Origin of the sequence: Candidatus Methanoperedens sp. (assembly GCA_012026795.1) — an archaeon.
In the GTDB taxonomy this organism is placed as follows: domain Archaea; phylum Halobacteriota; class Methanosarcinia; order Methanosarcinales; family Methanoperedenaceae; genus Methanoperedens.
This window is the reverse complement of the sequence record VEPM01000013.1, coordinates 1-56,457: the sequence shown is the minus strand read 5'-3', so window position 1 is coordinate 56,457 and position 56,457 is coordinate 1. Positions and strand designations below refer to the sequence as shown.

At 41.7% G+C, this 56,457-nt stretch carries 66 protein-coding genes, 1 tRNA gene, 1 other RNA gene and 1 pseudogene (1 of these 69 only partly in view); 35 read left to right on the top strand and 34 right to left on the bottom strand.

Translation table 11 applies throughout. The features are described 5' to 3' along the window. A protein-coding gene (locus FIB07_07555) for a hypothetical protein (GenBank protein ID NJD52708.1) crosses the window boundary here: on the top strand, positions 1-253 show its 3' portion. Its footprint begins 5 nt before the window's first position; the window shows 253 of its 258 coding nt (coding positions 6-258); its start codon lies beyond the left edge, outside the window; it ends in the stop codon at positions 251-253. 167 nt (positions 254-420) lie between these two features. After that, positions 421-576, top strand: a pseudogene (locus FIB07_07550) (PQQ-dependent sugar dehydrogenase). Positions 577-752: 176 nt separating this feature from the next. Here the strand turns inward: FIB07_07550 and ftsZ are convergent. The 14 genes from ftsZ to FIB07_07480 all read right to left on the bottom strand — a co-directional run bounded on the left by ftsZ (position 753) and on the right by FIB07_07480 (position 11,785). Then, positions 753-1,733, bottom strand: a complete 981-nt coding sequence (ftsZ, locus tag FIB07_07545; GenBank protein ID NJD52707.1) for a cell division protein FtsZ — start codon at positions 1,731-1,733, stop codon at positions 753-755. A 116-nt stretch (positions 1,734-1,849) separates the two neighbouring features. Next, complete coding sequence (locus FIB07_07540) at positions 1,850-3,259, bottom strand: acetyl-CoA decarbonylase/synthase complex subunit gamma (GenBank protein ID NJD52706.1); 1,410 nt, start codon at positions 3,257-3,259, stop codon at positions 1,850-1,852. Further along, the gene (gene cdhD / locus FIB07_07535; protein NJD52705.1) at positions 3,259-4,548 is read right to left on the bottom strand and encodes a CO dehydrogenase/acetyl-CoA synthase subunit delta; all 1,290 of its coding nucleotides are present in this window, start codon (positions 4,546-4,548) and stop codon (positions 3,259-3,261) included. The genes FIB07_07540 and cdhD overlap by 1 nt, the downstream gene beginning before the upstream one ends. A gap of 460 nt (positions 4,549-5,008) precedes the next feature. Then, positions 5,009-5,956, bottom strand: a complete 948-nt coding sequence (locus tag FIB07_07530; protein ID NJD52704.1) for a hypothetical protein — start codon at positions 5,954-5,956, stop codon at positions 5,009-5,011. Continuing rightward, positions 5,949-6,389, bottom strand: coding sequence for a hypothetical protein (locus FIB07_07525; protein ID NJD52703.1), 441 nt, complete (start codon positions 6,387-6,389; stop codon positions 5,949-5,951). The genes FIB07_07530 and FIB07_07525 overlap by 8 nt, the downstream gene beginning before the upstream one ends. Further along, positions 6,386-6,523, bottom strand: coding sequence for a DNA-directed RNA polymerase subunit P (locus tag FIB07_07520; GenBank protein ID NJD52702.1), 138 nt, complete (start codon positions 6,521-6,523; stop codon positions 6,386-6,388). The genes FIB07_07525 and FIB07_07520 overlap by 4 nt, the downstream gene beginning before the upstream one ends. A 9-nt stretch (positions 6,524-6,532) precedes the next feature. Further along, complete coding sequence (locus FIB07_07515) at positions 6,533-6,841, bottom strand: 50S ribosomal protein L37ae (protein NJD52701.1); 309 nt, start codon at positions 6,839-6,841, stop codon at positions 6,533-6,535. Then, entirely contained in the window at positions 6,841-7,620 is a 780-nt protein-coding gene (locus FIB07_07510) for an exosome complex protein Rrp42 (protein NJD52700.1), read from the bottom strand. Before FIB07_07510 ends, FIB07_07515 begins: the two co-directional genes overlap by 1 nt. Further along, positions 7,613-8,344 (bottom strand): exosome complex exonuclease Rrp41, encoded by a 732-nt coding sequence (locus tag FIB07_07505; protein NJD52699.1) that lies wholly within the window; start codon positions 8,342-8,344, stop codon positions 7,613-7,615. The genes FIB07_07510 and FIB07_07505 overlap by 8 nt, the downstream gene beginning before the upstream one ends. 52 nt (positions 8,345-8,396) lie before the next feature. Beyond that, positions 8,397-9,239 (bottom strand): S1 RNA-binding domain-containing protein, encoded by an 843-nt coding sequence (locus FIB07_07500; GenBank protein ID NJD52698.1) that lies wholly within the window; start codon positions 9,237-9,239, stop codon positions 8,397-8,399. A 5-nt stretch (positions 9,240-9,244) separates the two neighbouring features. Continuing rightward, the gene (locus FIB07_07495) at positions 9,245-9,940 is read right to left on the bottom strand and encodes a ribosome assembly factor SBDS (GenBank protein ID NJD52697.1); all 696 of its coding nucleotides are present in this window, start codon (positions 9,938-9,940) and stop codon (positions 9,245-9,247) included. Positions 9,941-9,947: 7 nt separating this feature from the next. Further along, on the bottom strand, positions 9,948-10,721 hold the full coding sequence (gene psmA, locus FIB07_07490) for an archaeal proteasome endopeptidase complex subunit alpha (protein ID NJD52696.1): 774 nt from the start codon (positions 10,719-10,721) through the stop codon (positions 9,948-9,950). Between the two features lie 45 nt (positions 10,722-10,766). After that, positions 10,767-11,138, bottom strand: coding sequence for a ribonuclease P (locus FIB07_07485; GenBank protein NJD52695.1), 372 nt, complete (start codon positions 11,136-11,138; stop codon positions 10,767-10,769). Further along, positions 11,135-11,785 carry a ribonuclease P protein component 3 gene (locus FIB07_07480; GenBank protein NJD52694.1) on the bottom strand — a complete coding sequence of 217 codons (651 nt, stop codon included), beginning with the start codon at positions 11,783-11,785 and terminating at the stop codon, positions 11,135-11,137. Before FIB07_07480 ends, FIB07_07485 begins: the two co-directional genes overlap by 4 nt. A gap of 139 nt (positions 11,786-11,924) precedes the next feature. Between FIB07_07480 and FIB07_07475 the strand changes: the two genes are divergently transcribed. The 4 genes from FIB07_07475 to FIB07_07460 all read left to right on the top strand — a co-directional run bounded on the left by FIB07_07475 (position 11,925) and on the right by FIB07_07460 (position 14,295). Continuing rightward, positions 11,925-12,311 carry a translation initiation factor IF-5A gene (locus tag FIB07_07475; protein ID NJD52693.1) on the top strand — a complete coding sequence of 129 codons (387 nt, stop codon included), beginning with the start codon at positions 11,925-11,927 and terminating at the stop codon, positions 12,309-12,311. Further along, complete coding sequence (gene speB, locus FIB07_07470) at positions 12,312-13,178, top strand: agmatinase (protein NJD52692.1); 867 nt, start codon at positions 12,312-12,314, stop codon at positions 13,176-13,178. A 169-nt stretch (positions 13,179-13,347) separates the two neighbouring features. Further along, on the top strand, positions 13,348-13,452 hold the full coding sequence (locus tag FIB07_07465) for a hypothetical protein (GenBank protein ID NJD52691.1): 105 nt from the start codon (positions 13,348-13,350) through the stop codon (positions 13,450-13,452). Between the two features lie 102 nt (positions 13,453-13,554). Next, positions 13,555-14,295 (top strand): IS200/IS605 family element transposase accessory protein TnpB, encoded by a 741-nt coding sequence (locus FIB07_07460; protein NJD52690.1) that lies wholly within the window; start codon positions 13,555-13,557, stop codon positions 14,293-14,295. Positions 14,296-14,340: 45 nt separating this feature from the next. On the opposite strand, the gene FIB07_07455 is transcribed toward FIB07_07460, so the two are convergent. Further along, entirely contained in the window at positions 14,341-15,279 is a 939-nt protein-coding gene (locus tag FIB07_07455; protein NJD52689.1) for an alpha/beta hydrolase, read from the bottom strand. A gap of 127 nt (positions 15,280-15,406) precedes the next feature. Here FIB07_07455 and FIB07_07450 point away from each other — a divergent pair, with 127 nt between their 5' ends. Beyond that, positions 15,407-16,363 carry an SDR family oxidoreductase gene (locus FIB07_07450; GenBank protein ID NJD52688.1) on the top strand — a complete coding sequence of 319 codons (957 nt, stop codon included), beginning with the start codon at positions 15,407-15,409 and terminating at the stop codon, positions 16,361-16,363. A 35-nt stretch (positions 16,364-16,398) separates the two neighbouring features. Here FIB07_07450 and mobB read toward each other — a convergent pair whose 3' ends face one another. From mobB to FIB07_07425, 5 genes are all read right to left on the bottom strand, one after another. Next, entirely contained in the window at positions 16,399-16,851 is a 453-nt protein-coding gene (gene mobB, locus FIB07_07445; GenBank protein ID NJD52687.1) for a molybdopterin-guanine dinucleotide biosynthesis protein B, read from the bottom strand. Positions 16,852-16,859: 8 nt separating this feature from the next. Beyond that, positions 16,860-17,612 (bottom strand): formate dehydrogenase accessory sulfurtransferase FdhD, encoded by a 753-nt coding sequence (gene fdhD / locus FIB07_07440; protein ID NJD52686.1) that lies wholly within the window; start codon positions 17,610-17,612, stop codon positions 16,860-16,862. A gap of 43 nt (positions 17,613-17,655) precedes the next feature. Further along, complete coding sequence (locus FIB07_07435) at positions 17,656-18,270, bottom strand: molybdenum cofactor guanylyltransferase (protein NJD52685.1); 615 nt, start codon at positions 18,268-18,270, stop codon at positions 17,656-17,658. A 4-nt stretch (positions 18,271-18,274) separates the two neighbouring features. Then, positions 18,275-18,961: a JAB domain-containing protein gene (locus FIB07_07430; protein ID NJD52684.1), complete on the bottom strand. Its 687-nt coding sequence runs from the start codon at positions 18,959-18,961 to the stop codon at positions 18,275-18,277. A 279-nt stretch (positions 18,962-19,240) separates the two neighbouring features. Then, positions 19,241-19,606 carry a hypothetical protein gene (locus tag FIB07_07425; protein NJD52683.1) on the bottom strand — a complete coding sequence of 122 codons (366 nt, stop codon included), beginning with the start codon at positions 19,604-19,606 and terminating at the stop codon, positions 19,241-19,243. A gap of 117 nt (positions 19,607-19,723) precedes the next feature. Between FIB07_07425 and FIB07_07420 the strand changes: the two genes are divergently transcribed. The 17 genes from FIB07_07420 to FIB07_07340 all read left to right on the top strand — a co-directional run bounded on the left by FIB07_07420 (position 19,724) and on the right by FIB07_07340 (position 34,814). After that, on the top strand, positions 19,724-20,182 hold the full coding sequence (locus FIB07_07420; GenBank protein ID NJD52682.1) for an Lrp/AsnC family transcriptional regulator: 459 nt from the start codon (positions 19,724-19,726) through the stop codon (positions 20,180-20,182). Next, positions 20,179-20,814: a bifunctional precorrin-2 dehydrogenase/sirohydrochlorin ferrochelatase gene (locus FIB07_07415; protein NJD52681.1), complete on the top strand. Its 636-nt coding sequence runs from the start codon at positions 20,179-20,181 to the stop codon at positions 20,812-20,814. Before FIB07_07420 ends, FIB07_07415 begins: the two co-directional genes overlap by 4 nt. A gap of 55 nt (positions 20,815-20,869) precedes the next feature. Beyond that, entirely contained in the window at positions 20,870-22,123 is a 1,254-nt protein-coding gene (locus FIB07_07410; protein ID NJD52680.1) for a glutamyl-tRNA reductase, read from the top strand. Between the two features lie 3 nt (positions 22,124-22,126). Then, entirely contained in the window at positions 22,127-23,146 is a 1,020-nt protein-coding gene (locus tag FIB07_07405; GenBank protein NJD52679.1) for an HlyC/CorC family transporter, read from the top strand. Positions 23,147-23,198: 52 nt separating this feature from the next. Beyond that, positions 23,199-23,378 (top strand): hypothetical protein, encoded by a 180-nt coding sequence (locus tag FIB07_07400; protein NJD52678.1) that lies wholly within the window; start codon positions 23,199-23,201, stop codon positions 23,376-23,378. A 125-nt stretch (positions 23,379-23,503) separates the two neighbouring features. After that, on the top strand, positions 23,504-24,400 hold the full coding sequence (locus tag FIB07_07395) for a phosphatase PAP2 family protein (GenBank protein NJD52677.1): 897 nt from the start codon (positions 23,504-23,506) through the stop codon (positions 24,398-24,400). Between the two features lie 115 nt (positions 24,401-24,515). After that, positions 24,516-25,313 (top strand): fructose-bisphosphate aldolase, encoded by a 798-nt coding sequence (locus FIB07_07390; protein ID NJD52676.1) that lies wholly within the window; start codon positions 24,516-24,518, stop codon positions 25,311-25,313. Then, positions 25,310-26,443, top strand: coding sequence for a 3-dehydroquinate synthase II (locus FIB07_07385; protein ID NJD52675.1), 1,134 nt, complete (start codon positions 25,310-25,312; stop codon positions 26,441-26,443). The genes FIB07_07390 and FIB07_07385 overlap by 4 nt, the downstream gene beginning before the upstream one ends. A gap of 275 nt (positions 26,444-26,718) precedes the next feature. After that, a complete protein-coding gene (locus FIB07_07380) occupies positions 26,719-27,579 on the top strand; it encodes a coiled-coil protein (protein ID NJD52674.1) in 861 nt (286 codons plus the stop codon). A 27-nt stretch (positions 27,580-27,606) separates the two neighbouring features. Further along, on the top strand, positions 27,607-28,275 hold the full coding sequence (locus FIB07_07375) for a phosphoribosyltransferase (GenBank protein ID NJD52673.1): 669 nt from the start codon (positions 27,607-27,609) through the stop codon (positions 28,273-28,275). A gap of 11 nt (positions 28,276-28,286) precedes the next feature. Continuing rightward, complete coding sequence (locus FIB07_07370) at positions 28,287-28,562, top strand: acylphosphatase (protein ID NJD52672.1); 276 nt, start codon at positions 28,287-28,289, stop codon at positions 28,560-28,562. 30 nt (positions 28,563-28,592) lie between these two features. Continuing rightward, positions 28,593-28,919, top strand: an RNA gene (gene rnpB, locus FIB07_07365) — RNase P RNA component. A gap of 243 nt (positions 28,920-29,162) precedes the next feature. Continuing rightward, entirely contained in the window at positions 29,163-29,345 is a 183-nt protein-coding gene (locus FIB07_07360) for a hypothetical protein (protein ID NJD52671.1), read from the top strand. Beyond that, positions 29,342-31,948, top strand: coding sequence for a tetratricopeptide repeat protein (locus FIB07_07355; GenBank protein ID NJD52670.1), 2,607 nt, complete (start codon positions 29,342-29,344; stop codon positions 31,946-31,948). Before FIB07_07360 ends, FIB07_07355 begins: the two co-directional genes overlap by 4 nt. A gap of 236 nt (positions 31,949-32,184) precedes the next feature. Then, a complete protein-coding gene (locus FIB07_07350) occupies positions 32,185-32,439 on the top strand; it encodes a hypothetical protein (protein NJD52669.1) in 255 nt (84 codons plus the stop codon). Further along, on the top strand, positions 32,426-32,770 hold the full coding sequence (locus FIB07_07345) for a type II toxin-antitoxin system PemK/MazF family toxin (GenBank protein NJD52668.1): 345 nt from the start codon (positions 32,426-32,428) through the stop codon (positions 32,768-32,770). The genes FIB07_07350 and FIB07_07345 overlap by 14 nt, the downstream gene beginning before the upstream one ends. 238 nt (positions 32,771-33,008) lie before the next feature. Further along, positions 33,009-34,814: an HD domain-containing protein gene (locus FIB07_07340; GenBank protein NJD52667.1), complete on the top strand. Its 1,806-nt coding sequence runs from the start codon at positions 33,009-33,011 to the stop codon at positions 34,812-34,814. 215 nt (positions 34,815-35,029) lie between these two features. Here FIB07_07340 and FIB07_07335 read toward each other — a convergent pair whose 3' ends face one another. Continuing rightward, a complete protein-coding gene (locus tag FIB07_07335) occupies positions 35,030-35,272 on the bottom strand; it encodes a hypothetical protein (protein ID NJD52666.1) in 243 nt (80 codons plus the stop codon). 78 nt (positions 35,273-35,350) lie between these two features. Here FIB07_07335 and FIB07_07330 point away from each other — a divergent pair, with 78 nt between their 5' ends. From FIB07_07330 to FIB07_07315, 4 genes are all read left to right on the top strand, one after another. Further along, positions 35,351-35,731 carry a hypothetical protein gene (locus tag FIB07_07330; GenBank protein ID NJD52665.1) on the top strand — a complete coding sequence of 127 codons (381 nt, stop codon included), beginning with the start codon at positions 35,351-35,353 and terminating at the stop codon, positions 35,729-35,731. 67 nt (positions 35,732-35,798) lie between these two features. Beyond that, positions 35,799-35,969, top strand: coding sequence for a preprotein translocase subunit Sec61beta (locus tag FIB07_07325; GenBank protein NJD52664.1), 171 nt, complete (start codon positions 35,799-35,801; stop codon positions 35,967-35,969). Positions 35,970-36,021: 52 nt separating this feature from the next. Then, the gene (aroE, locus tag FIB07_07320; protein ID NJD52663.1) at positions 36,022-36,837 is read left to right on the top strand and encodes a shikimate dehydrogenase; all 816 of its coding nucleotides are present in this window, start codon (positions 36,022-36,024) and stop codon (positions 36,835-36,837) included. Then, a complete protein-coding gene (locus FIB07_07315; protein NJD52662.1) occupies positions 36,834-38,135 on the top strand; it encodes a prephenate dehydrogenase in 1,302 nt (433 codons plus the stop codon). Before aroE ends, FIB07_07315 begins: the two co-directional genes overlap by 4 nt. A 300-nt stretch (positions 38,136-38,435) precedes the next feature. Here FIB07_07315 and FIB07_07310 read toward each other — a convergent pair whose 3' ends face one another. The 3 genes from FIB07_07310 to FIB07_07300 form a co-directional block, all read right to left on the bottom strand. After that, a complete protein-coding gene (locus FIB07_07310; protein NJD52661.1) occupies positions 38,436-39,221 on the bottom strand; it encodes a hypothetical protein in 786 nt (261 codons plus the stop codon). Between the two features lie 86 nt (positions 39,222-39,307). Beyond that, positions 39,308-39,382, bottom strand: a tRNA-Met gene (locus tag FIB07_07305). 85 nt (positions 39,383-39,467) lie between these two features. Then, positions 39,468-40,805 carry a hypothetical protein gene (locus FIB07_07300; GenBank protein ID NJD52660.1) on the bottom strand — a complete coding sequence of 446 codons (1,338 nt, stop codon included), beginning with the start codon at positions 40,803-40,805 and terminating at the stop codon, positions 39,468-39,470. Positions 40,806-41,168: 363 nt separating this feature from the next. Here FIB07_07300 and FIB07_07295 point away from each other — a divergent pair, with 363 nt between their 5' ends. Next, positions 41,169-42,203: a hypothetical protein gene (locus FIB07_07295; GenBank protein NJD52659.1), complete on the top strand. Its 1,035-nt coding sequence runs from the start codon at positions 41,169-41,171 to the stop codon at positions 42,201-42,203. Between the two features lie 57 nt (positions 42,204-42,260). On the opposite strand, the gene oadA is transcribed toward FIB07_07295, so the two are convergent. Continuing rightward, entirely contained in the window at positions 42,261-43,976 is a 1,716-nt protein-coding gene (gene oadA, locus FIB07_07290) for an oxaloacetate decarboxylase subunit alpha (protein ID NJD52658.1), read from the bottom strand. Between the two features lie 127 nt (positions 43,977-44,103). Between oadA and FIB07_07285 the strand changes: the two genes are divergently transcribed. Next, positions 44,104-44,376, top strand: a complete 273-nt coding sequence (locus FIB07_07285; GenBank protein ID NJD52657.1) for a hypothetical protein — start codon at positions 44,104-44,106, stop codon at positions 44,374-44,376. Here FIB07_07285 and hisF read toward each other — a convergent pair. After that, positions 44,366-45,187 carry an imidazole glycerol phosphate synthase subunit HisF gene (hisF, locus tag FIB07_07280; GenBank protein ID NJD52656.1) on the bottom strand — a complete coding sequence of 274 codons (822 nt, stop codon included), beginning with the start codon at positions 45,185-45,187 and terminating at the stop codon, positions 44,366-44,368. The genes FIB07_07285 and hisF overlap by 11 nt on opposite strands. 114 nt (positions 45,188-45,301) lie before the next feature. Here hisF and FIB07_07275 point away from each other — a divergent pair, with 114 nt between their 5' ends. After that, entirely contained in the window at positions 45,302-45,799 is a 498-nt protein-coding gene (locus FIB07_07275) for a hypothetical protein (protein ID NJD52655.1), read from the top strand. A gap of 421 nt (positions 45,800-46,220) precedes the next feature. On the opposite strand, the gene FIB07_07270 is transcribed toward FIB07_07275, so the two are convergent. From FIB07_07270 to FIB07_07260, 3 genes are all read right to left on the bottom strand, one after another. Beyond that, on the bottom strand, positions 46,221-48,338 hold the full coding sequence (locus tag FIB07_07270) for a hypothetical protein (protein NJD52654.1): 2,118 nt from the start codon (positions 48,336-48,338) through the stop codon (positions 46,221-46,223). A gap of 465 nt (positions 48,339-48,803) precedes the next feature. Continuing rightward, entirely contained in the window at positions 48,804-49,115 is a 312-nt protein-coding gene (locus FIB07_07265; protein ID NJD52653.1) for a hypothetical protein, read from the bottom strand. Next, the gene (locus FIB07_07260; GenBank protein ID NJD52652.1) at positions 49,112-49,807 is read right to left on the bottom strand and encodes an RNA ligase partner protein; all 696 of its coding nucleotides are present in this window, start codon (positions 49,805-49,807) and stop codon (positions 49,112-49,114) included. Before FIB07_07260 ends, FIB07_07265 begins: the two co-directional genes overlap by 4 nt. A 214-nt stretch (positions 49,808-50,021) precedes the next feature. Between FIB07_07260 and FIB07_07255 the strand changes: the two genes are divergently transcribed. Together FIB07_07255 and hisB are read left to right on the top strand one after the other, a co-directional pair. Continuing rightward, on the top strand, positions 50,022-50,303 hold the full coding sequence (locus tag FIB07_07255; GenBank protein ID NJD52651.1) for a hypothetical protein: 282 nt from the start codon (positions 50,022-50,024) through the stop codon (positions 50,301-50,303). Positions 50,304-50,384: 81 nt separating this feature from the next. Next, positions 50,385-50,960 (top strand): imidazoleglycerol-phosphate dehydratase HisB, encoded by a 576-nt coding sequence (gene hisB, locus FIB07_07250; GenBank protein NJD52650.1) that lies wholly within the window; start codon positions 50,385-50,387, stop codon positions 50,958-50,960. Positions 50,961-50,965: 5 nt separating this feature from the next. On the opposite strand, the gene FIB07_07245 is transcribed toward hisB, so the two are convergent. Together FIB07_07245 and nadA are read right to left on the bottom strand one after the other, a co-directional pair. After that, the gene (locus FIB07_07245; GenBank protein ID NJD52649.1) at positions 50,966-51,808 is read right to left on the bottom strand and encodes a geranylgeranylglycerol-phosphate geranylgeranyltransferase; all 843 of its coding nucleotides are present in this window, start codon (positions 51,806-51,808) and stop codon (positions 50,966-50,968) included. 6 nt (positions 51,809-51,814) lie between these two features. Continuing rightward, the gene (gene nadA, locus FIB07_07240) at positions 51,815-52,723 is read right to left on the bottom strand and encodes a quinolinate synthase NadA (protein ID NJD52648.1); all 909 of its coding nucleotides are present in this window, start codon (positions 52,721-52,723) and stop codon (positions 51,815-51,817) included. 100 nt (positions 52,724-52,823) lie between these two features. Between nadA and FIB07_07235 the strand changes: the two genes are divergently transcribed. After that, positions 52,824-53,024 (top strand): YHS domain-containing protein, encoded by a 201-nt coding sequence (locus FIB07_07235; GenBank protein NJD52647.1) that lies wholly within the window; start codon positions 52,824-52,826, stop codon positions 53,022-53,024. A 30-nt stretch (positions 53,025-53,054) separates the two neighbouring features. Here FIB07_07235 and FIB07_07230 read toward each other — a convergent pair whose 3' ends face one another. From FIB07_07230 to FIB07_07220, 3 genes are all read right to left on the bottom strand, one after another. Next, complete coding sequence (locus FIB07_07230) at positions 53,055-53,783, bottom strand: cytochrome c biogenesis protein CcdA (GenBank protein NJD52646.1); 729 nt, start codon at positions 53,781-53,783, stop codon at positions 53,055-53,057. A 186-nt stretch (positions 53,784-53,969) separates the two neighbouring features. After that, on the bottom strand, positions 53,970-54,560 hold the full coding sequence (locus FIB07_07225) for a superoxide dismutase (GenBank protein NJD52645.1): 591 nt from the start codon (positions 54,558-54,560) through the stop codon (positions 53,970-53,972). 83 nt (positions 54,561-54,643) lie between these two features. After that, on the bottom strand, positions 54,644-54,958 hold the full coding sequence (locus FIB07_07220) for a hypothetical protein (GenBank protein NJD52644.1): 315 nt from the start codon (positions 54,956-54,958) through the stop codon (positions 54,644-54,646). Between the two features lie 127 nt (positions 54,959-55,085). On the opposite strand from FIB07_07220, the gene FIB07_07215 reads away from it, so the two are divergent. Beyond that, on the top strand, positions 55,086-56,261 hold the full coding sequence (locus tag FIB07_07215) for an NAD(P)/FAD-dependent oxidoreductase (protein ID NJD52643.1): 1,176 nt from the start codon (positions 55,086-55,088) through the stop codon (positions 56,259-56,261). The last annotated feature ends 196 nt before the right edge of the window (positions 56,262-56,457 follow it).

Below are 56,457 nucleotides of genomic sequence, written 5' to 3'. Positions count from 1 at the left end.
CAAAATTTTAGTTAGAAAAAGAATAGTCAGAGGAAAAATAGCTGAAAAACTGGAAAAAATAGCAGCCTGTTCAGAAGGGAGCTGCATACCTATAGCCGCTCCTGATGGTGATTTTGTTTTTGATACTACAGAAGACATTAAAAAATACTGGGATTCTCTAACAGAGTCAAAACAAAAATCCATTATTAAAAAATATGTAGAGGGAGATATTGGCCTGGAAGATATTATTGAAGAAGAAATGAATAAGCATTAAATGCTATTGAACCATTCATTGACAATACTCATCAAAACCAACGAGTGAAAAGGGCGGGTTTTTCAAGGTTGCTAATATGACCGGCTCCGGAGATAATTAAGACAAACATTTATCTAAATTGTCAGCCATCAAAAACATGGAGATGGAGTAAAAATAAAGGAACATTTCGCCGTCATCTCAACAGGGATTTTGGCAGGTTGCGTGATGCCGTAGCAGGTCCGGATAGTTATCTCTATATCCTTACAAGCAACAGGGATGGCAGGGGTGTACCAGCTGAGGACGATGACCGGGTAATCAGGATAAATCCGGATAAGCTAAAATAAGTACTACTTCTCAAGACCTGGAAGGAGGGCTTCTCGATCCGTTTATCTGTAATCCCGTATCAAAAGACCGTTGCTTGCAGAGATGGCAGTCGAGACCGCAACTACCAGGGGAAATGCCAGAGAGATAAAAAAAAGAAAGAATGTGTGATGTGAATAATCACATCACGTAAAATATATTACTCGCCTTCCATGAATGGGCTCTTGACTCCTGTCAAGACTGCCATTACACGTACTCTGCCTGTGAGCTGGTCATCGACTTTTGCGCCCCAGATAACCCTCTTGGTGTTCGGGACCTTGTCCATGATCAATTCGCCGGTAACTGCTACTTCTTCGAGTGTCAGGTCTTCGCCACCGACTATGTGGATCAATACGCCATAGGTTGCTGACATATCTGAAATATCAAGCAATGGGACTGCAAGTGCCTGTGAAACTGCCTTTGCTACCCTGTCCTCGCCGTCGCCTTCGCCAATGCCTATTGCTGAGACTCCGCCTCTCTCCATTACTGCGCGAAGATCTGCGTAATCAAGGTTTATCAAGCTTGGCTGTGTGATCGTCTCGGTAATGTTCTTGACAAATGCTCCTATGAGTGCATTTGCTACTGCAAGTGCCTCTTTTAAAGGAAGGTTGCCTGCAACTTCTCTCAATTTTCCGTTGTCAATGACAATCGTTGCGTCGCAGCTTGCTGAGAGCGCTTTAATAGCTTCCCTGGCTTTCTCTCTCCTGAACTGTTCGATCTTGAATGGAATTGTCACACAAGCAATTGTGAGACAGCCGAGTTCTCTTGTTACTTCACCAACTACAGGTATTGCTCCTGTACCTGTTCCTCCTCCCAATCCCGCTACAAGGAAAACAAGATTTGTTCCCTCAAGTTCGGCCCTGATTTCTGTGAGGTTTTCTTTGGTTGCCTGGGCACCCATTTCCGGATATCCCCCGCACCCATGTCCCTTACATAATTTCTCACCAAGCAGTACCAGTTTATCAGCTTTACTCATTGTTGATAAGTGGTTTACATCGGTATTAGCTGCGACGATCTTTCCGCCCGCCATTCCTTTTTCTGCTATCCATGTCGTTATGTTACATCCTGCGCCACCAAGCCCGACGACGGCCACTGATGGCTTTGACGTCTTTACAAACTCTGCTAACTTTTCGTTAACCATGTTAAATGCCTCTTTCGAACCACATTATTGGTCTCTCTACTGATTACACTGTTAAAGTATATAGATTTGATTGATAAAAACGTGTGTAAAAGGAGAAATAAGGTGTGAAAATATTTTTATTTCGGTTTTGGAGGCCAGTTCTTCTCCATCCAGCCCGGAATTCTTCCTGAGTCAGGCGGACCGATCATCACACGAAGCCCTGTCACATCTTCCACATCCCCCTGCAGCCTTGCAGCAAGACCCGGAAGAATAACAGTACTATGGGAAGTCTTATCCTTGAACTCGAAACTGGCCTTCTGGAAAGTATCTTTTATCTTGGCTGCCGTAAGCTGCCCACCCGCAACCGCGGCTTCAACCCCAATACCGTCTGTATCAACCGCTGCAAGATAACAGTTCACCTTGTTGGAAGAAAGGTCGCTCTCCACGGTATAGTAAGTAAGAGCGAAATTCGTTGTAACTATCACAGGTGAATCCTTTGTCGGAGAACCAACTTCATTTACACCCGGAGCCACTTTCACCGGTGTCCGGGGATCGGTATAGATCGTATCCCTGATGTGAACCTCAGGAAGCATGGCATAGGGCTCAAGGCTATGAAGTATCATGATGTCACCGTACCTTATAGTAAATACTGAGGCAAGTACCGTTTCCCAGTAAGAGGCAGTAACTGTATCCTTATAAACAAGCCAGGCATTAAGTGGAACAGCCAGGATCGGGTAAGCTATATCCTTTTGTCCTTCTTTTATTCCAGAGCGGCGAAGTTTTATGAACCGTTCAAAAGTTTCCTTCAATTGCTTACCCTGCGGATAGGTACCAGGATCAAGAACAATATCCCTGATGCCCATTTCCCCGAAGCTCAGGGCAAGGGATTTAAGTTTATCAAGGTCCGGTGAGAACAATACAACCGGGACTTTATAATTCAAAGCAAGCTCTGATACTTCATTCCAGTTTTTCTCATTTGCTGCATATATAAGAGGATTCTTATCTTTAACAACTTCAAGTCCGGCCTTGAGGACTGCAGGATCCAGGGAGCAGAGTACGAGTGGAAGTTTTGTGATTTCATTTACCTTTTTTACCGCTGCTGCAAATTTAAGGGCATCACCGGAAACGCATCTTATGGCTACCATGTCAACTTTAAGGAACTTCCCGACATAGAATTTCCTGAAATTCTGGATCTTATTCACCCTTTCCACAAGTTCATTTTCAGGCATTGTATCCCATACATCGTAAGCAAAGGCGGTCGGGTCAAAGAAGGTCAACTGGTGGCGGTAAAGGATATCATCCCCTCCGATTCTTTTTGCATTTTCTCCTGTACCGATCGTGACCTCACGTATCTCCGGAGCAAGAAGAGTCACCAATTCCATGTATTTTTTCTTAAATCCTTCCTTCAGTATGGGCGGGCAATCATCAACTTTCTTTGACCTGTCAATGAGATGGGACGCAAAAGCCATACATGTTGTTTCGCCGCATTCTGCGCAGTTTGTCTGCGGCAGGTACTTATAGACCTGAAGCGGGCTATTTACTTTCATTATACCACCGCCGTTATCCAGTTATCGATATTAAGTTGCTCTGTTTCTTTCAAACCATACAATGTCTGTGTAATTTCTTTTAAGACCTGTACTGCGGTGGGGTGCATCATCATGAAAAGATCGTTACCCGCTAACGATAATGTCAAACCCGTGATTATTTCCCAGATAGGTCCCCGGTATTCACGGGGTCCCCAGTCGGAATCTTCTTTCAAAGGTGATGCTGTCATCCATGCTTCGCGCGCTCCCCAGGCATTTGTAGTACCGCTTGACATGGGGAAATTCAGTTCAGTATCACCGGACAAGCCTGCAAGCCTGATCCGTTCCATATTCGTGTAAGCATAATCAAGCCCGTATCCAAGAGCTGCGGTTGTCGGATCCATCAATATATTTTCGCGCGCCACCCCGCATTGTTTCATAAGCTTCCGGTTTAGTTCTTTTTGTGCGTTAATCTCAAGCTGCGTCCATGAGAGCACAACATGATTATATTTCTTGGCAGCCTCAGCAATCCTTGCATAATCAAGGTTCAAACTGGCCGACGCAAGAAGGCATCGTTCACCTTCAGCGACCTCAGCCGCTTTCTCAAGAACAGCAGGATCTTTTTCAGGATTACCCGAACCGCCGATTACAATAGGCACATCCACTGCCTGCAGGACTTCTTCCACGGTTTTTGCAGCCTGCGCAGGGGATGTGTCCTTGATGTTAGGATCAGTACTGATAAGATGAATTGTAACCATATCAGCGCCAAAATCCCGGACAACTTTCTTTGCCCATTCTGCCGGACTGTTGATAACGTCCTCATAGTTGGATTTTACTGCTTTTGCCATGTTGATGGGCATATCAAAAACATCCATAGTGATATGATTGCGATGCGGCATCGGGCTATCAAAATAATAAGGAAGGGCTTTTTCCCCTCCAAGTGTTATAGTACTCTTCCTGCTTCCACCGTCTGATGAAGTTGCTCCCAGCACGACTTCCTGGATAGGAGTTTTCCATTCCTCTATTGTTCCAACGCTGAATTTCGACTCGGTTAATTTACTTAACTTCTTTGGGGCCGCAACCTGCTGGCCTCCTAATACCTGATCAATGGGATAACCCAATATTCTTGAAATATTCATCAAGTGAAGAGCCATTTGCGCAGTTTCATGGCCTAATGCATATGCCATCTGGGGATTCATACCCATTTGTCCGAGGTCTATTTCAACATCGCCTTCTATTCTTACTCCTTCAAGGGCTTCAATATCGCCACCAATCAGGCTTCCAAGTTCAGAGAGTTTGATCTTTTTAGTCATTCTTGCATCTCATTTCGCACTATTAATCGTCTAAGATAGGACATGATACATATATATTTTTATATTCGGGACTGCACGATTTCCGAATCCTGCTCAAGGCAAAGGTCATGCATATTCTGACATCAGATATTAGAATAATTAGATATTATAGCGATTAAAGAGTTCTTTCCTCACAGGACATACACAAACAAAAGAATAACCAAACGGTACCCTGTAATTACAGGGTTCATTGTTCATGCATTTCACAAAATGTATTTTATTATCGACACTAAGTTCAACCTTGCAGAGTTTATCTTTTCTATCGGATATGCAGGAAAAATCTTTTTTGCATTTAGTAGTATTCTTTAAGGTATCTTCGTCTATTTGAATATCCTTTTTTTGGTTCGAATTTTTTATCCTCAAGACACTTTAACTATTTACATCCTCATATTTATACATGGCAGGTTAATTGTTTCTGGTATCAAAACCAGTAACATCTGACTGCCAGTACATCCCTCAAGACCTGATCAACATTCTTATTTGAAATTGTATCCATACTCTTCATAACCAGGGGAAAATCATATCCTTCCGTTATCATTTTTATCAATTTACCCTCACCGCCTGCAAGGACATATTGGATATCCTTATGCTTTGAAAGAATCGGGTCAAGTGCAGACCTCACTTTATTCGCATGATGTTTGATATCCTCTTCAACCAGGCTCTGGAATCGCTTCTGGCTCCATCCTCCCTGTTTATGTTTCCCCATAACGCTGCTTCTTACGATCTCATGCTCCACAAAAGTATCAGCTTCGACAATTCCTATAATGGTCTCACCTGCATGGGTATTGATAACAAGTATTTTTTCATATTCAAGATTTTGTTTTAAAGGTTCAAGATCGAATTGTGTGCTTAGAATGCATTCTGAAGTAAGGATTGGGAAAACCGGTATTATTACCAGGCCAACGATCCCGTTGGTATCGTAAAAAATTATTTTTCCAGTGGATGATTCTATTTTTTCAATAAGGTGCAAAGATGGACTGTCAAAAAGTTTTACCGTTTCTCCTGCCACATCCGCAAGCGCCTTATCTTTTCCCAGGTAAACTGTTATTAATGTCGAAATCTTCGACCTCATTGTGCTGATAAAGAAAATTATTTCCTCAAGCCTGTTTTTGGACATGCTTTCGGATAATTTCAATTTAAACTCCTGTGATGTTTCTTTTTTGAGCGCCTGTATCTCATTAGTAAGTGAAGATATCTTATTTATGGCTTCATTTAATTCCCGATCGACATCCTGTTTTATTGCGATCGTTTTTTTTGTTTTTTCATCCCTTTTACCAAGCTGCAGGGAGAGTACCCTGTTCTCTTCCTCAAGCTGTGATATTCTTGCTTTCAGGGAATTGATCTCTTCTTTCTTGAACAGGTCAAACACTATGACTACCCTCGCCTCGTACTTCCAGTACTTTTAATTTAATATAGTATTCACCATCACTTGTAAATTCAATATTATCATCGACCATAATAATCCTGTTTGATTTTTCCCCTTCTCCGGTTCTTAATCCTGTCACTTTACCAAGATCAAGCGCAAGGGAATTATTTCCCTGGATTACAGGTTCAATCCCGGTTCCAATATCTTTATCGAGTGATACATTGGCACGAATCGAGAGGACACACTTTTCTTTAAAAAAAAAACTAAAACTGCCAGGGTTTCCTTTGTATTCACCTACTAATAAAAAAGATTTATCTGCAAACTCCTGAAGGCTGGCTTTTCCGCGGGTCACATATTTCCAGCCCGTGAACCTGCCTAAATGTTTGCAGAATGTTCGTGTTTTTGATGATGGTTTTCGTGCAGTGGTAATGATCATTCGGCTTTGACCTGTTTTACAACTACAGGTCTTTCCTTGACAAGGATTCTATGGCCGCAATAAGGGCAACGGACACCGCTATATTCATAGTCTATTTCCACTGCCCGCTTGCAACGGGTACATTTATAAACCATACTGTATCCTTATCTTGCTGAATCTAATTGTTTATTAATTTCAGCTTTTACACCCTGAACTGCTCTTAAGACTGTTGTATGAGCAGGACTTTGTGGAACATATGAGCCTCCGGCGAATGTGTGTTCACATTTGGAGCACTGCCATATTCCTGTACCAATCCTTGCTATTTTCTTTGCGCCGCATTTGGAACATGTGTATTCGGCCCGCATTTTCTCTTCAGTATCGCCAATAATTTTTCTGGCCTTTGTTCCGTATCTTGTTCCAAATCTTCCGGCAGATCTTGATTTATGTCCTTTTGAGCTGATTTTTGCCATGATTATATCTCCAGGAATTTTTCTCTTAATTCTTTTGCCTTCTCAATTGAAATATCCACTATATAATTTATCTGTTCACTTGTAAGTGGCGAAACACCGCTCTTTTGCATGCCTGATAATCCGCCATCCTGGTTGGAAATTACGGTCAGTTTTGTTCCTGATATGCTTTGTTCATCAAGTGAAGGGTCAAGCATAATGGCTCCGCCGATCTCAACCGCAGTTACGGCAACAGGTACGTCCCTCATGGGAACAGGCGTGTCTTCTCCCACACCAAATCTTTGTGCCGGTAATTTTGCTGTCATTAAAGCCGCTATGGCTCCCAGGGATGCAGCATCCATAATGTTCCCTCCATCATCAAGGACATGAACATCAATGAAAACCATCCATACTTTTTCTCCAGGTGTTATACACAGCTTTGAAAGATCAATAGACTCTGATTCACGGATGCCCCTGTCAACTACCCTGGCAAGTTCTATGGCATCTTCCCTCGGAGGGCCTGATTCAAATACAGGTGAAGCAAGAGGGATAAGTTCAAGATTTGTAATGATCACCCCTTTGTCGGGCGTGTCAGGAAAAGGCGCGCCGGGCTGGATCTTAACGCCGACAACCACATGTGTATCCCCGAGTTTGACGCGTGCGGAGCCCTCTGCCTTTTCAATAACATTTGTATCAATTGTTATCTCCCTGTACTCATCAAATTTTCGCCCATCCTCTCTTTCCCCTTTGATCATCAGATTATAAATATAATCTTTACGAAGCTCCGACATTATTTCATTACTCATTGACTTCACCTTCTATCAGGGGGGAATATTTTTCCATAAGTGCGGTTCTTTGCAATTGCGCTATCTCAAGACATCCTTTCTTTGCCATTTCAAGACCTTCCCTGAATTCGTCCCTGGTAAGATGACCGTCCATCTGCAATAGTGTGATCTTCCCATCCGGGGTCATGGCAATTGGCATATCAGCCTGCCCATAGTTGTCTTCATCTTTATTCAGGTCAAGAACAAGGGTATCATCGATCTTACCAACCGCGCAGGCCGAAACCAGGCTTCTCATTGGTATGCCCGCATCTGCAAGAGCTATGGATGCGGCATTAATTCCTGCCGTCCTTGTACCTGCATCAGCCTGGAGGACTTCTACGAAGATATCTATGGCTGAACGGGGAAAATATTCCTGGAAGATAACAGGTTCGAGGGCTTCCCTGCTCACCTTTGAGACTTCAATGCTTCTCCTGTCAGGTCCGGGACGTTTTCGTTCTTCAACCGAGAACGATGCCATATTATACCTGTACCGAACAACTGCGCTTGTTGATTTCTGCTGGTGCCGGGGATGTACTTCCCGCGGCCCGTATACTGCTGCAATTACCTTGTTTCCTCCGAATTCAAAATAACATGAACCGTCAGCCCTGTTCAAAACGCCCACCTTTATTTTGATGGGTCTTATTTCATCTGGTTTTCTGCCATCAAGGCGAATACCGTTTTCAATTAACTTTTCTGGTTTTACCATATGATTCCTCTTCTCTTTCTTCCTCGTTCCTTATAATTTTATACAAGACATATTATTTATCCAGCAGTTCATCCAGAATCCCGCCGGATTTATTCTCTTCAACGTTCTCAGGTTCTTCTGCATCTTCCATGACCGTTTCTTCTGTCATCTTTTCATCGACAGTTTCCTCTGCAGGTTCCTGTTCGTGCCACCTGTCCTCTTCTTTTTTCGTTTTCTTTTTTACCTGTTGTTTGACTGGTATCCCTTTTGCTTCTTTCAGGAAGTTAACTATCCTGTCTGTCAAACCCGGAATATGAGATTCTTTTTCGATCTTCTGGATCGTCCGTACTGCAAGATCGAGATTCTTATCTTTACCTGTAAGCCATACCCTGCCATTTTGCCCGATAAATATATTGCAGTTAGTCTCATTTTTCAGCATAGCGATCATCGAGCCGCTTCTGCCTATTAATCTTGGCACCTTGGAAGGTGTTACTTCAATGACACGGCCGTCTTTTATCTGCCTCAGTCTCTGGTCATTCAATGTAAGTTCGACCTTCATGCTCTGGTCAACGTCCTTAACAAGCGTCATTATTGAATCGCCGACTTTAAGATATTTTGACATTTCGGAGTTATCTATTCGTCTTGGAAATTCGGATATATGCAATAAACCCTCATAAGGGGACCGGATATCAACTATCCAGTTCGAAAAAGAGACTTCGCTTATTATGCCTATAATAAGGTCGCCATGTCTGGGTATATATTTTCCTGACAGCGGCACGACTTTGATATGGTTTTTCAATGATGCTATACCAAAGACAGATGAAAATACTTTATTATCTTCAACATATGTACCCTCATCAGCAAGCTTTATATCATCTGATAAGAATTCACCCGGAATTACTAATTTTTTATCCATTTACATCACTTTAAGAACTTTGTTTCCGCACTCCCTTTTGTCACCCGGTTCAGGAGGCTGTACAATTCATCCTGTCTTCCTGCCGGAATAGTTAAAACACCGATCCAGGAACCGTCATTTTGCCATTCCTGCTTTGTCAGGGTTCCAAATCCTGCAACGCTTCCATAGGATTTTACAGCGTATTCTGCCGGAAGCTTAATAGCGATCTTTACTTCCTCAAATCGTATCGGGATAATAGGTCTTATCGCTTTCATCGCGATCTCTACAAGTTCATCCACGTTTTTCATCGGGTCGATATGCACACCAGCTTCATTCATGGCAGCTTCAATGCGTGCTGGCGGATGCGGACCTTTTGTCTGGGGATTGATGGCATTGGTCGCAATGATGCTTATTACACGATGCCTTTTTTCATCCTGTATCTTCTTTTTCTGTTCGGTTGTAAGATGAAGCTCTCCATCCGTGATTATTTTTTCAGCGATCTTCAATGCATCGGTCGTCCCGAAAGCATTAATAACGTCCTGTTCATTTGGCCTGTCACCATTCTTAGCATCTTCGAAGACTTCTTCCACTGCCAGGATATTCTCGATCTTCACAGGGTCGCCTTTTTTATATGCCAGTGCTCCCTCAGGTTCTACAAAAACCTCAAAAGTTTTTCCATGTGTCTTAAGACGCGCAATTATGGACTCATCAAGAGTGACCATATTTTCCTCACTCTTCTGTCTTCTTTTTCTTATCCTTTCCCCTGGTTTCAGAAGCGTGCATCTTTATTACCCGTTCCACATATTTCTCCACTTCCGCCGGGGTGAGTTTCCTGAATTTCCTGGTTGAAAGTTCTATTATACCGACTTCGATAGTAGAAGCGTTAAAAACTCCCTCAGTCGTGCTGTGAAGTGCATCCAGGCCAAGGATAATTGCATCTTCCAGCTTTATATCATCTGTATATTTCTTCTCGAAGACCTCCATGGTCTCTGTTCTTCCCGAACCAATGCTTGTGGCCTTATATTCAAGCAGGGCGCCGCTTGGGTCTGTTTCAAAAAGGCGCGCACGATGGTCATCAACACCTGCGATAAGGAGAGCTGTCCCGAAAGGCCTGACACCACCGTATTGTGTATATGATTGTTTGAAGTCGCATATTTTCTTTGAGAGAACCTCAACGCCTATGAGTTCATCATAAGTAACTTTATTTATCTGGGCTTCAACGCGGGCGCGATCAATGAGAGCCCTGGCGTCTGCAACAAGACCTGATGTGGCAGCTCCTATATGATCATCGATCTGGAATATTTTTTCAATTGATTCAGCTTCAAGTAATTTACTCGTAACACGCTTATCGACCAGAAGTGCCACCCCATCAACGGCCTTTACTCCAACTGCCGTTGTTCCGCGTTTAACTGCTTCGCGAGCATATTCTACCTGAAATAATCTTCCATCAGGACTAAAAACAGTGATTGCCCTGTCATATCCCATTTGTGGTGCCATTTGCATTATATCATCTCCTTATATATGAAAAACCGTAATTACTTATATTCTTTATTTCTTTATCCTTTTTTCGGGTTCTGACTCTTTAACGAGTGATTGTTGTATAAACTTTTCCGTTGCGCCTTTAATACTGCCGGATATGCCAAGGACATGAATAGAAACGAGCGTTCCGTGAATATTATTTATGCAGGCAAGGGCCGCCCTTGTTTCATTTGTTTTTTCACGGTTGCAGCGAAGAATCCCGGATCTTCCTTCAAATGACATGAGCGAAGGGTTAATTTCACTTGCTCCTTTATCCCCGAACAAAGAGATTACAGAATTCGATATCTCCCTGACAAGTTCCTGTCGGGTTATCACCTTCTCTGAGTTTATTTCAAATGCGATATATCTCTTTTTATCACGCAGGGTGGGCATGGTTTTCATATTATTTCGATGCCTTCCTTAATATAATCGGGGCTTTTTCTTCGAAGTATGCTTTCCGGTGTCGCACTCATTGCATCAATAGCTTCGGAAGGTGTCATCCCGAAAAGGCTTGAAATTGCAACCATTTCCCTGGGGGAGCGAAGATCATAGATTGAACCGGAATCACTTGTGAGGATCATTTTGAGCTTGTATTTCCTTGCATGTTTAAGAATTATCCTCATATTCTTTAATTCCTTTATCCGCGCATCTCCTCTTTGCCTGATGAGTAAACCAAGATTGAATCCGATAGCTATGGAATTATCACTCGCAGCTTTAGCAAGTACGTTATTAAATTCAGATGGCTGTAAAAGTATGTCAAGACCATCTGATTCAAGAGATGCACGATTTATGTCTTCTTCTCCCCCCCTGACTATGGAAATAATATTTGAGTCCCTATATTTCTTTATTTCTTCCCTGATCCTTGATGACTTTGTCCTGATCTCGACACCTTTGTATATGGAAAAATCATCCGGAAGAATTATGTCATTGACTTTCAGGTTCGTAACAACTATTCCTGAATAGCCATACTTTTTTGCAAGTGTTACCATTGGTTCGGGGCTATCGGGATGCGTGAAAAAATCATAGAATTTAGAGTCAAACTGCGACATTATCCGGCTTAATAATACTTAAAAGTGATATAGTTATGTTATTTAAGTCTCAAGAGTATGAATATACTAATAAAAATAAATATATACTTTTAGAAAGGTTTAATATATAAGAAGCTATCATGAGGAAAGGAGATTAACAATGAAGGATCAAGTTGAAGTTCGGACATTAAAAGAAGGAAAATATGTCTTAATTGATGATGAACCCTGTGTCATCAAAAGCATTTCTCATGCAAAAACGGGAAAACATGGCTCGGCAAAAGCAAGGATCGATGCCATAGGTATTTTTGACGGTACAAAACGCTCAATCGTGCAGCCAGTTACGGATAAGACGTATGTCCCTGTCGTAGAAAGGAAGAATGGACAGGTCTTGGCTATAAAAGGCGATATATGCCAGATAATGGATAACGCCGACTATTCCACACTGGAACTCAAAATACCCGAAGAATATAAGGGACTGATTGAAGCTGGAAAAGATGTTTCATATCTGGTCGCCATGGGTAAAATGAAAATAGACATCCGTACTTAAATGCATCAGGCTTTTTTTGCTGATGCCGATTCCGATTACGAAAAAGCCCGTTACGTGATTTGCGGGGTGCCGTTTGACGGTACCTCAAGTTTCAGGCTCGGGAGCAGGTTTGCGCCTGACGAAATGAGGGCAGCATCATATAACTTTGAGACTTATAGCAGTTTTTTTGGTTTTGACCTTACAGATGCGGACATCCATGATGCTGGCAACCTTGAAGTGGCTGAAAATATCGATGATACGCTTTCTGTGATTTCAAAATATGCAGATAAATATGTCAGCGACGGGAAGATCCCTGTAATGCTTGGAGGGGAACATTCCCTTTCATACCCGTTTGTAAAAGCCTGTAAAAATAAATATCCGGAACTGGGATTCGTGGTCCTTGATGCGCATATGGATCTGAGAGATGAATTTCACGGTGAGAAGAACAGCCATGCATGCATATCAAAGCATGTCATTGATGATTTGACACATAAATATGTTTCAATAGGGATAAGGAGCGGAACCCGGGAAGAATATGAGTATGTCCGTGAAAATAAAATAAATATGTTCACGGCGGAAGATGTTTATTCAAACGGCATTGAAAAAACTGTTTCAGAATTTCGCGATTATATCAGGGGGCCTGTTTATTTGTCTATAGATATGGATGCGATCGATCCTGCTTATGCGCCTGCTCTTGGCACCCCGGAGCCGTACGGGATAACACCGCGTGATGTCAGGGATGTAATATCATGCCTTGCACCCCAGATTGTGGGTTTTGACCTTGTCGAGATCGCCCCTGCTTATGATTCAGGTGGGACGGCAGTACTTGGCGCAAAGCTTGTGCGTGATTTTATCGCTGCCAGCGCAAAAGCGCATTTATACTTATAGCGTCGGGGTCAAGGTGTAGAGAAAACTCGATATCTTTAGAGTTGAGATGAATCGTACCCCTTGAAATTGTAATACCTAACCCAAAAAAGTATTTGTTCAGAATAAGATTTAAGGGTTAGGCATACTGATATATAGTATCAAAGACATATAAAGATTGTTCAGAGTAAGTATGAAGAAAACGTTTCAATTCAGAATATACCCTACTAAAAACCAAGAAGTAACCCTGAATAGAACACTTTCTACATGCAGACACCTCTATAATGATTCTCTATAAGAACGAAAGAGGCAAGCAGAACTTAACGAACTGGAAAGAACATTTAGTATAACTCCCTGGGGAAAACTATAATGGTTAAATTATTATGATCAGGCTAATAGCCTGTCAGGATCAAAGACAGACTTCCAGAAAAATGTATTCTCCCAAGTTCTCCAAAATGTCCTGAAACGGGTGGACAGAAGTTTCAAGAATTTCTTTAATGGCTTCGGTTATCCTCGATTTCAGGGAAGGAATAGGTATAATAGTTTCACATATCCACAATCCGGCTTTGGATTTAAAGACGGGAAACCCAACCTATCGAAAATCGGAGCTATCAAGATCATATTACATCGAGCAATCGAAGGAACGATCAAGACCTGTACGATCAAGAAGGATATTGACCAATGGTATGTTACTTTTTCCTGTGAAATCGATATACCCGTAATACCTGTTGAGATCAAGACCAAAACAGGAATTGATGTCGGATTGAGTTCCATAGTAACAATGAGCAATGGGACACAGATAGAACCACCTGAATTTCTAAGAGCATCTGAAAAAAGACTATCAAGGGAACAGATACATCTATCAAAAAAGAAACTTCGTTCAAAGAACCGGGATAATCAGAGAATCATAGTAGCAAAAGTACATCGAAGAATCAGGAATCAAAGGAAGGATTTCAATCAAAAATTAAGTAAAAATCTTGTTAAGAAATATGATCATATTGTATTTGAGGATTTACAAGTACAAAACATGTTACAGAATCATCATCTTGCTAAATCCATATACGATGCAGGATGGTCACAGTTAATTAATTTAACAAAGTCCAAAGCAGAAATTTCAAGCCTGCCTGAGCAATCTCAATAAAGAAGCAATGAAGCAGGAAGCTCCCCAGCTTTAGCGGGGAGCAGTTCACTCCTTGAACATACTCTTTAATTCATTCTCCAGCGGCTCTTTCATTCCTTCGCTGTATCCGTGGGTTCCGGTGGTTACAGTGTAAAACTGCTTTGGCTCGTTAGCTTTCTCAAATGTCTTCCGGGCAAGCTGTACAGGAATGATTGTGTCATTTACAGAATGGATCATCACAAATTTTCTTGGGGGAATAAACCCAAGATAGGTTCCAGGATCAATTGAGCGAAAGAATCTTATGATATTCTCATCCCTGATATCATTAATTTGTGACTCGATGTCATAACCGCTTGTGCTGATCCCGATCACCCCGGAAATTCCAGGGTCAATTGCCGTTGCAATTATCGCAAAGCGCCCTCCATTGCTTTCACCCACGATTGCTATCCTATCAGGGTCGATCGACGGCTCCTGCCTTAACACATCCACAGCCCGCAGAGCATCAAATACCATTTTATGTTCTACAGGTTCTAATTCCTTTTTCCAGAGACCATAATCATAATTCGTATCCACCCCACCACGGTTTCGCTGCTCGATACCGATGTTTGCATATCCCATACTGGAAAAAATATCGGCAAGAGTTTGTGTTCCTTCCTTCGGGACAGTTGCTCCGGGCAGGATCACAACTCCTGGTACTTTTTTTCCTGCAACAGGAATGCGAAGGAGTCCTTCGACATTATAATCCTTGCTCGAGAAAGAAATGTTTTTGAGAATATAATCAGGTCCTGGTTCGGTTTCCAGGATTTTGACATCAACCTTGCCCCTGTTTTCAGGATACGAGAGAATTCCTTTATCACTCACAGCCCATTTATCGCTTCCCTGCGGGATAAAATAATAAACCAGGACAAGAAGTATGAATATACCGATTACAACATAAATACTTGAAATAACAGAAGATTTCTTTTCGGCTTTCTTTAATTTAGTATTCCTTTTTTTTGAACTCATTTTCTATCCTCATATTTTTTCAGGCAATTACTGAGAGCATACGCATATTAATATTATTCTACTATGTTCAGATCCAAACAGTTTCAAAGATTATATATAAATAATATCCACTCCATCTTTAACAGCAATGAAATGTCTTGTAACAGGTGGAGCCGGGTTCATCGGTTCACATATCATCCGGCATTTGCTTGAATGCGGATATGAAACAATCTGCCTTGATAATTTTGACCCGACCTATGATATCAATACCAAGAAAGGAAATATTTCTCCTTTTTTAGAAAATAATAACTTTGAATTGATAGAAGGGGATGTCAGGAACAGGGAATTGCTGGAAAAAGCAATAACAGGCATTGATTACATTTTCCATGAAGCTGCTCTTGTTTCTGTTGTTGAGAGCATGAAAGATCCTGCCAGGACAATTGAGATCAATACTATAGGCACATTCAATATCCTGGAGGCAGCCATATCCGGAAATGTCAAAAAAGTGATCCTTGCATCATCGGCAGCAGTTTATGGTGACTCGCCGTTGCTTCCCAAAAAAGAGAGTATGATCCCTGTTCCAAAATCTCCTTATGCCATTTCAAAGCTTGATTGTGAATATGCTGCAAGAATATATTTTGAAGAATATGGATTAAAAACCACTTCCTTGCGCTATTTTAACGTTTACGGCCCCAGACAGGACCCGACATCGCCATATGCTGCTGCAATCCCCATATTTTTACAAAGGGCTTTGAAGAATCAGGAAATCCGGATTTATGGTGATGGAATGCAGACGCGTGATTTTGTTTTTGTCAATGATGTTGTTCATGCAAATGAATTAGTGATGTCAAAGGGAGACGGGAAGACATTTAATGTTGCTAATGGCATTGCCACTTCAATTAATGAAATAGCAGAAAAGATTATAAAGCAAACAGGATCAAAATCAACTATCATACATGAAAAAGAAAGAAGCGGGGATATCAAGCATAGCGTTGCTGATATTACAGAAATAAGTAAGATCGGGTTTAAACCGGAATATGATATGAATAAAGGTCTGAAGAACACGATCGAGTGGTATAGAAATCAGAAATCGCTGAATTGTTGATCTGTTAAACCTTAAATGAACCTGAATAATATATATTATTTTGACTCTGTACGATCCAGGAATTCAAGCACTTTTTCTATAATAATATCCATATCGTTGATTTTTTCATCCGTAACCGCTATAACCCTGCATCCGCGTTCGAAAATTGTTGCATCCCTCTCTTTTTCCACTACGATTATCCGTGGCTTATCGGATTGAGTGAACCCGTCTGCCAGAACAACATCCGTGTCGCCAAAATAGTTTTTACAAATCTCATCAATATCAGTCGTGACATTTTCATTTTTGATAAGTGCAAATTTCACAGATGAGGATATAGCAACAGTATCAGCCCCGGCCAGGGCATATTTCCATGTATCCTTGCCCTCAACATCCATTTCAAAATCACCATGTTTGTGATATTTTAAGGTGCCTACCCGCAGACCCCGGACTTTCAATTCTTTTATCAATTCTTCCATTAACCTTGTTTTTCCGGTTTTGCTGCTTCCCACGATACAAATTACAGGTGGAATAAAAGCCTCCCATAGTGTGAAAAAACTGACATTTTATCATTCGAAACAAAACAAACAAGGCAAACACCGGTCTGAAGGGCAGCATCAATGCCTGAATTAAGCGGTGCGGTTTTTGTGGCAACAAGGGGAATCCCGGCCCTTGCGGCTTTTAATATCATTCCTGCAGACTGGCGTCCGGTTGATATGATGAAATGCTCCCTTACATCAATCCCATTCATATATGCATATCCTACGACCTTGTCAAAAGCGTTATGTCTTCCCACATCTATCGCTTTTGCCACGCATTCACCCCTGGCATTCATAAGGCAGGCTGCATGTGTCCCCCGCGTTTCCCTGTATATATCAGATTCCAGGAATCTGAGACTTTTCCCAATTATATCCATGCTGAATTTTGCATCGGAATTAACGGAGATATTTTCATTTTCTTCCCATCGTACACCAACGCAGCCCGATGACCTTAATTCACGCCAGATTTCAATATGCTCGTTCTCTTCTATTGCGGCATATATCCTGTTCCCGTCCATTTTAAAATCTTTTATGCTATCCGGATCTTTTACAAGTCCTTCGCATATAAGATACCCGATAGCAAGCTCTTTTATCATTTCAGGTGTAGCAAGTATTGAGGCGATCGGAATTTTATTTATGAAAATCTCAATCGTACTCTCTATAGCTACTGTATGGATTTTTTCATGCTGTACACCGCATTTCAGATCAAGTGCAGGATAATTTTTCGTATACATTGCTAAGATTATTTATTTGGTTAAGATGATATATTTTAGTAAGTTAAGAGGATAAATTTTTAATTATATCCATCTCTTCTGGGGTATTGATATTGATAAATGTTCTTAAATTCGTGTCGATTTTCCTGATATCTTCCATTTCCACATAATTGACCTTTAATTTTCGAATCGGAGCAAGAACTATTTTCTCTCCCTTCCTGATAGCTTTATTTGTCTCAAATATCATGGGTTTGCATTTATAGACAGAATGCAGGGGTTCAAGAAAACCATCTTCCCAGCGCGGGATGGCTGCATCGTGATTCTCACAGGACTTAAAAAGCAGCTTTATTACATTTTCATTTATAAAAGGCATGTCGCATGCAGCGATAAAACAAAATTCATCTTTGCAAATCGTAAGCCCTGAAAGTATTCCCGCAAGAGGACCTGTGTTTTCATATTCATCAAATGCGTAAGTGTATCCTGGCAACACTGAATCCAGCATTTTTCCCTGTGCTTTATCACGAACGGAAATTATAATGCTGTCAACAGCCTTTTCAAGGCTCTCGATAACATAGCTGATAAGGGGTTTACCATTAATGGCCATAAGAGCCTTTTCCCGGTAACCCATACGTTTTCCTTTTCCTCCGGCAAGGATAATTGCAGAATATGCCATATTCATTTCCCTATATATGCCCGGCTTCTTTCATGCTGAAATGCCTTCCATCCCCGATTATCACATGGTCAAGAAGAGTGATCCCCATTATATTCCCGGTCTCAACGAGTTTCTTTGTAATTTCAATGTCCTCCCGGCTTGGCGTCGGATCCCCGGACGGATGATTATGAACCACAATTATATGCGCTGCGGATTCTGCCAGTGCAAGCTTGAAAACCTCTCTTGGATGAACGATATTGGCATTTAAAGAACCTATCGAAATAGTCTCCTCTTTGATGATCTGGTTCTTTGTATCAAGACAAATTTCGATGAAAAGTTCCTTTTTTTGCTCCCTTATTTTTGGATATATCCGCCTGTAAACATCTTCAGGGGAGTTGATCTTTTGCTTGTCCTCATCTTTGAAAGATTCCAGGCGCCGAGCGATCTCAAAACAGGCTGCGATCTGTGCAGCCTTACTTTCCTTGATCCCATGGACTTTCATCAATTGCTTTAAATTGATCTGTGAGAGCTGTTTAATGTTATATTCCTTTAAAATTCTCTGGGATAGGTTTATGACGTTTTCCTGCTTTGAACCTGTCCTCAATATTATTGCAAGAAGTTCCGAATCACTCAATGCCGAAGCGCCATTCTTTATGAGCCGCTCGCGTGGTCTTTCGTCCTTTGGCAGATCATGGATCCTTATTTTGTATTCCTGCATGGCCCGTATAATTATTTTCATACTTCTAAAATCTTCCCGAACAAGGGTCAAACAACAGAACTATATTAAGAATCTCACATATTGGGTATGGAGAAAGAATATGGAAGATATAGAAATGGTTCTCGAGATTGACGGGAAAAAAATACCTATGAATGATTTTGTTAAAAAAATCCTGTGCGGGATGTTCAAAGGCTCAATTGAAACCCTTCGCGGGGTTGGTGATGATTGGAAGAACATAAATATCAGGATGAACAGATGATGCAATCAGAAATTTATTGATCATTTAACAATTTCGTTTGATTTTCGAACAGTTCCAAATATAATATACACAAAAGTTATCATTATTAAAATAAGAACCAATCCAAAAATCCGTTGTAAATCTTTAATAAAGGAATAATCCAGTGAAAAAAAATGTGGCACATATATTAAAGATACATGTAAGATTAATATAAAGGCAAATGCTGCAAACAAAATAAAAGCCTTTTTAATTTCATTATATTTTAAGAAAATTCTTGACCTGATCACATCAGGATCTTTCCTACATAAATATATTACTATATAAATCAATAGAAAAAAAGTAATAACCGCTATTGGCAAAACAAGCACCTCATTTATTACTTCTAAAACGTTTTTAATATCTATCATATTAAAGTATCTACATTTACATATTCAGTTGATTTATTTCCTATCCATACACGTAAGCAATGAACATAACAATGAACATATATATGAATATTTCTAAAATAACTCATCTGATATAACATGGACAAAATTGATTTGAAATTATTAAAAACGATCCAGGATGGAATTCCAATTGTATCCGAACCCTTCAAGCATATTGCAAAAGAAGTCGGGCTTTCTGAAACAGATGTTATTGAGCGTGTACACAACATGACAAAAGAAGGTGTCATAAGACGTTTTGGCGCTTCGATCGGACACAGGGCAATAGGAATAACGGCTAATGCCATGTGCACCTGGAATGTTCCTGATGAAAAAGTGGAAGAACTTGGAGCCATAATGGCAGGCTTTCCGGAAGTTACACATTGTTATGAAAGACCCAGATATTCAGATTGGAAATATAACCTTTTTACCATGGTACATGCATACTCGCGCGAGGAATGTGAAAAAATAGCAAAAGAGATCTCTCTTGCTACGGGCATAAAGGATTACAGCATACTTTTCAGCGAAAGGGAGTTCAAAAAAACAGGCGTGAGGCTATGAGTGATTTTTTACCTCTTATGCTTGACCTTAAGGAAAAAGAGGTCATAATTTTTGGAGGTGGAGAAGTAGGTGAGCGGAAAGCATCTCTTTTTTGTGAACATGCTATAGTGACTGTCATAAGCAAGGAATTTACATCAGGATTGAATAGATTTTATGAGCTGGGAAAGATAAAATCGATAAAAGTTAAAGATATTACCGAAAAAGACATTCTCTCTTACCTGAAAAAAGCCTTTATTGTAATTCCGGCTACCAATGACGCTGTATTTAATGAGAGAATAGCAAAAATCGCAAGAGATGAGGGAAAATTTGTAAATCGTGTGGATGATATCGGAGATATTATAGTCCCGTCAGTTATCAGGCGGGGCGATATTGTGATAGGTATTTCCACAGCAGGCCAGAGTCCTGCCCTTTCAAAATATATTCGCCAAAAAGTAGAAGAAGTGATAACACCTGAATTTGCACAAATGTCAGGGCTTCAAAATGAAATCAGGGAAATATTGAAATCCTCTGTGGATGACCGGAAAAAACGCAAAGAGATCTTATGGAATATAATTAATGATGATGTTGTTTGGAAAGGATTTGAAGAATCATATCAAAAAGCATTTATTGCTGCATCAAAGCATATAAGGTAAAAATTGCTGCATCAAAGCATATATGTTAAAACGAACATAAAAACAGGGACAATCAATGACCGAAATATCAAGCATGCTTATCACTCATACCAAAGCGACCATTGTGGAAATGGAAAGCGCATGGCATGGAGGCATAGACCAGCTTCTGGTACATCTTAAATCACATGAACTTGTAGAGGAATGCGCCGTACTTAAAACCTGTAACCGTGTCGAAGTTTATGTTGTTTCGCCAAAAGGAAGCAAAGTACTTTTTGAATTTGCAAAACACATGAAAGTTTCTTCAAGGATCATTGATTTCCTAGACCATGAAGAATCACTCCGGCATCTTTTGCGCCTGACTTCAGGTCTTGAATCGATGATCGTGGGTGAAGACCAGATCCTCGGGCAGGTAAAAGAATTGTTCCAGATGGCAAAGAAGGCAGGGGCCGTTGGAAAGGTCCTTGATACTGCGTTCAATAAGTCGATACAGGTTGGAAAGCGTACCCGGAATGAGACCGGGATAAACAAAGGTTCGGTATCTATTGGTTCGGCAGCAGTGGAACTGGCTGAAAAGGAGTTAGGCGGGCTTGACGGAAAAACAGTAATGGTAATAGGTGCAGGAGAGATGGGAACACTTGTTGCAAAAGCGCTTGCTAATAAGGATATTAAGGTTATTTACGTGGCTAACAGGACATTTGATAAAGCAAAGGCCCTGGCGTGTGAATTACAGGGTGAAGCCGTGCCGTATGAGGAAATGGAAGAATATATTCCCAGATCCGATGTTGTAATAAGCGCTACGAAGGCACCTCATTTTGTTTTAACACAGGAAATAATGTCAAGACTACTGGAAAAACGAAAAAAGAGTATCATGCTGGTAGACATTGGCAACCCCAGGAATATCGAAAGCAGTTCAGGCGACCTGCCGGGTGTGAGCCTTTATAATATCGACAGTTTAAGAAGCATCAGCGACGCAAACCTTGATAAACGAAGGGCTGAAGCAAAAAAAGCTGAGCTCATTATTGAAGAAGAACTTGCTCTTCTTAAACGACAGTATAAGCGTCAGATGGCGGACAGCATCATTTCGGCACTTTATTCTAAAGTTGAAAAAATTCGGGAACAAGAGCGGGAAGCTGCAATAAATAAACTTAAGTCAAGACATACGATCGGGGATATAGAGCGTGAAGTCCTGGATGATATGACAAATTCTTTTGCCAAACAGATCCTTGCAGAACCAACAAAGATCCTCAGGAATGCAGCGGAACATGACGATGAAAGATTTTTGGATACGGTTTCAGAGTTATTTAAATTAAATGGAAAAAAGGTCAAATAACTGATGGATTTCCCGTTAGCAATTGAAATTTTTATTATATCGATATTGGTTGTACTATCTGCTTTTTTTTCCGGTTCAGAGACAGCACTTATCTCAATAAATAAAATACGGATCAGGCATCTTGCAGATACGGGGAATAAAAATGCAACAGTAATATTAGAATTGCTTGAAAATCCTGAACAGTTCCTTACCGCGATCCTGATCGGCAACAATATCGTCAACATCAGCGCTTCAGTGCTGGCAGCAGACGCAGCGCTTCATACCTTTGGAAACAGTGGTATCGCAATAGCTACAGCAGTCATGACTATGTTCATTCTTGTTTTCGGGGAAGTTTTTCCTAAAACTCTTGCTTCAAGACATCCCGAATCGATAGCATTGCATGTAGCAAAACCCATACGAACGGTGATATTTATCTTAAGCCCGCTTGTCTGGGTTTTAACCGAATCCATAAACTTCCTGATCGTACGCTTTGGCGGAAAGGAACGTGTGCAGCATCCCTTCGTCACAGAAGAAAAAATTAAAATGATGCTAAGAGTCGGGGAAAAGGAAGGGACGATCGAAAAACACGAAAGGGAGATAATACACAATGTTTTTGAATTATCTGACACAAAAGCAACAGGAGTGATGACTCCGCTTGAAAAAATAGTGTGCATTGAGGAATCAAATACCCTCGATACTGCGCTTGCTTTAATTAATGAATCCGGCCATTCAAGGATACCTGTTTATAAAGAAACGCTTGATAATATCACAGGGATGGTTTATGCAAAAGATTTCCTGAAGTTCAATGATCATGAGCTGAGCTGGATAAAAATTCGTCAGGTTTTGCGCCCGACCCTGGTCGTAAGAGGCGGGCGCAAAATTTATCCGATCATGAAAGAACTTCAGCAAAAGAAAATGAATATTTCAGTAGTAGTGGACGATAATGGGAGGGTTATCGGATTAGTATCCATTGAAGATATACTGGAAGAACTTGTTGGAGAAATTTTCGATGAGTATGACGTTGAAACGGGGAAAGGTTTATGAATAAACGGAAGTATTCTGAAGCCAAACTAAATCATTGGAGGATATAAATTTCATGGGAAAAACAGGTATAACAAAATGGGGCAGAGTCAAAGGACGAAAAGGGAACATAATAATGGTCCCCGAAGCCGAACTCACCCACAAACGCCCCGGCCCGATGCAGCGATATACTTCTGAAGGCGCAAAGCGCAAGAAGATAGCACGCTCACCAAAAGCTATTGTAAAAGGATCATAAATAATAATCAGTATGAACGCAGATACCAATCTGTGTTTATCCGCGTTCTGCGGTTAATATCATTTGAATATAAGGATTGTATATGCGGATTACTTTTCTGAATCCATCTATTCTGGTTTAAAGATATGGATTCAGGCCCTGTCCAATTCCTTTTCAACGAAAATATCAATATATTTTTTCGCGATATTGGCACTCCTTTACTGGATATATTATTCAAGATTATAACTAATGCAGGCAGTGAGACTGTATATATATTTCTTGCATCGCTCATCTTCTGGTGCCTTAACAAAAAAACAGGCATCAGGGCAATGTATTTAATTATGTTTTCTGCATACACGGCGCTAATTGCCAAGAGCCTGTTCAGTATGCCAAGACCTCCTGACTACCTTCATAAAGTTACAGAAAATAATTTTGGATTCCCCAGCGGTCATGCGCAGGTTTCATCGGGTTTCTGGGGTTACCTGGGAATCCGAAGCAAGAAAAAACGGATCATCATGGTCGGCGCTGTTATGGTAATCCTTGTTTCATTGTCGCGGTTATATCTTGGCGTCCATTATCCGGGCGATGTGACCGGGGGTATTATTTTTGGTCTCATGGTCGCATTTATTTCACACAAAGGAGAGCCGAAAATGCTCAAAATAATTAATGAACAAAGTCTCAATTCAAAATATCTTATTGCTTTGTTTCTCCCGTTAATACTTATTTTAGCAGCATCTTTGCAGGGAAGTCTTTTGGAACAACAGATCGAATTGGGGCTTGTAATGGCTTCTATAGGAGTAGGTTATTTATTGGAGGAGGAAAAGATCGGATTTAAAGATGCGAAAAATAAGGAACAGAAGGTTAGGAGGGCATCTATTGGCATTTTATTTTTGGGCTCGATTTACTTAATTTCATGGATATTATCCTTAACATTTCCTGTTTTTGCATATGTAAAATATGTTGCACTTGGATTTTCATCAGTTTTTTTTGTCCCCTGGGTATTTGTGAAGATGGAAGAACAGAAGAGACTTTTCTACAGATAGCGATCAATTCTTTTGGTATCTTTCATTGACAAACCAAAATCGTTAAATTTATATATCGTCATTACCATGTTAGTGTGTCACATACTAACATAAAATTGATTAAAAGGTGATTATAATGTCAGAAATTGGTAAGAAAATAAGACTTGAACGCATCATGGACAGGGAAAGCAGGAACATGGTAATAATTCCTATGGACCATGGGATTTCCATGGGACCGATAACCGGAATTGTAAATCTTGCGGAAATGGTGAACAAAGTTGCAGACGGGGGTGCAAACGCGGTCCTTTTACAAAAAGGGATGGCAAAACACGGCCACCGCGGCTACGGACGGGATATCGGCCTGATCATTCATATGAGCGCATCCACGGCGCTTGGGCCTGACCCCAATGACAAGGTACAGGTGTGCACAGTAGAAGAAGCGATCAAAATGGGAGCAGATGCGGTAAGCGTTCATATTAACATTGGTTCTGAAACAGAAGCCGACCAGCTGCAAAAACTTGGCTCGGTCTCAGAGCAGTGCGATGCCTGGGGGATGCCCCTGATAGCGATGATGTATCCGCGCGGAAAAGGCATAAAGAACTCAAATGACCCTGAACTTGTTGCCCATGTGGCAAGAGCTGGCGCTGAATTGGGTGCGGATATCATAAAAACAAATTATACAGGCGATGTTGACACGTTCAGGGCTGTAGTGGAAGGTTGTCCTGCGCCGGTCGTTATGGCAGGAGGCCCGAAGACCAATACTGATGAGGAGTTCCTCGAAATGGTCCGCGGAGCAATTGATGCAGGCGGGCGCGGTGTTGCGATAGGACGTAATGTATTCCAGCACGAAAATCCAACAACAATGACCCGTGCACTGACACTTGTGGTTCATAAAGGCCTGAGTGTGGAAGATGCCATGGAGGCTGTGCGGTGAAAAAAGCCAAATCAGTGTGGATAAAAGCAGACGCAAGTTCCTGGGAAGAGAATAAGCCTCGCATCACCACTGGCCTTGAATCCGGGGCTGACGCTGTATTTTTGAATGCAGACGATATTTCGAAAGTCCGGGAACTGGGAAATATCAAGATCGCTGCGCCGTCTGAAGAGGCCGACATAGTGATCGTTGGTAAAGGGAGCGAAGGTGATGGAACAACCAAACTTCCCTCAGACTATGCAGATTCCGGGGATATTGCACAGGCTCAGCATTTAACGAGAGAAGGCAAAACAGTGGCAGGTTACGTGGTAATCAAGAACAAGAAATATGAGCAATTCGCGGTCGAGCTTGGGAAATCATGTGATTACCTTGTTGTGATCGGAACGGACTGGAAAGTCATTCCTCTTGAGAACCTGATCGCTGGTTTGCAGAAACTTGATGTTGAGATAATAGCAGGCGTACAGAATGCAGAAGAAGCAAAACTTGCCCTTGAAACGCTTGAACATGGCTCGGATGGAGTGCTTCTTGATACTGATAATCTTTCCGAGATAAAGAAAGTTACAGCTGTCAGGGACAGGTCGGGAATGGAAAATATCCCCCTGGTTAAAGCCACTGTGACCAGAGTGAAACCCGTCGGAATGGGTGACAGGGTATGCGTGGATACCGCCTCCCTGATGGTACCTGGTGAAGGAATGCTCATTGGTTCGCAAAGCAACGGATTATTTCTTGTGCATTCGGAATCCGAGGAAAGCCCGTATGTAGCAGCGCGCCCGTTCAGGGTCAATGCAGGTGCTGTGCATGCTTATATCAGGGTTGGAGAAAAGACTCGCTACCTCTCGGAGCTTGCATCGGGTGATGAGGTCCTGATAGTGGATTCGAAGGGCGAAACACGTCCTGCTGTCGTGGGAAGGGTCAAGATAGAGCGCCGCCCGCTGATGCTTGTGGAAGCAGAGGTTGAAGGGACAAGGATTAAGACGCTGCTTCAGAATGCTGAGACCATAAAGCTTGTAGGAAGCGATGGGAAACCCGTTCCCGTGACCGCGCTTAAAGAAGGCGATGAGGTTATGGTTTATTTTGAGGCGACAGCGAGGCATTTCGGGATAAAGATAGAGGAAACGATTATTGAGAAGTGAGTTTTATTTCACTTCCTGGTTTCTTTTTTCCCTGCCGAAAAGGTTAAAAGGAATGTGATAGCATGAGGAGAAATCATTCACTCATAATGCAGTGATTTGGAGTTCATCTCCGGACATAATTATTTTGAAGATTCAAAATATTAATCTGGCAACAATGCCCACAATCATTGTATAAATGTGATGAGCCGCAAGGCTGTTCCGGGTTATCCGGGACATGTATCGTGCATGATGAAATGCATAATCCCCAACGGTTGTTGGAAAAGGAGGACTATAGGTTGCTAAATGAATTACAGGGTAGAAAAGGTGACTTAAAAGACAAGTCGGAAGAGTATAAGGAAAAAAGAAATGAATTCAATCTTGAAGCGAGTAAATGTGCTGCGAAAAGGAATGATTTAAACAAACGCACAAAAGAGCTTATTGAAGAGGCACAACAACTTAAAAAGTTGCGTGATGAGAATAACGAACAGGTTGCCCAATCCAAACTCAAGCGCGACGAATTAAATGATCAAGCTAATAAAATTTACGCGGAAATCGATAAGATCCGCAAAGGCCTCAATCTCGGTGACGGCCCTTCACTTAAAGAATTAAAAAAACAGATCGACGGGCTGGAATTCAGGCAGCAGACCGAGGTAATGACACCTGCAAAGGAACGGGAACTTGTTGATAGTATAACAAAACTGACAGATGAGCTCAAGCACAAAAAACAGCAGCTTGAAGGCAATACCGAATTAAAGACCTTACTTGAACAGGCCCAGGCTCTTCGCGATGAAGCATTGGTGCATCATAACAAAGTCAAGGAATTTGCTGATGCAGCACAGCAGTATCATGATAAGATGATCGTGATATTCAAGGAAGCTGATACAATAAGAGCAGAATCTGATGCCGCACATAAGGAATTTGTGAAAGCCCAGGAAGCTGCTGATGAACAGCACAGGTTGTTCATCCAGACCCAGAAAGAAATCCGGGAGATCAATAAAGTGATCATCGGATTAAAGAGGAAGACAAAAGAAGGTAAGGACGAATCCATACGAGAGCAGGCCAAGAAGGAAGCTGAAGAGGTATATGCCCAGTTCAAACTTGGTGAGAAACTGAATACCGAGGATTTGATGCTACTGCAAAGATCGGGACTCCTGTAGATCCCATTCTCTTTCTTTTTTATATTAATGGATAATTCTATTAAATGTTATACCGTAAGCTGGGATAAAGCTTACAGGCTTGCAAGAACGCTTGCACATAAAATAATTGAATCAGGATATAATCCTGATATTATTATAGGGGTCGCAAGAGGTGGGCTTGTTCCAGCGCGTATGATATGCGATTTTCTTTTGCTGGACGACCTTGCATCAATAAGGACAGAACACTGGGGAATCGCTTCAAAACATGAGACTGCAAGGATAAAATTCTCGCTTCCTAAAGAAACGGATATCTCCGGGAAAAATGTACTTATTGTGGATGATGTTGCAGATACAGGGGATAGTTTTTCTGTAATATTGGATTACCTGAAACAAAAAAATCCCATGGAAATCAGGACTGCGGTTCTCCATTATAAAACCAGTTCAACTGTAGTTCCGGATTATTGGGGCAAAGAACTTGATGAATGGAACTGGATAATATATCCATGGGCTTTTTATGAAGACCTGGCCGGATTCGTTCAAGAATTACTGGCTAAACCAGCAACCAATGAAGAGATCAAAAAAGGTCTTCTGGACAATTTTAATATAACAATTTCAAGAAAAGATCTTCTTGAAATGCTGAATGATTTTCACAAAATGAGATATATCAAAAAAAGTGGAAAAAACAAAAAGATATTATGGGAAAAAGTAGAACCTTAAAAGGATAAATAATGAATTCCAGGGCTCATGTTTTTATTTCGGGGAAGGTTCAGGGTGTGTTCTTCAGGTCAAGCACTAAGGACATGGCGAATAAATTAGGTCTTTACGGCTGGGTCAGGAACCTTGCTGACGGGCGCGTGGAAGCTGTTTTTGAAGGTGAAAAGGACGCAATTGAAAAAATGCTGGAGTGGTGCAGGGAAGGTCCGCAATATGCAAAAGTGACAGGCATAGAAGTCATCCGGGAACAATTCAAGGGAGATTCCAAAGAGTTTTTGCTGCGTCGGTAATTATAAACCATGCCTCACCAATTATAGGGTGAGAGAGGAAGAGCGGCCGCCGGCAGCTTGTCTGCTGAGGAAAGTCCCCTCACCATCTGGACCGCGGACATGCGCAAGCATGTAGGGTGAGAATCCTGGCTCTGGAACAGAAACGATACCGCAGCGCTTTTAATGCGATGATTCCGAAAGGATGATGGTCTTTGCGTATGCGGATGGAACGGCGAATCCACGCGGGTGCAAGCCGAAATAGGGCATTAAAGGGCAGTCCAGACCTGTCCGAGTACGGCGCATAGCTGAATGCCGCAAAAGCGCTACAGGGGCACTCGCCCCTTGCACTGAACATAAAGGGGCTTACTCTCCTCACTCATCTAAAATCGTATTCTGCCGATCCTGTTAATCATGTCAAATGGCAGGTATTTAATCATTTTAGGTTGTTTTTTGCTAGAAAATACAATAAGAAATAGTAAACTTTTTTTTCAAAACCAAAAGTAGGCGCTCATCAAAGTATTTATATGATAACACAAACAACAATTGCGTTATCAACAAACATGAATGCGTTCATAATCAGGATGTAGTGGTTATTGTGGATTTAAAAAATGGAGGTTGCAGGTGGAAAAGAATGTATTGACAAAACCCACGATATTCATAAGCTACAGCCATAAAGACGAGTCATGGAAAGACCGTATTGTGACGCATCTCGGAGTGCTGGCGCAGGAAGGCCTTCTCGATACATGGGATGACCGTCGCATCGGTGCAGGTGAGGACGGAAAAATGAGATTGAAGATGCCTTGAAAAAAGCCAGTGCGGCTGTGCTTCTGGTTTCGGCAGATTTTCTCACCTCAAAATTCATATTGGGCGAAGAAGTGCCAAAGCTACTTGAGCGGAGGGAAAAAGAAGGACTCCGGATTTTTCCAGTAATCATCAGACCATGTTCCTGGAAACAGGTCAAATGGTTATCCCGAATGAATCTTCGTCCCAGAGATGGAAAACCGCTCATGGGAGGAAACGAGTTCCAGATCGAAACCGACCTGGCAGCGATCGCCGAGGAAATTGCAGGCATCGTTGGGCATGCAACAGAAATATCTAAAGAAGGCAGATATCTGCCATTACCCCCTGAGAGAATATCCCTCGCCAAGCTCCCCTCCACAAATCCTGAACTATTTGGACGCGAAAAAGAACTGAAGCTCCTTGATGACGCCTGGGTGAATCCGAAAACGAACATCGTATGTTTCGTAGCGTGGGGCGGCGTGGGAAAGACCGCCCTTGTCAACTCATGGCTTGGCAGGATGAGGGCAGAGAATTTCCGCGGCGCAGAGCGCGTGTTCGGCTGGTCTTTTTATAGCCAGGGTGCATCGGAAGGAAAACAGGCATCAGCTGACGTGTTCATCGCATCTGCCCTGAGATGGTTCGGCGACCCTGAGCCTGAAAAAGGAACCCCCTGGGAAAAGGGTGAGCGGCTGGCAGAGTATGTGAAGAAGCAGAAGACTTTGCTCATCCTGGATGGGATTGAGCCGCTGCAGGCGCCTTCACATGAGCCAGGCAAGATCAAAGATCCGGCTCTTTCGACCCTCGTGCGCGAGCTTGCTCACGATAATCCCGGCCTGTGTATCATAACCACACGTATGGATGTGGATGACATCAAGGATTTCATTGGGAATGCAGTGGAAAACCAGCACCTTGAACATCTCTCTGATGAAGCGGGAATGGAGCTTCTCAAACATCTGGATGTGAAGGGAACTGATGATGAGATAAAGCAGGCAGTCCGTGACTTTGGGGGTCATGCTCTTGCGCTCACCCTGCTTGGCACCTACCTTTCAAAGGTCTATAAAGGCGATGTTCGAAAGCGCGACAGGATCGCGAAACTGACAAAAGAGGAAAAGTATGGGGGTCGTGCAATTCAGGTGATGGAGTCGTATGAGGTATGGTTTAAAGGTAAGCCAGAACTTGACATCCTGCGTTTGATGGGGCTTTTTGACAGTCCTGCTGAAGGAGGAGCCATTGAAGTATTGAGAGCCGACCCACCCATCAAAGGACTGACATCTCAGCTTAAGAAGCTGTCCGATGATGACTGGTGTTTTGCGCTGGATAATCTCAGGAAGGCAGGTCTTCTTGCCAGGGAAGACCCGAATGAGCCGGATACTCTGGACTGCCACCCTCTGATACGCGAGCACTTCGGCGAGAAGCTCAAAAATAGCCCTGAATCATGGAAAGAGGCGCATGGCAGGCTGTACGAGTACTACAAAACTCAGTCAAAGGAGTATCCGGATACCATCGAAGAAATGCTACCACTTTATAAGGCAGTGGCGCACGGATGTAGGGGGGGTAGGAACCAGAAGGCGTTTAAAGAAGTATTCAGGAAGAGAATTCAAAGAAACGAAGCCTTTAGCTGGAGAAAACTTGGCATATTTGGCGCGGACCTGTCTGCATTATCGGGATTATTTGATGAACCATGGAGCTTGCCTGCGGCAGAGCTTAAAGAGGATAGTAAAGCCTTTATTCTGAATGAAGTAGGGTTGGATCTCCGTGCACTGGGCAGATTGAAAGAAGCGACACAACCCATGAAAGCGGGTCTGGATGCCTATATTGCACAAGAGAACTTAAAGTCTGCTGCAAGAACTGCCTCCAACCTCAGTGAACTCTTTCTTACCATGGGCGATCTTGCTCAGGCTCTTGATCACGCAAAGCAGAGCGTTGAATTCGCAGACAAAAGCGGTGATGCCTTTGAGCGAATGGGCACTCGGACGACATTAGCAAATACCCTGCACCAGGCAGGCACCCTGGCAGAAGCAGAGACTCTTTTCCAGGAGGCTGAGAAGATACAAAAGAAAGACCAGCCTGAGTACCCGCTTCTTTACTCGTTGCAGGGGTTTCAGTACTGCGATCTACTGCTTGGCAGGGGTAAATATAAGGAGGTTCTGAGCCGGGCTGAGCAGACGCTGCAATGGGCAAAAACTGGAGGTGGATCGCTTCTATCTGTCGCTCTTGAACATCTCTCACTAGGAAGAGTACATCTCCTTCAAGCCTTGCACGAGGGCACAGGCGATCTCTCAAAGGCATCAGAGCACTTGAATCAGGCTGTGAACTGGTTGCATAGGGCAGGGACGCAACACCATATCCCCCGCGGTCTTCTGGCACGATCAAAGCTTTATATTGCACAGAAAGATTTCAAAAAATCCCGCCACGACCTTGACGAAGCCATGACCATCGCAGAGCGCGGAGAGATGGGCTTGCATAAGGCTGACTGCCGCTTGGGATATACACGGCTATACCTTGCCCTGGGGGAAAAGAAGAAGGCGCGGGAGGAGATGGCGATTGCTAAAGAGATGATCGGGAAAATGGGGTATCACAGGCGGGATGGAGAAGTGAAGGAACTGGATGGACGGCTGAAACTGTAGCAAATTTTATGTGATAGCATAGATGTGATAGCATAGAATAGACGTGCATTAACACTTTTATCAACATCAAAGTTCAGGCGCTGGGATTTGCGACCCCGGCGGAAGCGCCGCCGCTGGCGAAGGTTTACGAAATCTCATCGAATAAATATCAGAAGAAAGTTATAAGTTATTTGGAAACTATGGTTTCTTGAAAATAGGTTGATAGAATTAACATAAAATAGAGGAAGGAAACAGTTTTGGAAAGTGCATTTAAAGCTATTGAAACCACAGGAACGGTAGATAAGAATCATCATCTTTCCTTAGATGAGCCACTACCTTTTGCTGGCCCGGCAAAGGTTCGTGTCATCATACTTATGGCTGAGGAAGAAGACATAAATGAGAAGGAATGGTTGTATGCAGCAGCAAAAGATCCATCGTTTGATTTTTTGAAAGAACCGGAAGAAGACATCTATTCATTGACTGATGGAAAGCCATTCCATGACGAAAGATAAAATAGTTCTTGTCCCTTTTCCATTTGATGATTTATCGGCTGAGAAAGTGCGACCCGCCGTATGCCTGACTGATCCAATTGGACAGCATCGCCATGTTATTCTAGCATTTGTCACAAGTAATACAAATCAGGAATTTCTCGAAACAGATGTTATGCTGGATAGTAATGATAAGAATTTCAATGTAACTGGTTTGCGTGTATCATCAGCACTGCGATTACACCGCCTTATGACAGTTACTACTTCATTGATACGCAGAGAGTTGGGTGAATTAACACCAGAAATGAAAAAACAAGTTGTTGAGAAACTGCGAAAACTATTTGGATTGAATTGAAATCCACCTATTCTGGTATGCTCCCAATATGAAGAAAAAACGTAGCGTGTTATTCCAAAACACTTCGCTGAATACATCAATATCAGAAGCCTCAGTCTGTCATCACAAGTGAACTGCGATCTACGGAAACATCCATTCCCCGCAACGCCGGACAAAGGCTATTTGATGACAAGGGTGCTTCGCTAATATTCAGTAAAAAAGATTCATTTTAATACCCTTCAATCATAAATAACTAATTATGCCTTCACTCATCGACCCGATCTATGGTCATGTGGCAATAACCAAACTTGAGCAGCTCATCATCCATACACCCGAAATGTCGCGTCTTCGCCGCATCCAGCAGCTCGGTCTTGCAGACCTTTCATTTCCAGGTGCGAACCACACGCGTTTTGAACATAGCATCGGCACATTATTCATTGCTGATAAGATCGCCCGCTCGCTGGGGCTGGACGAAGAGGAAATCGTGAAAGTGAGGCTTGCAGCCCTCCTGCATGATGTCGGACATTGCGCTTTTTCGCATGTGGTGGAAAGCATCCTGAAACGTAATCCCCAGTACCAGCCGGTATTAAATGGAAAGAATTTCCTGAACCATGAGATGTTTACAAAACACATTATCGCGAATTCTTTACATACGAAACCTGAAATTAGTGCATATGCAGATGCTTCTTTTTTCCAGGAAATTTCAAGAATGGCAACAGGGGATATTGAGGGTGTTTCAAAACCATATCTTTCCCAGATAATCTCAGACGATATAGACGCTGACAGGATCGATTTCCTGCTGCGTGATTCCTACCATACCGGTGTTTCTTTCGGGCTTGTTGATGTTGACCAGATCATTGGAAGTATGGCGCTACATAATGATAGTATCATTCTTGGGGGAAGCCTCAGTTATGATGAGGATATGGCTCTTACTGCTGCCGAATCCATGCTAATCGCCAGGGCACATCATTATTCTGCAATAATACATAATCCTGGAACCCAGGGGGCCAGAGTTATGCTGCTTCATGCTCTTGAAAAAACGCTTGCAAGATATGAAGAGTCAGGGAATGATATAAAAGCAGCAGTATTGAAATTTTTTACAACATATAATGACAGTGATCTTTTGAATTTCATAGAAGCAAACGGGGATGAAAAATCAAGAAAACTGCTGGCAAATATTAGAAATGCCTCTATATGCAGCGCAGTGGCGCGATTCACCCATAAGAACCTGAACCCCAGGACAAGAATGGCGCTTTCCACCATTGCCAGGAATGGCATTGCGAAGAAAATGTTCGAAGACGGGCTTGCAAAACGTTTCGCTGATAAATATGGGGCTTCTGTTCTTGTTGACCTTGATGTCGCAAGCGGGATACCAAAAAGCACACGTATAAAAATCGGCGAGGAAGAGAGTTTCCTGTATGATGAATCCGCCCTTGCCAATGGTCTTGTGAGGGCTATCTCGCGCCAGATATCGCTATGTGTATTTGGAAGGGCAGGTGATAACACTGCGCTAACTCATGCATCCTCTGATTTCCTGCTGGGCATCGAGAATCTTTCTCCTGACCTTTTACGTTTCATCAGGAATGAAAACTATCTCCCCATAGAAGGGCTTCTTCTTATTTTTTACAGCGCCCACAGGTTGTTCAGCAGTGAGGCTGACGGTAGGATCACCATGCCAAGGCTTCGAAATATTGCAAAGATATATTATCTCGTGAAGGAGCTTGGAAAGGATGAAAAATTAAAAAATTTATTTGATTACAGGTTCCATACCCGTTACGGCTTTTCATATAGCGATAAGCTTTTCGAGGATATCCAGCTCCTTGTAGCGATGGGAATGGTAGATGAAGATCTGCGGTATTTTGAAAAAAAGGGGCGGTGGCAGCAGCGTTATGAATATGTCCTTACAAACGATGGCCTTCTTTATGCAGAATCAATTGCCCCGGCATACCAGAACGAACTTGCCATAATTAAAAATTATCTGGCTGTTAATAAGCATTCTATTCCCAGGGATATGTTGAGTGTGGCTTCAAAACGTTACAACAGGGCAATTAAAGCCCCTGGATAAGCTCCGAAATTTTTGGATGAATTTATATATGATAAAAAGTACTAATAAGACCAGAGGATGATGGAACATGAATGAAACAAACGGCAATAAAAGCGATACCATGGTGATTTTGGCAGTTTTGATCGTGATATTAATTATAGCAGGTATTTTGTACTTATTTTATAGAGTGCCTAACTAATAAATAATTTAAAAAAAAAGACGGATTATAATATTTTTTAATTTTCCGATACTACCTCGCGGATAACATCTTTCAGGGCATCCCTCAGTTTACTTTCAGGATTTGAAATTTCATCTGCGATTATATCCAGGACAAGGTCAAGCCCGCCCGGGCTCGATGAGATATAATCCCTTATTACAGTATCCATATTTTCGCAGCAGTCAACACATAGGTCCACGCCTTCAATTTCAGCGTCGTTAACCGGTTCAAGAGCAGTATGACATAGGAAACATTCACTCATAACATCACCACCGCCGTAATGACTCTAACATCATATCAATGTTATGCATGAGTAATCCTTAAAGTTCAGGAGGTTATTATGGCGCACATGGCAAAAGTAGAAGTCGTGATGGATGAAAAGGCGCTCCTCGCCAGGCATATGCTTAACCTCAAACTTGTAAAATTATCATGGGCTTTATTTTTTATTCTTATCGGAGGAAGCTGGATACTTGAAAGCCTTAAGGAGATAGATTATACCCAAAAATGGGGAGTTATTTATGCAGGAAGTGGCGTAATCCTGCTTCTGCTGAACCTGCTGCGGATTGCCTGGAATATCAATATCAGTAAGTTTACTATATGGCTTGGCACTCTTGGATTGCTGTTCGGGTTAGCAACATTTTATGAATTCAAATTTTCAATATGGGCAGCAGCGATACTGGTAATCGGCCTCATAATGCTTCTGGAAGTGTTCAGGAAGTAGATGCTTATAGGTTTTCTTCCTCTTCTTACGATACCTTAAAATCCTATAAAAAACATTAGTATCTTTCATGGCACAAAAGAAAGAAGGAAGCGGCTTGATGTCTTCAGCCGGTTTAATGAGATACTACGATTCTGAAGAGACGGCTGTATTGATCGAGCCAAAAACAGTTGTTATTGTAGCAATAGTGAGTGGACTTGCAGTTCTTGTATTAAATGCATCATATGGAATCTGGCCGTAATATCTATTCTCAATCATAATATTTTTTAACCATCACTTCCAATCAGGAGAGCATGAAGCTTTTCGGCGTTCTTGGCGATCCTGTATCACACAGTCTTTCACCTGTAATGCATAATGCAGCGTTTAAAGCACTCGGTATGGACTGCGAATATCATGCGTTCAGGGTAAGCAAGGATTCTCTCCACGATGCGATCCATGGGGCATATGCGCTCGGTTTCGGAGGCTTAAATCTTACAATTCCCCTGAAGGAGAAGGCTCTTGAAATAGTCAGGCCTACAGACCTGGCAAAACAAATTGGCGCTGTAAATACCGTTGATTTTAAAAAAGGGATTATTGGTTATAACACTGACGGACTCGGGGCCAAAATGGCGCTTACCGAAAGCGGTGTGGATATCAAAGGAAAAAATGTCCTGCTTCTGGGCGCCGGGGGCGCTGCAAGAGCGATCGCATTCACACTTGCGATAGAGGGAGCCAATGTGACCATCGCCAACAGGACACGAGAAAGAGCAATATCTCTTGCGAAAGAGGTGGGGCATATCGGGAAAATAAATGCGGCAAGTCTGGATGATCTTAAAAATCTTGTCAAAAATAGTGATATCCTTATAAATTCAACTGCCATTGGCATGTATCCGAAAGTAAGTGAAACCCTTATGACCTCGGATATGATGCACAGTGACCTTGTTGTATTTGATATTGTTTATAATCCCCTCAATACCCGATTGCTCCGGGAGGCAAAAACAGCCGGAGCAATAACAATAGATGGCGTGAAGATGCTTGTGTACCAGGGAGCAGAGGCGTTTAAGATCTGGACTGGAACGACACCACCGATTGACATAATGGAAAAGGCTGTCAGGGAGAAACTTGCATGAAAATACTGATAATCGGGGGGACCGGAGAAACAGGCCAGTGGTTTGCGAAGTTTTATAAAAAACATGGGTTTGATGTTGCCATATGGGGTATCAATAAGAAAAAAGAGGTTGCACAGGATCTGGGTGTGGTGTTTGCGGATGACCTTGACAGTGAAATAAAGACAAGTGATATCGTTATGATATCTGTTCCGATAAATATTACTGAAAAAACGATCTTAAATATTGCTCCCAAAATGTCTTCAGGAAGTCTTCTCATGGATATTACGTCCATTAAAACAGGCCCGATGGAAGCGATGATTAAATATGCACCTCGAAATGTTGAGATACTGGGATCGCATCCGATGTTTGGCCCCTCAATTCCGGATATAAGGGGACAGATTGTGATATTTACACCTGTCAATGGAAGGAGTTCAAAATGGTTGCCTGTAATAAAAAGCCTGTATGAGGATAATGGCGCACATATAGAGATACTGGATGCCCTGGAGCATGACAGGATGATGGCAGTTGTCCAGGGACTCACGCACTTTGCATATATTACCACAGGAACGGTTTTCAGGGAGCTTGAATTCGATGTTGCAAAATCGCGCAGGTTCATGAGCCCCATGTATGATATCATGCTTGACCTCGTGGGGCGTATTCTTGCCCAGAACCCATACCTGTATGCCATGATACAGATGAATCCGGAAGTGGCAAAAGTGCATAAGGCTTATATCGACCAGTGTAACTTGATAGCAGAAACGGTACAAAGAAAAAATATTGAAGGCTTTGTTAGCCTTATGAAAAAAGCATCTGCACATTTCAGGGATACGGAATCAGCGCTGCGGCGCTCGGATAAGCTCATTGGCACTAAAATTGCCGAGCATGAGGAACTCGTGCGTTCAACAGGCAGCGAGCGTGCAATCAAGCATATCTATTCAGGTGTTATTCATATCGGGATTGTAAAAAAAGTAACGCCCAGAACCGTTATCCTGGAACGGGGCGGTAAAAAGATCGAATTCCTTATCGAGAACATGAGGCTTTTAAATGAAAACGAATTATATGCATGGAAATCAGCAAATTTAAAAAATGTGACACGAGATCTATCAGTTTATATTCCGGCTGCCTCCGACGCAGAGATAATAAAAAGCATTATAGCAGGCAGGGAAGGTATTGTATCCGCCCAAATTATCGATGTTTATAACAAACAAAATAAACAGAGCGTTACATACAGGCTCACAATATTTGGGGATCGTGATGCAGCTATTGTGCAAGGTAATGTCGAGAAACTTCTCAAGGGTATAGGCTGTACCATCAGGTAAGATTTAATATTAATGAAGTAACGCAACGAGAAAGAAGGTGATTTATTATTGTAGAAAAGACAACAGTCAGGCCAAATCTCAAGGATTTAAAAATAGGGGATGTCCTGCATGTGGGGACAGAAGAGAAAGGGGAGATATTTAAAGTCACAAAGCTGGGTGAAAATACTTTCATTTACGACCAGGGTGGCGACCTCAAAGAATACGGGAGGGCCGTAATGGCCAAAAATATCTTCGGTTTTGCGGAGAAATACAAAGCGGTCTACTGGATAACGAGAGAGGATGAGTGATGAAAGATGATCTCTAATTAATCTCCTCCAATTTCTCCTCTTTCCAGGTCTCATTTATATAAATAAAGACTTTTCTTGTACTCCAGGAGGAGGTTCCGTAATATCGGGCTGGTATTGATATCTTTTTTCTTACTGTTGCTCCCGAAGCAACATCCCCAATCTGAAGACCTCTCGTTGAATATTGTTCTCCACTTGATTGATAAAACTCAAATCGGAATTTTATATTTGAAAGGTTCTTTCCCTGATTTTCAAATTCCATTATTCCTAAATCCTCTCCTCCATCGGTCCCATAATAATCAATTTTCCAGCTATATTGAATTTCTGGTGCTTCCGTAGAACGAACTATCTGTTCAAGATTCTGGTTATCCCTTTCAAATGTTACTTTATTTTTAGCAATTAAAACCAGTATATCAGATGTCCAGTATTGCCCTAAAATATCTCTATTCTCAGTTATATAATTCGCAAGCCTTTCTCCTTCATCTATGGCTTCATTGTTCCTGCGTTTCCATTCGATATACATTTCTTTTGTGGCTGCTGTCCCCATTGCATCAGTACGATTTTGGATTTCAGTCACAAGGTCTAACTTCCATTTGTACTCATCATAAAGGCGGTCTGCATTATCGAACATTCCCTGGTTCTTATTGGCCCCTGAGGCATTGATTTCCGAAATATTGCTTTCCGATAATTCCACATTGTTTTCAGGAGAAGGTTCAATACATCCTGATAAACCGCTAATTAATATCAAAAGCAAAAGGAAAATTAATTTTCGGAGAAATAAATTTACCGTTTGTTCCTGCATAGTAATCATAAACAGCCATGCATTATAATAAAAGTTGCTGAAATTACTATTTCATACAAGTTTTATTAGGAAAAAAGATTCTTATATAGCGGGGAATGGATTCGAACCATTGATCTACGGGTTATGAGCCCGTCGGGATATCCTGACTACCCTACCCCGCTCTGGAGTAAAAATAGTATCCCCTTATAGTTGATGATGAATGATAAAGTCTTCGGTATATGAAAAAAATAAAAAGAAGATGGGGATTTACTTTTCCATCTTATCTTTCATATCTTCGGCCGGCATATGTAAAACATGACATCTATAGCACTGGATCCCCAATTCTTGCTGAATTGCCCGGGCAGCTTTCAGATCCCCATCATTTATGTCTTTTCCCATTTGATCTATTCTTGTGAATACATCATCACTGACATAGTAATATCTTGGGGTATCGTGGCAATTGGAACAAGCATCTTTCAAATCTTTATATGATGCATTAAACTGGTTGAAGCTGTTATTCGTCTCGTTCTGTTGACCTTCCGCAGCATTTGTTCCTATGCCTCCGAAGCTTACAGCTAATGAGATCATAGCATCTTTCCATGTCATTCCATTTACTTCTACAGCGTCAAAACTTTTCCAATAATATTTTGCCCAAACTTGAGCCCTTCGTTCCCCCATGCATTTTTCGCATGTGGCAGCAATAGGTCCGATATCTTTGAATGCCTCGGGAGTATTATTGTTCTTTAGATCTTCTCCGAGTTTATCTACCGCAGCGATATCGAAATATCCTTTCCATTCCGGAACTTTCTGTGAGACGTTCTGATATTCACTGGCGAATGCTTCATAGGAAACAATGGCATTAGCCATATCATTTTCCTGCATATTTGCCAGTGTTGCGTCAAATGCTCCGGCCAGTATGAACATTTCGCCTACCCATTCACTTGAAGGAACCTCAGGGACCGAATTAGCGTAGAATTGATCTAAAGACTCCGGAAGAGATTTTTTCATAAACAATTTATACAATTTTTCAAATGCTCCAATGTTCTGGATCTCTTCCAGTCTTATATCATCAATGTAGTATGTATCTCCTTCTTTCGCAAACGGTGCAAGCCAGAACATTAACCGTCCATCATCCACAGGACCTTTGAAACCAGTCGTATCAAATTCAGTCGTAAAAGTCTGCCAGTCCCCTGTAAGGTCAAAATGTTGTTTTAAGCCATAGTTGGTATATGGCGAACTGTGCTTGATCAAATTCACATCCAGGTCATGCCCGGACGTTGAATATGCTGAAAAACTCAACTGATAGCGCGTATCTGCCTCCAGTGATATCCCTTTCTGATACAGCTGGATATTCGTACCAGTGCCAGTCAAAGAGACCTTAGCCGCTTTTGTCCCCTCGGTACCTGGAGAAACTACAGTGAAAGTTCCTGTGCCGTTCGTGTAGAATGTCCATGATTCAATTCCTGATTCAAACCCGGGGTTGCTAATTGTCCCGGATGTCGATAGCTGTGTAGACAACGCCTGCTGACTGAACAGAAGCAAAGAGAATATAACCAGGAAAGTTATTAGCCCCACGCTTCTTATTTTATTACTCGTATCTTTCATTTTCTTTTCCTCCCTTTAAGTTTGGTGTATCCAGGTATAGCCCTGGCTGCCCTGTATAACGCCCCACCTTGGCGCCTGATGCATTGACCACACTACCCCTGCGGCAAACCCCCATGCATCTCGGATTTTTTAAAGTATGGTTTTATCTTCTGAAAATATTATAATTAAAATATAATACTTTTACCCACGGATTACCATCAAAATATAAGAGCACTATATAGATATATCTATCTAATATATAATTATTAATAAATTATAATTATCATGTTTTAATTTTTCCGTATTAGATTTAAATCCTGGGTAGCTAATTTCTAAAAACTATTGTACATAAATTATTTATAAAAGAGAGTATAACAGGTAATCATGGGCTGGTATGGTTTAGATGCATTTAATTCGGCGATAAAACGGACAAAGAAAGCTCTCACCGAGCCGTTCGATTTCTGGAAATGGATAAGGCTCGGTATCATTATATTCTTTATCGGTGGAGGTATGGGAATACCGAACTACAACTTCCCGGCAAGCTGGCAGAATGATGACCAAAAGATGGAAGCACCTTCAACCCAGGAGATCATCGATAAAATAACACAGTTCTGGTATCAGTACCAGACATATATTCTGATCGGTCTTGCTTTTGTCATTTTCATAATACTGCTATTCACCCTATTATCGAGCATCATGGAATTCGTATTTGTAGAATCCCTGGTTACGAATAAAGTTGCCATCAGGACATACTTCCGGAAATACTTGCGCCAGGGGTTCAATCTGTTCATAATAAAGATAATTCTGGGGGTAGTTTTCCTATCATTATTTATCCTGGCAATGTTACCAGTGTTCCGGCAGCTCCTATCAGGCAATATTACTCCCGGATTGATTCTGGGCAGCATTTTGTGGTTTGTTAGTGTAGTGCTTGTATTCGCAGTTCTCAGCGGGGTCATAAATTCGTTCATAAGTCTTGCAATACCTGTAGTGATATATCAGAGGGTGGGCATAGTAATGGCCATAAAAAAGGTCACAGGAAGATTCAAAGAAGACTGGAGACAGATCGTGATCTACTGGGTGGCCAGGTTTTTCGCCTGGATAGCAGGGACAATTGTAGTAGGTATAGTGGCGCTGATACTTTTCATAATAATATTTTTTATCCTTTTCATACCAGCTTTGATATTGTATTTTATACTATCAGCTCCGGGACAGGGCTCAGAAAGTTTCTTATTATGGGCAGTGATGATACCCTACGGGCTGGTCGCAGCAGTGGTATTGATATTATTCCTGTTGATAGTATCCGTACCTTTGCCCGTTTTCATGAAATATCATCTGCTGGCGTTCATGCAGATGTGGTATCCTGATGTGAAGATTCCTCTCTTTGAACCAGATGGTGCAGGCGCGCAGTCCCCGACTTAGTATCTGCCATTCTATTGTCAGGAATACTTATAATACCCGGGATTAGTGACACCTGCGCTACCCGATCACCATCAGCACATCCCCTGCGCTTACAGTGCTGCCTTCCTTGACAAAGATATCCTTTACAGCGCCAGCATGAGACGCATGAATATTATTTTCCATCTTCATAGCTTCAAGGATCATCACCACATCACCCTTTGAGACCTTATCACCTTTCTTGACCTTTACTTTAAGAACCATGCCCTGCATGCTTGCGGTTATGGCTCCATCAGCCACTTTCGGGCGCTCTGTTTCTGCAGGGCGGACAGACATTCCTCCGCCTGTCGAAATGATCTTGACATTGAACAGGTCGCCATCAACTTCAACCTTGAACTCCGTTGGCAGCGATGCAGTTGCTTTTCCATTATTCGGCTTTGGAGTTTCAAGCGTTTCCTCTTTTGTTTCGCCTCGCAGGAATTTAGGAGCTATTGCAGGATAAAGGGCGTATGTAAGGATATCTTCCGGTTTCTTGACGATCCCAAGATCCTGTGCTTCTTTTGTTAATTTATCAAGTTCAGGCGCCAACAGGTCAGCAGGACGGCATGTTATGGGTTTTTCATCACCAAGTACCTTTATCATGATCTCTTTACTGATCGGGGCAGGCGTACACCCATAAAGACCTTTAACATAATCCTTTACTTCTTTAGGAACGACTTTGTAACGCTCACCCATCAATACGTTTAGCACCGCCTGCGTGCCAACTATCTGGCTCGTCGGGGTGACAAGAGGCGGATAACCCAGTTCTTCGCGCACACGTGGCATCTCGGCAAGGACAGCCTCATATTTATCCAGGGCATTCTGTTCTTTCAATTGCGATACGAGATTGGAGAGCATACCGCCCGGAATCTGGTATTTTAAGACATTCGTGTCAATTCTCTCTGAAATAGGGTCAAGGATACCCCTGTATTTTTCTTTAATGTCCTCGAAATATTTTTTTATCTCGGTAAGAAGGATAAGATCAAGACCGGTATCAAAAGGCGTTCCGCGAAGCGCTGCAACCGTAGTTTCCGTTGGGGGCTGCGATGTGCCCCAGGCGAATGGTGAAAAAGCGGTATCGAGTATATCAACCCCTGCCTGGCAGGCAAAAAGATAGCTCATCGGGGCCATGCCGCTTGTGCAGTGGCTGTGCAGGTCAATCGGGATGCTAATTTCTTCTTTAAGCGCGCTGACAAGGTTAAATGCATTTTGCGGTGATATAAGGCCAGCCATGTCTTTTATGCAGAGCGAGTCGCATCCCATTTCTTCAAGTTCCTTTGCCATCTTAACATAAAGGGGGATCGGGTGAACAGGGCTGATGGTATAACAAACAGTCCCCTGGACATGCGCCCCAACGCGCTTTGCGGTCTTGATGGAGACTTCCATGTTCCTTATATCGTTCACCGCATCGAATATCCTGAAAATATCAATGCCCGTAGCAGCCGCATGTTCCACGAATTTCACAACAATATCATCCGAATAATGCCTGTAGCCCACAAGGTTCTGGCCGCGAAGGAGCATCTGGAGAGGTGTTTTCGTGATGGCCTTCTTAAGCGTCCGGAGTCTGTCCCACGGGTCTTCATTAAGATACCGGATCGAAGAGTCAAATGTCGCGCCTCCCCATACTTCAAGTGAAAAGAACCCGACTTCATCCATCTTCCCGGCGATCGGGAGCATATCCCTTGTCCGCATGCGTGTCGCTATGAGTGATTGGTGGGCATCTCTCAGGGTCGTATCTGTAATTTTTACTTTGGCCATGGTTTATGGGGCTTAATTGGCTGGAGGGTTATTTAATTTATTGTTATCCGGGTTTTATTCACATAGATTTGATCTCAGGATGCATTTCAGAAAGGCTTTTTAATATCACAAATCAATGGATTAACAGATGCGTCCAAAACATATACGGTCATCAGGCACCGACCCTAAAAACCCGGGGATAATACTAATCGAGCCGGTTCATTTCTCATATATTGCATTGAGGTTAATGCAGGGTGTATTGACACCAAATGATCTTTTCGAAATGTTAGAGAATATGGGACAACCGGTCCGGAAAGATGAACTTGCAAAAGTTAGCATAAACTATGACTTCGAAAAAAAAACATACTCCATCTCCCTCTTCTACAAAAAGAAAATCAAAACCCTGAAGTCTAAATCCTGATGGCCACGCCCTTTTTCTTCAAGTATTCCTTTGCCTCGTCTATCGTGTACTCACCGAAATGAAAAATACTCGCGGCAAGAGCAGCATCAGCTTTCCCTTTCGTGAATGCATCATACATATGCTCAATATTGCCAGCTCCGCCTGATGCTATAATCGGGATATCAAGTGTCTCTGAAAGCATCCTTGTGATCGGGAGGTCATATCCATCCTTTGTCCCATCCTTATCCATGCTGGTGAGTAGTATTTCTCCTGAGCCGAATTTTTCAACCTTCTTTGCCCACTGGACAGTATCAAGACCTGTTGGCGTCCTTCCTCCATAGATCACGACCTCATACCATGCTTTTGTGCCATTTTCAAGCTCTATTATGGTCTTGTCTTTGTTGTCGCTGGTGTTGGTGTTGCGCCTGCAATCGATAGCTGTAACGATACACTGTGCTCCAAATATTTCCGATGCCTCCCTTACGAAATCAGGGTTCTTGACTGCAGCTGTATTTATAGATACCTTATCTGCCCCGGCCCTCAGGATATTGCGTATGGCATCGGTGCTGCTTATGCCGCCCCCTACCGTAAGAGGGATAAAAACCTCATCAGCTGTTCTTTCGATCACATCAATCATGGTCCCCCTGCGCTCACAGGATGCGGTTATATCAAGGAAAACAAGCTCATCAGCTCCCTGTTCATTATATTTTTTCGCCAGTTGCACAGGGTCGCCAGCTTCTTTCAAGTTGACAAATTCAATACCTTTTACAACGCAACCTCCTGCTTTATCAAGAGTCACATCAAGGCAAGGGATTATTCGTTTTGTGAGCATTGGTCTTTCCTAGTTGCTTAAGAATGAAATAGTTTTTTGTTTGTACATGATGATCAGGATTCCCCTCTAACTTTATTATGGATAATGCAAATATAATTCAGCTGTGATTATCAAATGAACGTTGACCGGTCCAAGTTTACGATTGTCCTGGTAACAATTGTCATTATGGCTGGCGGATGCCTGGATACACCTGTAAACGTCAGGGTAGTAAATAATTCCGAAGTACTTGCAATAGAGGGTGGGGAAAGTTTCAAGGAAGTAGTAAATAATGATTGGGAAATCCTGGTCGAAGAATTCCCTCAAATTAATGGCATTGATTATTATAAAAATACCGGATACGGGATAACTAAGGTTACTTTTGAATATTTACCCGCGTCAGGCTCAGGAACATTATTGCATAGAAAAACAAATGATGATTGGACAAACAAAAGCAGAGCCGACTATTACGTCAGTGGAATAAGACTTCTCCTAAAAAAGAGCTCCGGTGGTGTATATGATACAGGAATGATACCTTTCAAAAAAGATGGGATATTTGTAAAGAGCATAACTGTACCTAAAGAGAAATTTGTAAGCTTCAAAGTGGAAGAGGTAATAATTTCACCCAGGAATTAGCGAGGCTTAGATAAGCTTCTGTTTTGATTATATATTTATTATGTTCGAATTATATGATTGATAGAAACAAGTTGTTTTGGCATAGTTTATAATTAATAGCATTAATGGAATTGCATAGTTATCAGTAATGAAGGCAGACCTCATGCGCAAGATAGGATAAGATTTGTGTTGCGAAAGAAGATATAGCTGGTATAATTCATCCAAAATGTACGCCTGAATTTCATCATTTCAGTAGTAGTTTTGGCTATCCATTGTCTTTCAGGCGCATGATAACGAACGTGGATGTAGTGACCAATCCTCACTGGAAAGTGTGGAACATCCAGACTGGGCGCATGAGGGTTTATATTGTCACTTGCTATTTTCGTATACATTAACAAGAACGGGCATGAAGGCAGTCATATGGCATTATGCAGGCAACAATCTAGAGGATTGGTAGCTTTCTAATATGTGTCACACTTCTTTTTTCTTGGGAAGATTCCGATGGAGTTGGTATTTGAATAGATTTGTGATTTAGATTGAAATCCGCAATTATAATTTCGTTTTTGCCCTTTTTGGCTTCACACAATTTGAATGATATATCCCCTTCATCTTTACAACCTTCACTTACCAATCTATTAAAGTGACTTTTATTCATCTGTGCAAAAATTGAACTCCCTCCATGAATTCCAGTATTTGCTATCAATATATAGGAAGGCGTTTTTGTAACTTGGTTGTTGGCTTCAATATGAAATCTATCATTTGCATCATTGAAGGCTGGACAAAATATAAAATCAACATCACTTTCCCTGAAATAATGAGCAAATCTTTCAAAGTCCCTGCATATAAGTACTACAAATTTTCCAAACTGGGTTTCATATTTGTAGATTCTATCTCCTAAAATCATTCCATTCTCCCACATTTCCGGATCTTCTTGGGCTGATGGTGTAATCTTTGACTGAGAGGGTATTTCTGTATTGGATTTAGCAATAATAGGGCAAATGTTTTTATTATCTTTATAAAAACTTCCACCTACGATAATCATATTTGAATAATTTTTTTCCATATCAAGTATCCATTCTTCGATTAAACAAAGTTCAGGAAGACAAACAATATTTGCCCTCTCTCTTTCAGCTATATTAAGTCCTGAAAAAATCTTTGCTTTTACTTCGTCCTTATTTTCAATAACAAATGGATATGAATTTGTTAATTTATAGCAGAATTGAATAACAGCTACTCGGACTGTCTCCTTTTTGGAACCACAAAAATGAACCGTCTGTATGCGTGGAATATTAAGATTTTGTGAAATATATTCAAAGACTTCAGAAAAAATCATTATTTTTTCTTTAATTTCCTTACCTTCAAGAGATTTGAGTTTTTCACAAGCAGATTTTTTTAGGGTATCATGCTTGATGTATTCGCACCATTCCTTTGCTGTGTTAATTATCCTTCCAAGTCCAATCTCCAAATCAAGCGGATTTTGTAAAGATAAATCTTGAGTCTGCATACAGGTTTTTTGCCCAAATTCTTTTAAAGGAGTGTCTTTTGTTCGCTCATATATTTCCTTAGCCCTCCCCCGAATCTCTGTGATTATTTCCTTTATCATTTCATCAATAATCGGCAGCCCTTTCCTGACTAACCTTGCTGCTCCAGGCGTTTTCTCCTCTACCGCATCAAGTAATTCAACTGCGTGCTCGCAATACAGCATGTATGCATTGAGATTGCTTTTCTTGAGGTCGAAATCTGTATCCTCCACTTTCTGCGCTTCCTTTAGTGCATTTCCTAGATTTTTAATAGCTTCTAGGAGTTTTTCTCTACTCTCCGAACCTTCTACAGCGCTTTTTGCTTCTGCAATATACCGCTGTATATCAATTTCATCTTTCCTGAAAGCTATCATGTAAAAAGATCGGTAAAAAGGGAGACAAAACTTTGCTGGTCTATAACTTATTATTTCATGTGATGATTTTTCAAAATATCGAATAGCTTCTTCCAATTCATTCTTGAATTCCTTTTCTTCTTCTGCGCTTGTTGCCTTTAATATAGAGATTTTCCCAAGGGAATGATAGGAGGCAGCTCTAACTACACCAGTTCTATCCAGAGTAAGGTGAAGTAGGTCAGACCACGCCTGAGTTCTATTAGGTAAATTCGAAAACGCTACGCCAATTGCTTTCGCTGTGTGCCACCGCACAATACGAGCACCATCCCTCGTGAATCTATGCAGGTCCGACTGAGCCTGATCTTTATCAGGTATGTTGGGAAATGCCACACCGATTGCATTTACTGCGCTCCCCCGCACTTCGCTATATTCTGATAGCGTGAGCCTAACCAAATCAGACCAAGCCTGATCTTTATCAGGTAAATACATAAAAGTTGCGCCAATTACTTCAGCTGCACACCACTGTATAATATAATCTTTGTCTTGAGAAAGACGATGTAAATCCTCCCATGCTTGATTTTTGTCAGGAAGAAGGGTAAAATTATTATATAGGCCTTTCAATGCCTCGCTCCGCTCATGAACATACTTGCTCCGCCCCATCTTGTGAATTTTATTCTGATTTACCAATTTTAGACACCGTATATTAGGATACAGCTATATGTTAAAATTCTTTCTATTGCATCTCTAATGAAAAATATTAGAAAATATGCAATTATACGTGCCCAGTTTGTAGCTTTCTCCACCCCAATTTTAATGCTATAATTGGTTATGCAGGTTCAATGTAATCTAAGTAGTTAGCCAACGCCTATCGCCTTCTGTCACTATATCCCGTAAAAAGAACGAGGCTAATTCATATCGCTTTTTGCGAATGTGCATTCTAGCCAGATATATACTTTCCACAACCTTCCAGCCGCTCTTAACATATTCATGGTAGCAGCTTGGAACCAATAAATGGTCATCAAAAAACTCTTTGAGATGGGGGAATTCTTTCCTCAATATTCTGCTTGTCCTTTCGATCAGGCTTTGAGCGAGATTCAGAGAGTCTTCGGACAATATTTGAAAAAAATTTTGCCATTTTCACCGCTATTGTTTCTATTTCTTGACCGTCGTTTCCCCAAGCACTCTCTTCATCAAAGGCGCATCCCCGAATACATCCTCACGCTTGCCCTTCTTGTTAAAATAAATAGCTACAAGCATAATTGTTAGTCCGATTGTTTCAAAACCCGGATTTGCTGCTGTGAAAATCATTCCGATCCATGCAAGCCCCCCTGTTATCATCCCGCGAAGCGCCCCTTTCCTGTACGATTCAAGCTTTGTGCGCCGATATATCCTGATATCACGCAGCGTAAGAAAAATTATGGAAATAAATCCGAATGCTGCGATATATACTGAAATCGATGTCATATCATGCTGGCCACTTTTTCAGGTTTTATTCTTTTTAAATATTCTTTTATCATTGAAGGAAAGGATTTTGCCTCAACGAAACGAAGCCCGAGCTGTTCAGCCCATTTTTGTATACCCATGTCACTTGCCACTACAGCCGCGTCAAGCTCTTTGGCAAGAAGCAGAACATCAATATCAGGGGCGCTGTCAAGAATTCCGTAACGTAGTGCATTCCGGTATTTGTCCCTGAAGGAATTTATTATGCCGCCAATCACATTTCGCTCTATGTCAGGCTCTATTTCGTGTTTTGTTTTTGCTTTGGTGGTTCTAAAAAGGCATTCTGTTGCAGATTCCCAGATAGCATCCTCTGCTACGTTCATTCCCTTATTGATGCGCCCGCGCATGAAATCCACATAATCATAGAATATCTTGGAGGGAATTTTAACTTCATACCTGTCAGGGGTTTTTTTAACCAGCCATGTATCGATCCTGGCAAGGGTATCCTCACCGCACCCGTTATTTTTCGCAAATTCTCTCATTTCCGTATATACGGAAGGATAGGGGATATAGCAGCTAATGCCAAGATGGAGGCGCGCCTCCGCAATGATGGCAAGAATCCCTCCCATTGCGGTATCTAAATTCCCACCTTCAATCTCGCGTGTCTGTGTATCTGTCAGGGCGCTTGTATCAAGAACGAATCTTTGTCTGATCATATTTTATTAATATAGTATCCTGATTTGTTGTTTTAATAATATCATTCTCACGTAAATATAAAAAGCTTTAGCTTGTTCACTATTTATGGGAGAATGATGAATCTGATTAACGCTATGATTATACTTATTAGAATCATTATTATAATAATTATTTATATTAAGACAGTGATAAATTATATATAATACAAGACACACTTCACTTATTGAGGATATTATGAAGATTAGTGAATTAATACAGGAATTTGTTCCATGTGAGATCTGCGGGAATAATGATACGAAAAATTTCTATTTCCATGTTTTAGTGGATAAGGGTTCCCAGCCATACGTAAAATGTTGTGAATGCGAAGAGGAATACTATTCTGAAAGTGCAAGAACCGTACTTACACAGGTAGAAGAATCAAGGAAGGGAAGAATAGTGTTCAAAAAAACGCCAGAAACGGATTTTAGTAACCAGGAATCATTACATCCGCTTGTAAAAATCCTGGCACAGATGTAATCAGACTCTGGTATTCCGGAGTTGATTTCCCGGAAGGATTAACAATAGCTTTATATTAATTACAAATAATTTAATCCTACCATGAGGGAATCAAAAGTATCGAGAAGAACAAATGAGACAGATATGGAACTGAAGATCAACCTGGATGGATCGGGAAATACCGACATCAATACAGGTATTGCATTCTTTGACCACATGCTTAATTCCTTTGCAAAACACGGCTCTTTTGATCTCATAGTAAAAGCACGCGGCGACCTTACAGTCGATGACCATCACACTGTTGAAGATGTGGGCATTACACTTGGAATGGCCATTGCAAAAGCCCTTGGAGATAAAAAGGGTATCGAGAGATTCGCAGATGTGTGCGTTCCCATGGATGAGGCTCTTGCAACAGCAGCAATCGATATCAGCGGGCGGAGCTGTCTTGTATTTAATGGGAAATTCACAGATGCGAAAATCGGAGGATTTAGCTCCCAGAATACGCGCCATTTTTTCGAATCATTGACAAATAATGCCGGGATCAATGCACACCTTGATGTTAAAGGAGAGAATGACCATCATAAAACCGAAGCGCTCTTTAAAGCATTTGGAATTGCTTTAAAAAAAGCCGTAAAAATAACAGGGTCAGGCATCCCAAGCACGAAAGGTGTATTATAGGTATACTATAAAATATTATTCAGAAGGCTTCCTGCAATAAAAGCGAGTAAGGCAAAAAACATGGCGATTTTAAAATATTTTGAAGAAACGGCAGGATTTTTTTTCAGTATCATGAAAATGGCATAAAGAAAGATCAGATCGGCGATCCCCACGACAAACAGATAGTATTCATTGAATAATTTCATCAAATAGGGCAAAGGACTGAGTATGATAGCAAGGAGCCCGAATGCGCACGCGATATATGCTGCCGGTCTTTCACCGATTACTATGGGAAGCGTTGATGCGCCATCTTTCCTGTCCCCTTCCATATCCTCGATGGTCTTTACTATCTCGCGTGCAAATGTGGCAAGCATAGACAGGAAAAAAAGTATCAAAGTCACCTGGATCCCTTTTCCGCCATAAGCTGCGCCCCCGAACAGGAATGTTGAGCCTGTCAGATAACTGACACTCAGATTCCCCACAAAAACTTTTCTTTTAAGGTAAGATGCGTAGAAATACAGAAGAAATGAGTTGAATGCTGCAATGATAAAAGGAATATGGTCGGAACCGATAAAATATGAAATTATGATACCTGCGGCAAATAATACAATCGAAAACCGTAAAGCTGAATTTTTAGTAATTCTTCCTGAAGGGATAGGGCGGTCAGGGCGGTTAATAGCATCGATACCGGCATCGAAATAATCATTAACGGCATTCCCGGCGCCCGTTATTAAGAAAACCGTGATGAAAATAAGCCCTATCCATAAAAGTTCTCCTGAAGCCGAGCTGTAAGCGATGACTGCACCAATAACCGCTGCAAGTCCTGCCATTGCGCAGTTCCTGTATCGCATTAGCTCAAGATAGACCATAAACCATTAATCACCGCGCCCCACTTCCAGCATCCTGTCGAGTGACTTTTTTGCTTTTATCCTGATATCTTCAGGAACTTTTATTATATGTTGATTATTTTCAAGAGCCCTGATAATACTTCCAAGAGTATTCATTTTCATGTTGGGGCAGACGGCTAAATTAGTAGCAGGTATAAAGATCTTATCGGGATTTTCCTTTCGCAGCCTGTGCAAAAGTCCGAGTTCCGTGCCTATGATGAATTCCCTGGAACCGGATTGTTTTGCATATTTTAGCATTCCTGCGGTACTGAGTACCTGGTCTGCAAGTGATACCACATCAGGCCTGCATTCGGGATGAACGAGAATTTGCGCACCGGGATGCTCCTCTTTTTCAAGAAGAATATCACCCGGCAGTATCAGGTGATGGGTGGGACAATAGCCATTCCACGGGATTATTTTTTTAGTGGTATAGGCCGAAACAAAAAGGGCAAGATTCCTGTCAGGGACAAAGATTATTTCATTCTCCGGGAGTGCATTCACCACTTTAACCGCGTTTGCTGATGTGCAGCAGATATCACTTTCTGCTTTAACAGAAGCCGGAGTATTAACATAACAGACAACGGCAGCATCAGGATATTTCTTTTTTTCAAGCTTTAAGGACTCTGGTGAAATCATAGCCGCCATGGGGCACTGGGCACTTGTTTCAGGCATAAGGACAGTCTTTTCGGGATTCAGTATGGCAGCACTTTCGGCCATGAAATCAACACCGCAAAAGACGATTATTTCTGCGCCGCTATCAACTGCTTTCTGGCTCAGGCCGAATGAATCCCCCACAAAATCCGCGATATCCTGCACTTCGCCTCGCTGGTAATTATGGGCAAGGATTATTGCATTTCTCTCTTTTTTTAACTGCTTTATACGTTTGACTTCATCCATATTTCAGGGTCAAACATTATCCTATTGCTTAAATTGTTTTCTGACACACAAATTACATATATGATTGATACTAATAAAAACTAAGGAGGAAATGAAAAATATGCAAATAGACCCAGTTTGTGGTATGCAGGTGGATGAAAATACGGCAAAGTTCAAATCAGAATATAAAGGAAAAACCTATTATTTCTGTGCTCCCGGATGCAAGAAAACATTTGATTCCGAGCCTGAAAAATACATCAAAGGCGGACCTGTCGGCATGGGTGAGAAAAGTGAGAAAAAACCCTGGTGGAAATTCTGGTAAATCAGAGTTAAGTCTCAATATAGGAAAACCCTATATTCCATAAAACGTCGTCGGGAAATATGGGGATAGAAACTTAATCATTAACTTATCAATACCAAAGAGCAGCATCACTCCAATAACTATCAGCACAAGGCCGGACAGTTTCTTAAGAAGCTCTCCGTTCCTTGAAAACCATTTATACCTGTTCGTGAGCTTTTTTCCATAATAGGCAATAGAAAGCATGGGGAGGCTCATGCCCACGGAATAAACGAATAGCATCGATGCGCCGTAAGTCGTATTTCCTACTGATGCCACAAGAGCAAGCACAGCCCCGAGTATCGGGCCAACGCATGGGATCCAGAGGACACCAAGTGACATGCCAAGGAAAAATCCCCCGACCAGGCTTCCTTCCGGCATTCTGGAAGAGAAACTCTTGAATAACCCGATCCCTCTTAAACCCTGTGTGATTGAGCCGGATATCTTCATGAACTCCATATTTACATCTTCATCAAAAAGCACAAAACCCATAGTTATTATGAACAGTATGGCAATGTTGCGTAAATAATCAGTATATGCTCCAAACGTGGCGCCAAATGCTGAAACCAGGACACCCATGGTAGTAAAGCTGATTGTCAGTCCCGAAACGATGGCAAGAGGTCGCAGCCTGTGTCCTCCTGAGCCTGAAAAAATCACAGGAACAAGCGGGAGGCAACAGGGTTTCATGATCGTAACCACTCCTGCTAAAAATACGATAAATATTGAGAGTTCTGATGGTTGCATTTTTTAACCTGCCTTTATTGACTGGTAATGTTGCATAGATAAATATACTATACTTTACATCTGTTGTAAAGCATAGTATATATTTGTTTTTATTGGTTGTTATTCAAATGTTACAGGTTAAAAATAAAAATCATTCAATAGATGTCAAATAAAACTAAAATAAAAAAATTAATGGAATCACTCGTTTTATTCAATCCATGAATCCATTTCCGGATCTATCGTCCAGTCGATAGCTTTGAAAAATGCCTCGATATAATCTGCTTTCTTCAATCCGTAATCAGTCATATAGGCATGTTCAAAGACATCCATTACTATGAGCGGCTTTGCCCCGCTGAGGTGCCCTCCATCATGTTCGTTTATCCATGTATTGAATAACCGTCCTTCTGTCCCATCATAATACAGGATCACCCATCCTATTCCCCGCATGGCGCCGGTTGCCTTGAAATCCTTCTCCCAGGCCTCGTATGAACCGAAATCCGCTACAATTTTCTTATATAAATTTGTATTTTTTTCGATTGCTTTCCCGCCTTTAATCATGTTACCGAAATAATATTCATGCAGCCTCATTCCGTTAAATTCCCAGCCGAACCTGCGCTTTAACTCGGCGTATTCCGGAGTCGTTGTCTTTCCTTCCTTAGCCATTGCACTTAATGCATCTGCAACTTTGTTTGTATTTGTCACATAACCCTGGTACAATGTAAAATGGTTTTTCAACAACTGGTCGCTGAAACCTTTCGTACCTAACAGGCTCTCAAAATTTTTAGCTTCGTATGCCATATTTTAAACACCCCTGTAATTAATCATATACCCGAAACTTCTTATACTTTATTATCTGTCTGCTTCTTCGTAGAGTCACTGAATTAAATATCTGTTCCAGTTGCTTCTTTTTCCTGTCCCTTCCGCTCTTCCCATATCTTTTCAAGTTGTTCCCTTGTCCGGGCGAAAATTGTTTTAATATTTTCGGTGCTGCATAACTCAACTTCTTTTCCGCAATCAGGATAATTTTTCTCACATTTTTCAGCAAGTTTATAGCAATTTTCTTCAAGAGAAGGAAGATTTAGTTCTATCGCTGCTTTAATATCAGAAGTGGTATTTTCCCTTGCGCTTCTAAGGATTGCAGGAATAAGCTGGGTCTTAATAACCTTGAGCCGTGTACATGGATCAATTGTAACCATTTAAACCTCATCAACCATTTACAAATGATCCTTACAGTATAATTATTTTACCCAGGCCTCATAAGGATGGTATAAAAGAAAGAAACGTTAGCCTTTGCGGTGAATAAAATTTGCAGGATTTATGAATATTATCAAAAAAGACGTCATCATAATAGGAGCAGGCGCATCAGGCATGATGTGCGCCGTCGAATCAGGGAAAAGAGGCCGCACAGTTCTTGTTCTGGATCATGCTGATAAAATCGGGAAAAAAATTAGAATATCAGGCGGCGGGAAGTGCAACTTTACAAATATCAATATCCACCCTGCAAATTTTATATCAAACAATCCGCACTTTTGCAAATCTGCGCTTTCCCGTTTTGGCCCCCGTGATTTCATTGCCCTTCTTGAAAAACATGGCATAAAATATGAAGAAAGGGAAGCTGGCCAGTTGTTCTGCGCCAAAAGCGCTGAGGAAATAATAAGAATGCTGGAGAAAGAAAGTAATGATGTCTCAGTAAAAATTATATTAAATTGCCGTATAATGGAAGTGAATAAAGAAGATTCGTTTATAGTATCCACTGATAATGGGATTTTTCAATCAGGGTCGCTTGTTATTGCAACAGGCGCATTATCCTGTCCGCAGATAGGTGCTTCCGGGATGGGGCATGATATTGCAAAGCAGTTCGGCCTGAAAGTCACTGAACTAAAACCCGCGCTTGTTCCATTTATTTTTTCACGGAAAGACAGGACTATATTTAGCGAATTAAGCGGTATCTCAATTGACGGCGCTATCAAATGCAACAAAATAGAATTCCGGGGAAGTATCCTTTTTACTCACAGGGGACTTAGCGGTCCTGCAATACTCCAGGTATCCTCATACTGGAAGGAAGGTGATAAAATTGTTATTGACCTGCTGCCCGGGATCGATATATTCGGGATTTTCATGGAAAGACAGCTTAATAAAAGCAAAATCGATATGCATAACTTGCTTTCAGAATATCTGCCTTCGCGCCTTTCAAGGATATGGTGCGCCTCAAATATCCGGTCAAAACCTGTAAATCAATATAATGAAAAGGAACTAAAAAATATCGCTCACCATATCCATAACTGGGAGATCAAACCGGATACTACCGAAGATTTCAAAACTGCCGAGGCTACACTTGGCGGAATTGATACTGATGAACTCTCATCTAAAACAATGGAATCAAAAAAAGTCAAAGGTCTCTATTTTACAGGTGAAGTTATCGATGTGACAGGGCAGCTTGGCGGATACAATTTACACTGGGCGTGGGCTTCCGGGTTTGTGGCTGGCCAGTATGCCTGATGTCTGAGAGCTTGTCTGAAAATTTGATCTACATTTGGTTTTCACACCGATTCGATGCACATAATTGGTTATGAGTGAGTATTCGGATGCATTTTTGGACGCCGAATAAGAAAGAGCGATTACTCGCTCTCCCTCTTCTAAGAACCGTACGTGCGACTTTCACCGCATACGGCTCAAGCCTTTCATAACCCTTTCT

What these genes read in the sequence shown, in the direction of transcription:
- ftsZ (NJD52707.1), bottom strand. Translation starts at nt 1,733, where the DNA reads ATGGTTAACGAAAAGTTAGCAGAGTTTGTAAAGACGTCAAAGCCATCA.
- FIB07_07540 (NJD52706.1), bottom strand. Translation starts at nt 3,259, where the DNA reads ATGAAAGTAAATAGCCCGCTTCAGGTCTATAAGTACCTGCCGCAGACA.
- cdhD (NJD52705.1), bottom strand. Translation starts at nt 4,548, where the DNA reads ATGACTAAAAAGATCAAACTCTCTGAACTTGGAAGCCTGATTGGTGGC.
- FIB07_07525 (NJD52703.1), bottom strand. Translation starts at nt 6,389, where the DNA reads ATGATCATTACCACTGCACGAAAACCATCATCAAAAACACGAACATTC.
- FIB07_07520 (NJD52702.1), bottom strand. Translation starts at nt 6,523, where the DNA reads ATGGTTTATAAATGTACCCGTTGCAAGCGGGCAGTGGAAATAGACTAT.
- FIB07_07510 (NJD52700.1), bottom strand. Translation starts at nt 7,620, where the DNA reads ATGAGTAATGAAATAATGTCGGAGCTTCGTAAAGATTATATTTATAAT.
- FIB07_07505 (NJD52699.1), bottom strand. Translation starts at nt 8,344, where the DNA reads ATGGTAAAACCAGAAAAGTTAATTGAAAACGGTATTCGCCTTGATGGC.
- FIB07_07500 (NJD52698.1), bottom strand. Translation starts at nt 9,239, where the DNA reads ATGGATAAAAAATTAGTAATTCCGGGTGAATTCTTATCAGATGATATA.
- FIB07_07495 (NJD52697.1), bottom strand. Translation starts at nt 9,940, where the DNA reads ATGGTCACTCTTGATGAGTCCATAATTGCGCGTCTTAAGACACATGGA.
- psmA (NJD52696.1), bottom strand. Translation starts at nt 10,721, where the DNA reads ATGCAAATGGCACCACAAATGGGATATGACAGGGCAATCACTGTTTTT.
- FIB07_07485 (NJD52695.1), bottom strand. Translation starts at nt 11,138, where the DNA reads ATGAAAACCATGCCCACCCTGCGTGATAAAAAGAGATATATCGCATTT.
- FIB07_07480 (NJD52694.1), bottom strand. Translation starts at nt 11,785, where the DNA reads ATGTCGCAGTTTGACTCTAAATTCTATGATTTTTTCACGCATCCCGAT.
- FIB07_07475 (NJD52693.1), top strand. Translation starts at nt 11,925, where the DNA reads ATGAAGGATCAAGTTGAAGTTCGGACATTAAAAGAAGGAAAATATGTC.
- speB (NJD52692.1), top strand. Translation starts at nt 12,312, where the DNA reads ATGCATCAGGCTTTTTTTGCTGATGCCGATTCCGATTACGAAAAAGCC.
- FIB07_07465 (NJD52691.1), top strand. Translation starts at nt 13,348, where the DNA reads ATGAAGAAAACGTTTCAATTCAGAATATACCCTACTAAAAACCAAGAA.
- FIB07_07455 (NJD52689.1), bottom strand. Translation starts at nt 15,279, where the DNA reads ATGAGTTCAAAAAAAAGGAATACTAAATTAAAGAAAGCCGAAAAGAAA.
- FIB07_07450 (NJD52688.1), top strand. Translation starts at nt 15,407, where the DNA reads ATGAAATGTCTTGTAACAGGTGGAGCCGGGTTCATCGGTTCACATATC.
- fdhD (NJD52686.1), bottom strand. Translation starts at nt 17,612, where the DNA reads ATGTATACGAAAAATTATCCTGCACTTGATCTGAAATGCGGTGTACAG.
- FIB07_07435 (NJD52685.1), bottom strand. Translation starts at nt 18,270, where the DNA reads ATGAATATGGCATATTCTGCAATTATCCTTGCCGGAGGAAAAGGAAAA.
- FIB07_07430 (NJD52684.1), bottom strand. Translation starts at nt 18,961, where the DNA reads ATGCAGGAATACAAAATAAGGATCCATGATCTGCCAAAGGACGAAAGA.
- FIB07_07425 (NJD52683.1), bottom strand. Translation starts at nt 19,606, where the DNA reads ATGATAGATATTAAAAACGTTTTAGAAGTAATAAATGAGGTGCTTGTT.
- FIB07_07420 (NJD52682.1), top strand. Translation starts at nt 19,724, where the DNA reads ATGGACAAAATTGATTTGAAATTATTAAAAACGATCCAGGATGGAATT.
- FIB07_07415 (NJD52681.1), top strand. Translation starts at nt 20,179, where the DNA reads ATGAGTGATTTTTTACCTCTTATGCTTGACCTTAAGGAAAAAGAGGTC.
- FIB07_07410 (NJD52680.1), top strand. Translation starts at nt 20,870, where the DNA reads ATGACCGAAATATCAAGCATGCTTATCACTCATACCAAAGCGACCATT.
- FIB07_07405 (NJD52679.1), top strand. Translation starts at nt 22,127, where the DNA reads ATGGATTTCCCGTTAGCAATTGAAATTTTTATTATATCGATATTGGTT.
- FIB07_07400 (NJD52678.1), top strand. Translation starts at nt 23,199, where the DNA reads ATGGGAAAAACAGGTATAACAAAATGGGGCAGAGTCAAAGGACGAAAA.
- FIB07_07395 (NJD52677.1), top strand. Translation starts at nt 23,504, where the DNA reads ATGGATTCAGGCCCTGTCCAATTCCTTTTCAACGAAAATATCAATATA.
- FIB07_07390 (NJD52676.1), top strand. Translation starts at nt 24,516, where the DNA reads ATGTCAGAAATTGGTAAGAAAATAAGACTTGAACGCATCATGGACAGG.
- FIB07_07375 (NJD52673.1), top strand. Translation starts at nt 27,607, where the DNA reads ATGGATAATTCTATTAAATGTTATACCGTAAGCTGGGATAAAGCTTAC.
- FIB07_07370 (NJD52672.1), top strand. Translation starts at nt 28,287, where the DNA reads ATGAATTCCAGGGCTCATGTTTTTATTTCGGGGAAGGTTCAGGGTGTG.
- FIB07_07345 (NJD52668.1), top strand. Translation starts at nt 32,426, where the DNA reads ATGACGAAAGATAAAATAGTTCTTGTCCCTTTTCCATTTGATGATTTA.
- FIB07_07340 (NJD52667.1), top strand. Translation starts at nt 33,009, where the DNA reads ATGCCTTCACTCATCGACCCGATCTATGGTCATGTGGCAATAACCAAA.
- FIB07_07335 (NJD52666.1), bottom strand. Translation starts at nt 35,272, where the DNA reads ATGAGTGAATGTTTCCTATGTCATACTGCTCTTGAACCGGTTAACGAC.
- FIB07_07330 (NJD52665.1), top strand. Translation starts at nt 35,351, where the DNA reads ATGGCGCACATGGCAAAAGTAGAAGTCGTGATGGATGAAAAGGCGCTC.
- FIB07_07325 (NJD52664.1), top strand. Translation starts at nt 35,799, where the DNA reads ATGGCACAAAAGAAAGAAGGAAGCGGCTTGATGTCTTCAGCCGGTTTA.
- aroE (NJD52663.1), top strand. Translation starts at nt 36,022, where the DNA reads ATGAAGCTTTTCGGCGTTCTTGGCGATCCTGTATCACACAGTCTTTCA.
- FIB07_07315 (NJD52662.1), top strand. Translation starts at nt 36,834, where the DNA reads ATGAAAATACTGATAATCGGGGGGACCGGAGAAACAGGCCAGTGGTTT.
- FIB07_07310 (NJD52661.1), bottom strand. Translation starts at nt 39,221, where the DNA reads ATGCAGGAACAAACGGTAAATTTATTTCTCCGAAAATTAATTTTCCTT.
- FIB07_07300 (NJD52660.1), bottom strand. Translation starts at nt 40,805, where the DNA reads ATGAAAGATACGAGTAATAAAATAAGAAGCGTGGGGCTAATAACTTTC.
- FIB07_07295 (NJD52659.1), top strand. Translation starts at nt 41,169, where the DNA reads ATGGGCTGGTATGGTTTAGATGCATTTAATTCGGCGATAAAACGGACA.
- oadA (NJD52658.1), bottom strand. Translation starts at nt 43,976, where the DNA reads ATGGCCAAAGTAAAAATTACAGATACGACCCTGAGAGATGCCCACCAA.
- FIB07_07285 (NJD52657.1), top strand. Translation starts at nt 44,104, where the DNA reads ATGCGTCCAAAACATATACGGTCATCAGGCACCGACCCTAAAAACCCG.
- hisF (NJD52656.1), bottom strand. Translation starts at nt 45,187, where the DNA reads ATGCTCACAAAACGAATAATCCCTTGCCTTGATGTGACTCTTGATAAA.
- FIB07_07275 (NJD52655.1), top strand. Translation starts at nt 45,302, where the DNA reads ATGAACGTTGACCGGTCCAAGTTTACGATTGTCCTGGTAACAATTGTC.
- FIB07_07265 (NJD52653.1), bottom strand. Translation starts at nt 49,115, where the DNA reads ATGACATCGATTTCAGTATATATCGCAGCATTCGGATTTATTTCCATA.
- FIB07_07260 (NJD52652.1), bottom strand. Translation starts at nt 49,807, where the DNA reads ATGATCAGACAAAGATTCGTTCTTGATACAAGCGCCCTGACAGATACA.
- FIB07_07255 (NJD52651.1), top strand. Translation starts at nt 50,022, where the DNA reads ATGAAGATTAGTGAATTAATACAGGAATTTGTTCCATGTGAGATCTGC.
- hisB (NJD52650.1), top strand. Translation starts at nt 50,385, where the DNA reads ATGAGGGAATCAAAAGTATCGAGAAGAACAAATGAGACAGATATGGAA.
- FIB07_07245 (NJD52649.1), bottom strand. Translation starts at nt 51,808, where the DNA reads ATGGTCTATCTTGAGCTAATGCGATACAGGAACTGCGCAATGGCAGGA.
- nadA (NJD52648.1), bottom strand. Translation starts at nt 52,723, where the DNA reads ATGGATGAAGTCAAACGTATAAAGCAGTTAAAAAAAGAGAGAAATGCA.
- FIB07_07235 (NJD52647.1), top strand. Translation starts at nt 52,824, where the DNA reads ATGCAAATAGACCCAGTTTGTGGTATGCAGGTGGATGAAAATACGGCA.
- FIB07_07230 (NJD52646.1), bottom strand. Translation starts at nt 53,783, where the DNA reads ATGCAACCATCAGAACTCTCAATATTTATCGTATTTTTAGCAGGAGTG.
- FIB07_07225 (NJD52645.1), bottom strand. Translation starts at nt 54,560, where the DNA reads ATGGCATACGAAGCTAAAAATTTTGAGAGCCTGTTAGGTACGAAAGGT.
- FIB07_07220 (NJD52644.1), bottom strand. Translation starts at nt 54,958, where the DNA reads ATGGTTACAATTGATCCATGTACACGGCTCAAGGTTATTAAGACCCAG.